The organism is Staphylococcus debuckii (assembly GCF_003718735.1).
In the GTDB taxonomy this organism is placed as follows: domain Bacteria; phylum Bacillota; class Bacilli; order Staphylococcales; family Staphylococcaceae; genus Staphylococcus; species Staphylococcus debuckii.
Window position 1 is genome coordinate 2,248,496 of record NZ_CP033460.1, and the last position, 57,671, is coordinate 2,306,166.

59 protein-coding genes and 1 riboswitch are annotated in these 57,671 nt (G+C 37.0%); of the genes, 21 read left to right on the forward strand and 38 right to left on the reverse strand.

The genetic code is table 11. The annotated features are described in order from the left end of the window. Positions 1-220: 220 nt before the first annotated feature. The gene (gene yut / locus CNQ82_RS10915) at positions 221-1,162 is read right to left on the reverse strand and encodes an urea transporter (protein WP_123145263.1); all 942 of its coding nucleotides are present in this window, start codon (positions 1,160-1,162) and stop codon (positions 221-223) included. A 308-nt stretch (positions 1,163-1,470) separates the two neighbouring features. Here yut and CNQ82_RS10920 point away from each other — a divergent pair, with 308 nt between their 5' ends. Genes CNQ82_RS10920 through CNQ82_RS10950 form a run of 7 tightly spaced genes read left to right on the forward strand, consistent with a single transcriptional unit; the run spans position 1,471 to position 6,531 of the window. Continuing rightward, entirely contained in the window at positions 1,471-1,773 is a 303-nt protein-coding gene (locus tag CNQ82_RS10920; protein WP_123145264.1) for an urease subunit gamma, read from the forward strand. Between the two features lie 17 nt (positions 1,774-1,790). After that, positions 1,791-2,204, forward strand: a complete 414-nt coding sequence (locus CNQ82_RS10925; protein WP_123145265.1) for an urease subunit beta — start codon at positions 1,791-1,793, stop codon at positions 2,202-2,204. Continuing rightward, positions 2,201-3,916, forward strand: coding sequence for an urease subunit alpha (ureC, locus tag CNQ82_RS10930; protein WP_123145266.1), 1,716 nt, complete (start codon positions 2,201-2,203; stop codon positions 3,914-3,916). The genes CNQ82_RS10925 and ureC overlap by 4 nt, the downstream gene beginning before the upstream one ends. A gap of 14 nt (positions 3,917-3,930) precedes the next feature. Then, entirely contained in the window at positions 3,931-4,383 is a 453-nt protein-coding gene (gene ureE / locus CNQ82_RS10935; RefSeq protein ID WP_123145267.1) for an urease accessory protein UreE, read from the forward strand. Beyond that, positions 4,376-5,065 (forward strand): urease accessory protein UreF, encoded by a 690-nt coding sequence (locus CNQ82_RS10940; RefSeq protein ID WP_123145268.1) that lies wholly within the window; start codon positions 4,376-4,378, stop codon positions 5,063-5,065. Before ureE ends, CNQ82_RS10940 begins: the two co-directional genes overlap by 8 nt. A gap of 12 nt (positions 5,066-5,077) precedes the next feature. Next, positions 5,078-5,692 (forward strand): urease accessory protein UreG, encoded by a 615-nt coding sequence (ureG, locus tag CNQ82_RS10945; RefSeq protein WP_123145269.1) that lies wholly within the window; start codon positions 5,078-5,080, stop codon positions 5,690-5,692. Next, complete coding sequence (locus CNQ82_RS10950) at positions 5,689-6,531, forward strand: urease accessory protein UreD (RefSeq protein WP_420876471.1); 843 nt, start codon at positions 5,689-5,691, stop codon at positions 6,529-6,531. The genes ureG and CNQ82_RS10950 overlap by 4 nt, the downstream gene beginning before the upstream one ends. Before the next feature lie 205 nt (positions 6,532-6,736). Here CNQ82_RS10950 and CNQ82_RS10955 read toward each other — a convergent pair whose 3' ends face one another. The 3 genes from CNQ82_RS10955 to CNQ82_RS10965 form a co-directional block, all read right to left on the reverse strand. Then, a complete protein-coding gene (locus tag CNQ82_RS10955; protein WP_123145271.1) occupies positions 6,737-7,093 on the reverse strand; it encodes a transcriptional regulator, SarA/Rot family in 357 nt (118 codons plus the stop codon). Between the two features lie 574 nt (positions 7,094-7,667). Continuing rightward, positions 7,668-8,033, reverse strand: a complete 366-nt coding sequence (locus tag CNQ82_RS10960; RefSeq protein WP_123145272.1) for a DoxX family protein — start codon at positions 8,031-8,033, stop codon at positions 7,668-7,670. A gap of 18 nt (positions 8,034-8,051) precedes the next feature. Continuing rightward, a complete protein-coding gene (locus tag CNQ82_RS10965) occupies positions 8,052-9,101 on the reverse strand; it encodes an LLM class flavin-dependent oxidoreductase (RefSeq protein ID WP_123145273.1) in 1,050 nt (349 codons plus the stop codon). A gap of 617 nt (positions 9,102-9,718) precedes the next feature. On the opposite strand from CNQ82_RS10965, the gene CNQ82_RS10970 reads away from it, so the two are divergent. Continuing rightward, a complete protein-coding gene (locus CNQ82_RS10970; protein ID WP_123145274.1) occupies positions 9,719-10,543 on the forward strand; it encodes a CHAP domain-containing protein in 825 nt (274 codons plus the stop codon). Between the two features lie 143 nt (positions 10,544-10,686). Here CNQ82_RS10970 and CNQ82_RS10975 read toward each other — a convergent pair whose 3' ends face one another. The 3 genes from CNQ82_RS10975 to CNQ82_RS10985 all read right to left on the reverse strand — a co-directional run bounded on the left by CNQ82_RS10975 (position 10,687) and on the right by CNQ82_RS10985 (position 13,983). Continuing rightward, the gene (locus CNQ82_RS10975) at positions 10,687-11,190 is read right to left on the reverse strand and encodes a hypothetical protein (protein ID WP_095103920.1); all 504 of its coding nucleotides are present in this window, start codon (positions 11,188-11,190) and stop codon (positions 10,687-10,689) included. Between the two features lie 281 nt (positions 11,191-11,471). Next, positions 11,472-12,890, reverse strand: a complete 1,419-nt coding sequence (gene nhaC / locus CNQ82_RS10980) for a Na+/H+ antiporter NhaC (protein WP_123145275.1) — start codon at positions 12,888-12,890, stop codon at positions 11,472-11,474. A 22-nt stretch (positions 12,891-12,912) separates the two neighbouring features. Further along, positions 12,913-13,983 (reverse strand): NAD/NADP-dependent octopine/nopaline dehydrogenase family protein, encoded by a 1,071-nt coding sequence (locus tag CNQ82_RS10985; protein ID WP_123145276.1) that lies wholly within the window; start codon positions 13,981-13,983, stop codon positions 12,913-12,915. A 445-nt stretch (positions 13,984-14,428) separates the two neighbouring features. Here CNQ82_RS10985 and CNQ82_RS10990 point away from each other — a divergent pair, with 445 nt between their 5' ends. The 4 genes from CNQ82_RS10990 to CNQ82_RS11005 all read left to right on the forward strand — a co-directional run bounded on the left by CNQ82_RS10990 (position 14,429) and on the right by CNQ82_RS11005 (position 16,668). Next, a complete protein-coding gene (locus CNQ82_RS10990; protein WP_123145277.1) occupies positions 14,429-14,809 on the forward strand; it encodes a DUF4870 domain-containing protein in 381 nt (126 codons plus the stop codon). Between the two features lie 151 nt (positions 14,810-14,960). Further along, entirely contained in the window at positions 14,961-15,293 is a 333-nt protein-coding gene (locus CNQ82_RS10995; RefSeq protein ID WP_095103912.1) for a DMT family transporter, read from the forward strand. Continuing rightward, positions 15,293-15,607, forward strand: a complete 315-nt coding sequence (locus tag CNQ82_RS11000) for a DMT family transporter (protein WP_123145278.1) — start codon at positions 15,293-15,295, stop codon at positions 15,605-15,607. Before CNQ82_RS10995 ends, CNQ82_RS11000 begins: the two co-directional genes overlap by 1 nt. Positions 15,608-15,696: 89 nt before the next feature. Then, entirely contained in the window at positions 15,697-16,668 is a 972-nt protein-coding gene (locus CNQ82_RS11005; protein ID WP_123145279.1) for a 2-hydroxyacid dehydrogenase family protein, read from the forward strand. Positions 16,669-16,749: 81 nt separating this feature from the next. On the opposite strand, the gene CNQ82_RS11010 is transcribed toward CNQ82_RS11005, so the two are convergent. The 8 genes from CNQ82_RS11010 to CNQ82_RS11045 all read right to left on the reverse strand — a co-directional run bounded on the left by CNQ82_RS11010 (position 16,750) and on the right by CNQ82_RS11045 (position 25,488). Then, positions 16,750-17,874, reverse strand: a complete 1,125-nt coding sequence (locus tag CNQ82_RS11010) for an FAD-dependent monooxygenase (RefSeq protein WP_123145280.1) — start codon at positions 17,872-17,874, stop codon at positions 16,750-16,752. 103 nt (positions 17,875-17,977) lie between these two features. Then, a complete protein-coding gene (locus tag CNQ82_RS11015) occupies positions 17,978-18,757 on the reverse strand; it encodes an N-acetylglucosaminidase (RefSeq protein WP_123145281.1) in 780 nt (259 codons plus the stop codon). A 22-nt stretch (positions 18,758-18,779) separates the two neighbouring features. Then, positions 18,780-19,025, reverse strand: a complete 246-nt coding sequence (locus CNQ82_RS11020; protein ID WP_123145282.1) for a hypothetical protein — start codon at positions 19,023-19,025, stop codon at positions 18,780-18,782. A gap of 201 nt (positions 19,026-19,226) precedes the next feature. Continuing rightward, positions 19,227-19,700, reverse strand: a complete 474-nt coding sequence (locus tag CNQ82_RS11025) for a helical membrane plugin domain-containing protein (RefSeq protein ID WP_123145283.1) — start codon at positions 19,698-19,700, stop codon at positions 19,227-19,229. Then, on the reverse strand, positions 19,693-22,653 hold the full coding sequence (gene fdhF, locus CNQ82_RS11030; protein WP_123145284.1) for a formate dehydrogenase subunit alpha: 2,961 nt from the start codon (positions 22,651-22,653) through the stop codon (positions 19,693-19,695). Before fdhF ends, CNQ82_RS11025 begins: the two co-directional genes overlap by 8 nt. 565 nt (positions 22,654-23,218) lie before the next feature. Continuing rightward, entirely contained in the window at positions 23,219-23,515 is a 297-nt protein-coding gene (locus CNQ82_RS11035; protein WP_240624886.1) for a hypothetical protein, read from the reverse strand. A gap of 118 nt (positions 23,516-23,633) precedes the next feature. After that, positions 23,634-24,590, reverse strand: a complete 957-nt coding sequence (locus CNQ82_RS11040) for an LCP family glycopolymer transferase (protein ID WP_420876457.1) — start codon at positions 24,588-24,590, stop codon at positions 23,634-23,636. A gap of 88 nt (positions 24,591-24,678) precedes the next feature. Further along, positions 24,679-25,488, reverse strand: coding sequence for an inositol monophosphatase family protein (locus tag CNQ82_RS11045; protein ID WP_123145286.1), 810 nt, complete (start codon positions 25,486-25,488; stop codon positions 24,679-24,681). A gap of 399 nt (positions 25,489-25,887) precedes the next feature. On the opposite strand from CNQ82_RS11045, the gene CNQ82_RS11050 reads away from it, so the two are divergent. Then, complete coding sequence (locus tag CNQ82_RS11050; RefSeq protein WP_123145287.1) at positions 25,888-26,586, forward strand: helix-turn-helix transcriptional regulator; 699 nt, start codon at positions 25,888-25,890, stop codon at positions 26,584-26,586. A gap of 36 nt (positions 26,587-26,622) precedes the next feature. Here CNQ82_RS11050 and CNQ82_RS11055 read toward each other — a convergent pair whose 3' ends face one another. Beyond that, positions 26,623-27,339, reverse strand: coding sequence for a CPBP family intramembrane glutamic endopeptidase (locus CNQ82_RS11055; protein WP_123145288.1), 717 nt, complete (start codon positions 27,337-27,339; stop codon positions 26,623-26,625). A 464-nt stretch (positions 27,340-27,803) separates the two neighbouring features. Here CNQ82_RS11055 and CNQ82_RS11060 point away from each other — a divergent pair, with 464 nt between their 5' ends. Further along, a complete protein-coding gene (locus CNQ82_RS11060; RefSeq protein WP_123145289.1) occupies positions 27,804-28,676 on the forward strand; it encodes a MurR/RpiR family transcriptional regulator in 873 nt (290 codons plus the stop codon). Between the two features lie 258 nt (positions 28,677-28,934). Here the strand turns inward: CNQ82_RS11060 and CNQ82_RS11065 are convergent, their stop codons facing one another. Continuing rightward, entirely contained in the window at positions 28,935-30,326 is a 1,392-nt protein-coding gene (locus CNQ82_RS11065; RefSeq protein WP_123145290.1) for an amino acid permease, read from the reverse strand. A 753-nt stretch (positions 30,327-31,079) separates the two neighbouring features. Between CNQ82_RS11065 and CNQ82_RS11070 the strand changes: the two genes are divergently transcribed. The 3 genes from CNQ82_RS11070 (at position 31,080) to CNQ82_RS11080 (ending at position 32,503) form a co-directional block, all read left to right on the forward strand. After that, positions 31,080-31,904 carry a formate/nitrite transporter family protein gene (locus CNQ82_RS11070; RefSeq protein WP_123145291.1) on the forward strand — a complete coding sequence of 275 codons (825 nt, stop codon included), beginning with the start codon at positions 31,080-31,082 and terminating at the stop codon, positions 31,902-31,904. A 66-nt stretch (positions 31,905-31,970) separates the two neighbouring features. Then, entirely contained in the window at positions 31,971-32,324 is a 354-nt protein-coding gene (locus tag CNQ82_RS11075; protein ID WP_123145292.1) for a hypothetical protein, read from the forward strand. Continuing rightward, a complete protein-coding gene (locus tag CNQ82_RS11080; RefSeq protein WP_095103880.1) occupies positions 32,321-32,503 on the forward strand; it encodes a hypothetical protein in 183 nt (60 codons plus the stop codon). The genes CNQ82_RS11075 and CNQ82_RS11080 overlap by 4 nt, the downstream gene beginning before the upstream one ends. Positions 32,504-32,619: 116 nt before the next feature. Here the strand turns inward: CNQ82_RS11080 and CNQ82_RS11085 are convergent, their stop codons facing one another. Both CNQ82_RS11085 and CNQ82_RS11090 read right to left on the reverse strand, forming a co-directional pair. Beyond that, on the reverse strand, positions 32,620-32,802 hold the full coding sequence (locus tag CNQ82_RS11085; RefSeq protein WP_095103878.1) for a hypothetical protein: 183 nt from the start codon (positions 32,800-32,802) through the stop codon (positions 32,620-32,622). A gap of 11 nt (positions 32,803-32,813) precedes the next feature. Next, entirely contained in the window at positions 32,814-33,449 is a 636-nt protein-coding gene (locus CNQ82_RS11090; protein ID WP_123145293.1) for an HAD family hydrolase, read from the reverse strand. Positions 33,450-33,667: 218 nt separating this feature from the next. Between CNQ82_RS11090 and CNQ82_RS11095 the strand changes: the two genes are divergently transcribed. Both CNQ82_RS11095 and glpT read left to right on the forward strand, forming a co-directional pair. Then, on the forward strand, positions 33,668-34,204 hold the full coding sequence (locus tag CNQ82_RS11095) for a hypothetical protein (protein ID WP_123145294.1): 537 nt from the start codon (positions 33,668-33,670) through the stop codon (positions 34,202-34,204). Positions 34,205-34,387: 183 nt separating this feature from the next. Further along, the gene (glpT, locus tag CNQ82_RS11100) at positions 34,388-35,743 is read left to right on the forward strand and encodes a glycerol-3-phosphate transporter (protein ID WP_123145295.1); all 1,356 of its coding nucleotides are present in this window, start codon (positions 34,388-34,390) and stop codon (positions 35,741-35,743) included. Between the two features lie 65 nt (positions 35,744-35,808). Here glpT and CNQ82_RS11105 read toward each other — a convergent pair whose 3' ends face one another. The 9 genes from CNQ82_RS11105 to CNQ82_RS11145 all read right to left on the reverse strand — a co-directional run bounded on the left by CNQ82_RS11105 (position 35,809) and on the right by CNQ82_RS11145 (position 46,540). Continuing rightward, positions 35,809-36,330, reverse strand: a complete 522-nt coding sequence (locus tag CNQ82_RS11105; protein ID WP_095103870.1) for an SRPBCC family protein — start codon at positions 36,328-36,330, stop codon at positions 35,809-35,811. Positions 36,331-36,487: 157 nt separating this feature from the next. Further along, positions 36,488-37,801 (reverse strand): Na+/H+ antiporter NhaC family protein, encoded by a 1,314-nt coding sequence (locus tag CNQ82_RS11110; protein WP_123145296.1) that lies wholly within the window; start codon positions 37,799-37,801, stop codon positions 36,488-36,490. Positions 37,802-37,876: 75 nt separating this feature from the next. Then, positions 37,877-37,976, reverse strand: a riboswitch (SAM riboswitch). Between the two features lie 88 nt (positions 37,977-38,064). Then, positions 38,065-38,676: a flavin reductase family protein gene (locus CNQ82_RS11115; protein WP_123145297.1), complete on the reverse strand. Its 612-nt coding sequence runs from the start codon at positions 38,674-38,676 to the stop codon at positions 38,065-38,067. Positions 38,677-38,855: 179 nt separating this feature from the next. Continuing rightward, the gene (locus CNQ82_RS11120) at positions 38,856-39,737 is read right to left on the reverse strand and encodes an SDR family oxidoreductase (RefSeq protein WP_123145298.1); all 882 of its coding nucleotides are present in this window, start codon (positions 39,735-39,737) and stop codon (positions 38,856-38,858) included. A gap of 69 nt (positions 39,738-39,806) precedes the next feature. Next, complete coding sequence (locus CNQ82_RS11125) at positions 39,807-40,922, reverse strand: amidohydrolase (protein ID WP_123145299.1); 1,116 nt, start codon at positions 40,920-40,922, stop codon at positions 39,807-39,809. Further along, a complete protein-coding gene (locus CNQ82_RS11130) occupies positions 40,900-42,093 on the reverse strand; it encodes a SulP family inorganic anion transporter (RefSeq protein WP_123145300.1) in 1,194 nt (397 codons plus the stop codon). The genes CNQ82_RS11125 and CNQ82_RS11130 overlap by 23 nt, the downstream gene beginning before the upstream one ends. 146 nt (positions 42,094-42,239) lie before the next feature. Next, positions 42,240-43,502: an imidazolonepropionase gene (gene hutI / locus CNQ82_RS11135; protein ID WP_123145301.1), complete on the reverse strand. Its 1,263-nt coding sequence runs from the start codon at positions 43,500-43,502 to the stop codon at positions 42,240-42,242. Next, a complete protein-coding gene (gene hutU / locus CNQ82_RS11140) occupies positions 43,495-45,183 on the reverse strand; it encodes a urocanate hydratase (RefSeq protein WP_123145302.1) in 1,689 nt (562 codons plus the stop codon). Before hutU ends, hutI begins: the two co-directional genes overlap by 8 nt. Positions 45,184-45,214: 31 nt before the next feature. Further along, positions 45,215-46,540, reverse strand: coding sequence for a YjiH family protein (locus CNQ82_RS11145; protein ID WP_240624950.1), 1,326 nt, complete (start codon positions 46,538-46,540; stop codon positions 45,215-45,217). Positions 46,541-47,200: 660 nt separating this feature from the next. Between CNQ82_RS11145 and CNQ82_RS11150 the strand changes: the two genes are divergently transcribed. Then, the gene (locus tag CNQ82_RS11150; RefSeq protein ID WP_123145304.1) at positions 47,201-48,079 is read left to right on the forward strand and encodes a LysR family transcriptional regulator; all 879 of its coding nucleotides are present in this window, start codon (positions 47,201-47,203) and stop codon (positions 48,077-48,079) included. A 369-nt stretch (positions 48,080-48,448) separates the two neighbouring features. On the opposite strand, the gene hutG is transcribed toward CNQ82_RS11150, so the two are convergent. Further along, complete coding sequence (gene hutG / locus CNQ82_RS11155) at positions 48,449-49,378, reverse strand: formimidoylglutamase (RefSeq protein ID WP_123145305.1); 930 nt, start codon at positions 49,376-49,378, stop codon at positions 48,449-48,451. 393 nt (positions 49,379-49,771) lie between these two features. On the opposite strand from hutG, the gene sdpC reads away from it, so the two are divergent. Continuing rightward, positions 49,772-50,839: a peptidoglycan release complex CPBP-like subunit SdpC gene (gene sdpC, locus CNQ82_RS11160; protein ID WP_123145306.1), complete on the forward strand. Its 1,068-nt coding sequence runs from the start codon at positions 49,772-49,774 to the stop codon at positions 50,837-50,839. Positions 50,840-50,882: 43 nt separating this feature from the next. On the opposite strand, the gene CNQ82_RS11165 is transcribed toward sdpC, so the two are convergent. The 9 genes from CNQ82_RS11165 to CNQ82_RS11205 all read right to left on the reverse strand — a co-directional run bounded on the left by CNQ82_RS11165 (position 50,883) and on the right by CNQ82_RS11205 (position 57,571). Next, positions 50,883-51,566 carry a ribose 5-phosphate isomerase A gene (locus tag CNQ82_RS11165; protein WP_123145307.1) on the reverse strand — a complete coding sequence of 228 codons (684 nt, stop codon included), beginning with the start codon at positions 51,564-51,566 and terminating at the stop codon, positions 50,883-50,885. A gap of 26 nt (positions 51,567-51,592) precedes the next feature. Next, entirely contained in the window at positions 51,593-52,606 is a 1,014-nt protein-coding gene (locus CNQ82_RS11170; protein WP_164711998.1) for an aldose epimerase family protein, read from the reverse strand. A 37-nt stretch (positions 52,607-52,643) separates the two neighbouring features. Next, a complete protein-coding gene (locus CNQ82_RS11175) occupies positions 52,644-52,970 on the reverse strand; it encodes a YnfA family protein (RefSeq protein WP_123145309.1) in 327 nt (108 codons plus the stop codon). A 121-nt stretch (positions 52,971-53,091) separates the two neighbouring features. Continuing rightward, positions 53,092-54,324: an ABC transporter permease gene (locus CNQ82_RS11180; protein WP_123145310.1), complete on the reverse strand. Its 1,233-nt coding sequence runs from the start codon at positions 54,322-54,324 to the stop codon at positions 53,092-53,094. Then, entirely contained in the window at positions 54,317-55,216 is a 900-nt protein-coding gene (locus CNQ82_RS11185; RefSeq protein ID WP_123145311.1) for an ABC transporter ATP-binding protein, read from the reverse strand. The genes CNQ82_RS11180 and CNQ82_RS11185 overlap by 8 nt, the downstream gene beginning before the upstream one ends. 122 nt (positions 55,217-55,338) lie before the next feature. Further along, complete coding sequence (locus CNQ82_RS11190; RefSeq protein WP_164711966.1) at positions 55,339-56,061, reverse strand: DUF3169 family protein; 723 nt, start codon at positions 56,059-56,061, stop codon at positions 55,339-55,341. Continuing rightward, positions 56,054-56,260 (reverse strand): helix-turn-helix transcriptional regulator, encoded by a 207-nt coding sequence (locus tag CNQ82_RS11195; protein ID WP_123145313.1) that lies wholly within the window; start codon positions 56,258-56,260, stop codon positions 56,054-56,056. The genes CNQ82_RS11190 and CNQ82_RS11195 overlap by 8 nt, the downstream gene beginning before the upstream one ends. A 142-nt stretch (positions 56,261-56,402) precedes the next feature. Beyond that, positions 56,403-57,017, reverse strand: a complete 615-nt coding sequence (locus CNQ82_RS11200; RefSeq protein WP_123145314.1) for a DUF805 domain-containing protein — start codon at positions 57,015-57,017, stop codon at positions 56,403-56,405. After that, positions 57,002-57,571, reverse strand: coding sequence for a DUF805 domain-containing protein (locus CNQ82_RS11205; protein ID WP_123145315.1), 570 nt, complete (start codon positions 57,569-57,571; stop codon positions 57,002-57,004). The genes CNQ82_RS11200 and CNQ82_RS11205 overlap by 16 nt, the downstream gene beginning before the upstream one ends. Positions 57,572-57,671: the final 100 nt, after the last annotated feature.

Consider the following 57,671-nt stretch of genomic DNA (forward strand, 5'->3'; position numbering starts at 1 on the left):
AGATGACCACAAACGTGGCCAATAAACTCATATATTGGACAAGATGACGGCAAACGTGGCCAATAAACGCTTCGCTAGCTTTTGCTTTCCAAAGTTTTCCCTACCAATCAAGCCGACTCTTCCCGCTCCCCCGCTCTCCAGGTCTTTCTTTCCCCAAATCTGCACAATAAAAAATAGGAGTCAGAACATCAAAATGTCCTGCTCCTGTTCTCTGAATTTCTTATTTATTTTCTGGATAGATTTCTTCTTCTGCTTCTTCGGTTGTTTCAGCTTTCTTTCCTGCTAGGAGCATCATCCAAGTTGCTGCAATGAACGGCAAGGTGAAGACTGGCAAGCCGAATGGTTTCAGCCAAGTGACCAGTCCTGCATGCATCACGACGGTCATTATGATTCCGAAGAGCATGCTGGCGTATTTGTTGAAGACTGATGCTTCTTTGAAAGTTACTCCTAGTGCAAGAATGACTAAGATCACATTGTAACCATATAATCCAGCATTGATTTCGTCATGGTTAGCACCGAACATCATGACGACAATGACACCAATGATATTCGCGATAATTGCGAAGATGCCAGCTTTACGAGATGCGATGAAGATACCTATTAATATGATAAAGCCGCCTATTGCGCTTTTAACTAAGAAAATTTCACTGAATCCGTCTAGGAAGGTCAAGATAGTGTTAATAGACTGATGTGAAAATTGAATTTCTTTCACGACTGATGGCAAGATACTGACATCTGCGTTAACGTATTCGAATTGGAATGACATGAAGAGGAACATCCAACTGATGAATACGTAGGGCATCGTCAACATTGGCAAGTCGAAGCGGTTTAATAATGCTCTGAAGGCTGCTCCGACAGGCATGGTCAATATGACTGCAAGCAAGGTAATGATGATACTTCTCCAACCTGGAACTAAGAAAACGGTTAATGCTACTCCTGTCAACACAGGGTTGAAGCCTGCGAGTCCATCGTTGATTTCTTGTTTGGAATAGTTAGTGACAGGTGCTAAGAAATAGGCAAGGATACTGGAAAGTAATGCGGCTAATCCTACTTTCCAATTTCCGATAAATAATCCAATTAAGATAAATAGTCCTGTCCATATATTATCTAATAATATAACTTGTGAAATATTCTTTAATATGATGCGTGTAAACTGGCGCATTCAACTTCACCTGATTTCATTGATTTGTAAACATATCGATTTTACCAAAAATAATTCAAGTTGAAAATCATTATATAATTTATGCTGGTTTGTTTGGATAGAAAATCGGGTATATTTTATTATCTTTCAAAGAAATGAAAAAATTAATTATAATTATTTAAAACTTTAGTTGTGTTTTATACTATTTTGTTGTCAAAGCACAGTTTTATTTTAAAATGCAGAGCGGTAATTCTTGTATATTAAATCGAATGGTTTTAGAATAAATAAGCAACATATTTTCAAATTACGGTTGAAAGAAGGGATTTATTGTGCATTTCACGCAACGTGAACAAGATAAATTGATGCTTGTTGTAGCAAACGACTTAGCACGCAGACGCCAATCACGCGGATTAAAATTAAATTATCCAGAAGCAGTCGCAATTATCAGTTATGAAATGTTAGAAGGTGCCAGAGACGGCAAAACTGTCGCAGAACTGATGAGTTATGGCCGACAAATTCTAAATAAGGATGATGTCATGGAAGGTGTTTCTGACATGATTCCTGATTTAGAGATTGAAGCAACATTTCCTGATGGAACGAAATTAATCACAATACACCACCCTATCGTTTAAAAAAGGAGGCAAACATGATGAAGCCTGGTGAAATTATAGTTAAGAAAACTGAAATCGAAATCAACAAAGGTACAGACGATTCTGAAACAGTCATCACGGTTAAAAACATTGGTGACCGCCCTATCCAAGTCGGCTCTCATTATCACTTTTTCGAAGCCAATACAGGTTTGAAATTCGATAGAGAAAAAGCCTATGGAAAACACTTAGATATTCCTGCTGGTGCAGCTGTAAGATTCGAACCTGGGGATGAAAAGAAAGTACAGCTTGTGGAATACAATGGCAAACGCCGCATCTATGGATTCCGAGGTTTAGTGAATGGCGCAATCGATGAAGAACGTGTCTTCCGAGTGGAAAATGGTCATCCGAATGCTGGCGCTAAAAATGATGCCGGTAAACAAAATGCGAATAAAGAAAGTGGGTATAATCGATGAGTTTTAAAATGACACAATCTCAATATACAAGTTTGTACGGTCCCACTATCGGCGATGCTATCCGCTTAGGGGATACAAATTTATTTGCGACAATTGAAAAAGACTTTGCAAACTATGGGGACGAAGCAACATTCGGCGGGGGAAAATCAGTGCGTGACGGTATGGCGCAAAACCCAAACGTGACACGTGATGATCGCTATGTTGCAGATACAGTCATCACAAATGCTGTCATTATTGATTATGACAAAGTTTATAAAGCAGATTTAGGTATTAAAAACGGCTATATTATGAAATACGGTAAAGCTGGCAACCCAGATATTATGGATGATGTCGATATAATTATCGGTGCTTCTACGGATATTATTTCTGGCGAAGGTAAAATTATTACAGCTGGCGGTATTGATACGCATGTTCACTTTATCAACCCTGAACAAGCTTATGTAGCGCTCGAAAGTGGTGTTACTACGCATATCGGAGGCGGTACGGGTGCTTCTGAAGGTGCCAAAGCTACAACTGTTGCGCCAGGTCCTTGGCATATCCATCGTATGTTAGAAGCGGCTGAAGGCCTTCCAATTAATGTTGGATTTACAGGAAAAGGCCAAGCGCATAACCATACTGCTTTAATTGAACAAATCCACGCAGGCGCTATCGGTCTGAAAGTCCACGAAGACTGGGGTGCTACTCCATCCGCTTTAAGTCATGCCTTAGATGTAGCAGATGATTATGATGTACAAATTGCTTTGCACGCAGATACTTTGAATGAAGCAGGTTTCATGGAAGATACAATGAAAGCGATCAATGACCGTGTGATTCATATGTATCACACAGAAGGTGCAGGCGGCGGCCATGCTCCAGATTTAATTAAATCTGCAAGCTATCCGAATGTCCTTCCTTCATCTACTAATCCAACACTCCCTTACACAGTCAATACAATAGACGAACATTTAGATATGGTTATGATTACTCACCACTTGAATGCTTCTATCCCTGAAGATGTGGCATTCGCAGATTCTCGTATTAGAAAAGAAACCATTGCAGCCGAAGACGTACTGCAAGATATGGGTGTCTTCAGTATGGTCAGCTCCGACTCTCAAGCAATGGGACGTGTCGGCGAAGTGATTACACGTACTTGGCAAGTTGCACACCGTATGAAAGAACAACGCGGCTATTTAGACGGCGACCAAGAGTATAATGATAACAATCGTATCAAACGTTATATTGCTAAATATACAATCAACCCTGCTATTACACACGGTATTTCTGAATATGTCGGTTCAATTGAAGAAGGCAAACTTGCAGACCTTGTGATTTGGGACCCAGCGTTCTTCGGGGTCAAACCTGAAATGGTCCTTAAAGGCGGTATGATCAATACTGCAGTCAATGGTGATGCAAATGGTTCTATCCCTACTTCCGAACCTTTAAAATATCGTAAAATGTACGGTCAATACGGCGGTAATTTAACAGGCACGAGTATCACATTCGTTTCTAATATTGCATATATGAACGATATCGAACGTCAATTGTCCTTGCACCGTATGGTAAGACCGGTCAAAGGTATTCGTAAACTGACTAAGAAAGATATGAAAAATAATGGTGAAACACCTAAACTCGATGTCGACCCGCAAACTTATGAAGTATTCGTAGACGGCAAATTAATTACTAGCGAACCTGCAAAAGAATTGCCGCTTGCACAACGTTACTTCTTATTCTAGGAGGTAGAGTATTAATGATTATAGAAGAAATTGTTGGCAATATTGCTAACCTTTCACCAGAAGAGAAACAAAAGCATATGGAAAAAGTCTACCTTGAAAATTCTGATTTAGTAAAAAGAATACAACGTGTCACTACAGACCATGGCAATGAAATCGGTATTCGCTTAAAAAATCCTGTAGATTTAGAATATGGAGATATCCTCTATCAAGATGACCATAATATGATTGTAGTAGATGTCAATTCTGAAGACCTCTTAGTGATACAACCGCGTTCTTTGAAGGAAATGGGAGATATTGCGCATCAACTCGGCAATCGCCACTTACCTGCACAATTTACTGAAAATGAAATGCTTGTGCAATACGATTATCTAGTTGAAGATTTATTGAAATCACTAGGTATTCCTTACAAACGAGAAGATCGCAAAGTCAACAAAGCATTCAGACATATCGGACATTCACATGATTGATCATCAAGCTTTAAGATTGTTTCAATTTTGCGACTCTCAATTTCCTACAGGTGCGTTTAGCCATTCTTTCGGGCTTGAAACTTATATTCAACGCGGTACAGTGCATGATGAAGAAACCTTTAAAGAATGGTTGAGACTCTTTTTAAGTGAACAATTAACATATGCTGACGGGTTAGCAATCCGTCTCGTGTACGAAGCCTTAAATCAAAATGATACTGAGAAAATCTTACGTTTAGATCGCATGCTCTTCGTACAAAATGTACCTAGAGAGACACGTACAGGTACTAAACAAATGGGTACACGCATGGTAAAACTTGCGAATGAATTATATGACAGCCAGTGGATACAGTGGTACGAAGCAGAGTATCAAGCAAAACAAGTGAAATTGCATCCTGCGATTTGCTTTACAATGCTCGGCCATTTCCTTGGCATTGATATTGAAATGATTATAGATTACTATCTGTATCAAAATGTTTCAGCGTTGACGCAAAATGCCGTGAGAGCTATTCCGCTTGGGCAAACTGCTGGGCAACGTGTAGTTACAGATATGATTACTTTCATGAAAAATACCAGAGACCATATCTTTGAACTTGCAGAATCAGAATTCGGTATCACAGCTCCTGGTTTAGAAATGAATCAGATGGAGCATGAAAACGTTAATGTCAGAATTTTTATTTCATAGGAGGAATAATTGATGACTCAACCTATTAAAATTGGAATCGGTGGACCTGTTGGCGCAGGAAAAACTGAACTCGTCGAAAAACTTGTCAGACATTTGTCTAAAGATATGAGCATCGGCGTTATTACAAATGATATTTATACTAAAGAAGACGAAAAAATCTTAGTCAATACAGGTGTATTGCCTGCTGATCGTATTATCGGAGTCGAAACAGGAGGATGTCCGCATACGGCTATTCGTGAAGATGCCTCTATGAACTTTGCTGCTATCGATGAATTAATGGAACGCCATGGTGACTTAGATTTAATCTTTATTGAATCAGGCGGCGACAACTTAGCAGCTACTTTCAGTCCGGAATTAGTTGACTTCTCTATTTATATTATTGACGTTGCACAAGGTGAAAAAATCCCGCGTAAAGGCGGACAAGGTATGATTAAATCTGACTTCTTCGTTATTAACAAGACAGATTTAGCTCCTTATGTCGGCGCTTCTTTAGACCAAATGGCTGAAGATACCAATACTTTCCGCGGCAATCGTCCTTTCACTTTCACTAATTTAAAAACTGAAGACGGTTTAGACCAAGTGATTGAATGGATTGAACGTGATGTATTACTTAAAGGATTAGCCTGATGTCTAAAGAACCAGAATGGACAGGACAACTCAACCTGTCTATCTTTCATGATGGTGAACGGTCTGTTGCTCGAGATATCTTTTTCGAAAAAGCCTTGAAAGTCATCCGCCCTATTTATTTAAATGGGTCGGATATTCCGACTTTCTATATTGTAAATGTCGGCGGCGGTTATTTAGATGGTGACCGTTATAAATTGAATGTACGTGTCCAAGAAAATGCAGCTGTGACACTCACATCTCAAGGCGCCACTAAAATTTATAAAACTTTAAAAGATCATGTTGAGCAGTATCAAAACTTTCACATTGAAGACAATGCCTACTTAGAATATGTCGGTGACCCGATTATTGCCTATAAAGACGCTAACTTTTATCAGCATAATCAGTTTCATTTAGCGCAAACAGCCGCTATGTTTTACACTGATATTTTAACACCGGGTTATTCTCCAGATGAACGTCACTTTACTTATGATTCACTTCACTTATTGAATGAAATTTTTGTAGATGACGAACTCGTGGTATTTGATAATATGCTGTTAGATCCTAGTAAAAATAAGGTTGATGCGTTAGGCTATATGGAAGGTTATACGCATTTAGTTTCTTGTTATTTTATTCATCCGGATATTACAAAACAAACCATTGATGAATTGTATGAGATAATGAAATCATTTTTAACAGACAATCAATGTAGAATCGGTATTACTGAGCTTGCGACCCACGGCTTAGCAATCCGTATTTTAGCACAGCAAACAGACCTCATCGAAGCTATTCTGAAAGAAGTACAAATTAAAGTAGTACAACAATTTTATAATCGTGAAGTCAATTTTTTAAGAAAATATTAAATGCAAAAAAGCTGTCCAACTTTTCACTTGATTGTTGGACAGCTTTTACTTATATACCCTTTCGATAATAAGTGCGTCAACAAGGACGTTCCCCCGTCACTTATAATGAAAGTTTCCTAACCCATTCAAAATTTACTTACTTTCTCTCTCTATCCTAATTCTCTAACTACTTGTTTTTGTATTTTTTAGTAATTAATTTTTAAACTTAAAAAATTTTACCGATATCTGCACATAGTGCATCAATTTCTTTGCGTTGATTTTCATCAATAACTAAAATGACGGTTCTCTCGTCATTTTTGTTTCTTTTTTTACTTAGCAAATTACGTTCTTTTAATTTTTGAATCGCTTTGGAAATAAAATATGGTTTAAGATTCGATAATTGAATAATTTCCTTAACGTTAAATTCAGAACGATCTTTTTCGCTACTTTCGATATAGTTTAAGATAAATAACTCTTCAAACGAAATTTGATGTTCACTTTTAATGTGTCCATTAATTTCTCTTACCTTTTGAGCAACTTTGACAAATTTCGGAAGGTCATTAATAACTATTTTTTCTGTCATTGGAATTCACTCCTTCATGGTGTTGTTTCAAGATGTTAGGTGAATTAACAAATAAATTTTGATTGAAGTTCGGTTATATGAATCATTCTATAACATTTTTCTATAATAATCCATTTATTTTTGAAATTTAATAAACCGTTGCTCCAAAATCCCCTCTCTCACATCAGTTATTATTATTGTAATTTGAAATCCTCTGACTATCTCGAATTAAATGCTTCAAGATATTCAAACAAAAATAAAGTAAAACAGACGTAGGTACAAAATAATATTTCAACTTCTGCTTCTTGAACTGGCAGTAGTGATTTGAATATAAAATGTACTGATGTGGGTAAATGAGATGAGTTAAGCTAACAGTGAAGTGATATTCGTTTTTTGCAGGCGAAAGTGTCGGGGCTCGAGGCCACCACCTAGACACTACAACCAACATCTCCACTCCTCTGCTCCTACCCCACAGATAATTGTTCTCCCTAACTAAGCAACATCCCAAACCCAGCCTCAAATTGCTCTGCAAAATAGAAAAAGAGGAACTAAGACAAAACAATGCCCCAGTTCCTCTTACCTTTATATCCAACAATTATTTTTTGCAGCTTGGTAATGAGATTGTATCTAATGTAGATAAACCTGCAAGTTTCATTAAATCTAATGCATGTTGTGCGCCTGCTTTACCATGTCCTGCTTCATAGTGTTTATATGCTGCAACGCTTAACACTCCGAATGTTAATACTGTCGCAATACGTGTCATTTTTTTATTACCAAAGCTTAGTAAGAATAAAAGGCCACTTGTAGCTTCGATTGTCCCTGCTACAGTTACCATATTACCAGGCAATCCAAAAACATTTTCGAAAGTTTCTTTCATTTGTGGGTTACCTTTTATTTTAGGTTCTGATGCTTGTAATAATTCTTTACCAACTTTAATATTGTTTAAATAGCGTAATAACATAATGTGATACTCCTTTAATTAATTATTGAAATAATCCTCTACTATGGGTTTTACCCTTTTTCCATAAAGTTTAATTGCTTTCATTACACGTTCGTGAGGCATGGAACCGACAGGAATGTGCAACATAAAACGGTTAATTCCTAATGTTTCTATGATATCAATCATTTTACGCGCCACCGTTTCTGGACTGCCGACGAACATTGCGCCTTGATCGCTGATTTCTCGTTGAAAATGTTCTTCAGTATATGGAGGCCAGTTGCGTTCTTTTGCAATAATTTCATGGTGTATTTTCGTCGGTGTATAAAATTCTTGTTGCGCTTGTTCATCTGTGTCTGCAATATAACCCCAAGAATGAACCGCTACAGGCATATCTGCTAAATTAAATCCTCTTGATTCAGCCACTGCTCTGTACATGGCAATGTTTCGTTTAAAGCGTCTTGGATTGCCGCCTATAATCGCATAAGTAATCGGCAAACCGAATTCAGCTGCTCTTATAGAAGATTCTGGTGTACCGCCTGTGGCTAACCAAATCGGTATTTCTTTTTGTACAGCTCGTGGATATACACCACGTTCATCGATTGCAGGTCGCAAGCTACCTTGCCAAGAAACAATTTCATGCTGATTGATTTGTTTCAACAACTCTAATTTCTCCACAAAAAGTGTATCATAATCATCCAAATCGTAACCGAATAATGGAAAAGACTCGATAAAAGAGCCACGTCCTACCATAATTTCAGCTCGTCCGTTAGAAACTGCATCTAAAGTTGCAAAGCGTTCGTATACACGTACAGGGTCATCGGAAGATAATACCGTTACAGCGGAACTTAAACGAATACGTTGTGTTAAAGAAGCTGCAGCAGCTAAGACGGTTACCGGATCTGAAACCGCATAATCAGAACGATGATGTTCACCTAAACCATAAATATCAAGGCCTACCTCATCTGCAAGTTGTATTTCTTCTACTATGTTACGAATTCTCTGATCAGCTGATAACTTTTCTTGCACGCCATTTTCAGTGTGGATTTCATTGGTATCTGCAAAAGAAGTCATTCCAATTTCGAGTTTCATACATTTCACCTCACTAGGTATATTTTTTATACCTGAATCATACCCTTTTCATATTATTAAGTCAATATTTTAAGTTCTTCCAGCTATTTTGACGTGTTTCTTCAATATAAATGTAAAAAATCAATTCAAAGCTATTTTTATTTCTAAACATAAAAAAGAGACCTTATTACAGATCTACATAACAAAATTGATAGTATTTTATAACATTCAGACTTCCGAAATTTCGATTTTATATATATATAAATACGCTAAAAATTAGACTAATCACTATTTAAAAAGGCAAAATCAATATTTTTAATTTTTCTGTTAAATTACAACGTTGTAACATAGTCGATATTTACATGTGATTAATATTGTTAAAAACGCTATAACATCGGTATTTAAGCCAACGACCACAAAGTAGATGGTTATTACATGCAAGTATTTAATTATTAGAACTAAATTACAAAATGATAACAACGCACACAAACCCAAAATTTTTTGGTAAAGTAAGTCTTGTCGTTAAGAGAAGTAAAAAAAACGCAATTAAGTAATTTAAAGTAATGTAAATATAGACACGAGATTTAATACTAAAATTAAAACAATTAGCTTATTTATCTTTAGGAGGATATTTAATTATGAATAAAATCGCTACAACTACAATCGCTACTTTAGGAACTGGAATCGCAGCTTTAACTTTATCTCATCACGATGCAGATGCAGCTGAAAACAATAATGGATACAACCCTAACGATCCTTACTCATACAGCTACTCATATACAATCGACCAACAAGGTAACTACCACTATTCTTGGAAAGGTAACTGGAACCAAGACAACCGTTACAACAATGACTACTCAACATACGCTAAATACAACAATGGTTACAGCAATAACAATGCTAGCAACAACTACACTAGCTACAATAATTACAACAATAACAATAGCTACAGCAACTACAACACAGCTAACAATAACTACAGCAATTACACTAGCTATAACAATAATAACGCAGGTTCTACACCACGTACTGGTGGAATGGGTGCTACTTACTCAACATCTGATAACAACGTTCATGTAACTACAACTTCAGCACCTAAACAATCTTCAAACTACAGCACAATGGCTAACCGTGCTTCAAGTGGTGCTAACTACTACACTTCTGGTCAATGTACTTACTACGCATTTGATCGTTCAGGCGGTAAAGTAGGTTCAACTTGGGGCAATGCTAATAACTGGGCTAACGCAGCAGCAGCAGCTGGTTACACAGTAAATAACAGCCCTGCAACAGGTGCTATCATGCAAACTAGCCAAGGTGCTTATGGTCACGTAGCTTACGTTGAAGGTGTTAACAGCAACGGTTCAGTTCGCGTTTCTGAAATGAACTATGGCCACGGCCCTGGTGTTGTAACTTCACGTACTATCTCAGCTAGCCAAGCAGCTGGATACAACTACATTCACTAATTTTAAATATTAATATTCGACCGGTTGATAATAGATGTATCAGCCGGTCTTTTTATAGGCACAATAATAGCCGGCAGTTTAGTTCAAGATACTAAGCTGTCGGCTTTATTTATTTTATTCATATACTTGTCTGATAAGTTGTGTCACATCCAAAAGGCTACCATTATCCAATAAGCAAATGCTAGGATATAGAGTAATGGAAAGCTTTCAGAAACAGGTTTCTTCAACTGTCTGTATAATACATATCCACCTAGACCTATGGCTAATGCTGTTGTCAGTACTAAACGTACGATTAGCATTTCCATAGTGGCATTCAAGCCGAATTGCGGGCTATTTGTCAGTACTGCTCCAATTGAAGCAAGAACGATGATAATAGTATAAACGACAGTATCCTTAGTTTTATTCATTTGGGATAAAGTCCAAAATATCAATAGTCCGAATATCGTTGTCACAAGTGTTTCGTGTGCTAAAAATTCCGACATATTAGAATCAACTCTATATTGCAAAATCGCTACAAAGTACAATATAAAGCTGATAACTAAATAGATAATAGAAGGATATTTTAAAGTTAAATTATCTAAATTGAAGTATCGATGAATTCCTAGACACAATAGTAATATCGCTACAAGTATTACTACATATAACATGGAACCACCTCATTCATACTATAATTATATCCGTGTCTACCGACGACTAAACATAATCAGTAATTTTATTTAATAAATAATGATTTGGAAATGCAATTAATCCTTCTCTGATAACTACAATTGTATTACCACCATTGTTTAGTTATACCCGCTTCCTAAAATTTTATTTGTACGTACTCATTTAATTCTCTTTCCTGAATTTCTTTTTAAAAATAAAAAACACTTACATCATCAAATTTCTTGATCATGCAAGTGCTGATATGGGTAGATATTAATTTATCTTAACCATGCTGCGTATAATGTGTTTCTTCTGGTGATTTCACTTTTTTGATTGTCCAGCCGGTAAAGGCATAAAATAAAGCAAATACGATACATAAGTAACATGGCACTGTCCAAATGAAGTAAGAATAAACATCTACCCCGAGTTGTTGCGTATAATAAATACCTGAAGTGCCCCATGGAATTAATGGAATAATCATTGTACCTGAATCTTCCAGTGTTCGTGAAAGATTAGTTCTTGATAAATGCATTTCATCATACATATCATAAAGTAGCATCCCTACTACGATAATTACTACTGAAGCAACCCCAGCAGCTAATACCATAATTAAACCAGAAACAATCGTAACTAAAATTAAAGTACCTGGTGATCTCACTTTATCTTTGATAGTATCTAACATTACGGTTAAACAACCTGACTTTTCAACTATACCAGCAAAGGCATAACCACAGAAAATCGTCACAATAACTTGTGTCATGCTCATCATACCGCCTTGTGCGAGTAAGGTTGATGCTTTTTCATTCAGATGGATATTATGGGTAATCATATCTGGTTTAAATCCATCAAATGCTGCTTTAAAGCCGTCAGCAAGTTTGAAATGATGGTTAAATGTGCCAACAAGTATCGCTGCAACACTTGATACTAACATCGCCGGCACAGTAGAGAATCGGAATAATAAACAAGCGATGATTACTATAGCCGGAATCCATACACTCAAATTCAAGTGATATACACCTTCAATTTGATGTAACAAAGCATTGATTTGGCTCTTATCTGCGCCTGATTTATGACTCATTCCTGCAAAGAACCACACTACAATCCCTACTAATGAAGCAGGTATCGTGGTCCAGAGCATCGCTTTGATATGCGAGAAAATATTGACGTTAGTTACCATAGCCGCTAAGTTTGTTGTATCTGATAACGGTGATAATTTATCTCCGAATACTGCTCCAGCGATAATTGCACCAGCTGCCATCCCTGCATCAATATTTAATTGATGGGCAATCGCAATTAATGCAATTCCTGCTGTAGATGCAGACCCCCATGCTGTTCCTGTTGCCATTGATGTAATAGCGGAAATAATAAATGCTGAAACTAAAAAGTAATTTGGATTCAATAATTTTAATCCATAATAGATTAAAGCTGGTACAGTACCAGAATACATCCATGTTCCAACGATAATTCCTACGCATAAAATAATATAAATGGTAGGCATTGCTGTCCCTAATCTTTCAGTAATCCCTTCTTCTAAGTCTTTCCAACGTAGACCTACTCGCCATGCGATAACGGCTGCATAGGCAGCTGATAAGATGAGAAGCGGTTGCACTGGAATACCAAAGACTACAAACCCTACTATTACCAGAATCATCATTACAATGATGGTAGAAGCCGCTTCTAATAAAGTTGGTTTTCGCTTCATATCCATTCCCCCCTGTTTACTTTTAATCTAATCCGATTTTTTCACGTCCTAATTCATCAATTGTTAAACCTTCTTCAAAGAAATCACGTTCTAAGATAGTTGAAGCAATGACGATAATTGCATCAATATTAGGCGTTTCAACCCCTATTTCACGCCCTAAACTTGACCAAAGTACTAATCCATACGCAATATCTTCTGTCAAATAACGGTTCTTAACTTTATTAGGACCCGGAATTTGTGAGAATACTGGACTTTCATTAAATAAACGATTTAACGGTTCATCTTCATCATTTCGTTCTAAGTATCCGCGTTGAATACGTGCTTCCTTTGCAGTTTGCAATTCGAAGCCTAAACGGCGTCCTAAAGACAGTCTCTCTAATTCAACTGCGTGCAATAGACGTACAGTATGTTTAGTGATCCCTTCTTTATACAATGAGAAATCACCTGAATAATCAATACGGCCAACATTTAATAAAGTTGGACCAGGATGCACTTCAGGGTTTCCGTTTTCAAGATTGGTTTTCCATAAATTTTCTTCTTTGACAATACTTGGATAAATTTTTTCAACCTTTTCGAAGTCATCGCTTAATTGATCTTGGTAAAATGAAGAGAAGTATAATTTTTTAACATTCAATGATAAATCTACGACTGCATTATCGAAATCTACACGTGTCCCATATGTTAAAGAATTTACTTCAGCAAAATGAGGACGTACTTCAATGTGTTCATCTTCTAATACATTGATAAAACGAGCAGAGCCCATAGCTGCAGCCATGTTAAAGAACACAATCTGATTTTCATTAATGAAAGGTGCCATGATGCGTGCATAATATTCAATGAATGTTGATGGAATAATGACTTGAATAATTTCTGCATCTGAAATTACTTCTTCGATATCATCACTGACTTGTGTAAAGTTGACAAAGCTTTCTTCGCCTTCATTATGAAAGTGAAAGCCACCTTGTTCGATTGCTTTATCGAATTTTTCGATTGAGGCATTACGACAATAAAGTTTAACCTCATGACCTTGATTGGTCATATCTACGGCTGCTGTTACTGCCCCATTCCCTGAACCTACAATTGCAATTTTCATAACTCAACCTTCTTCCTATAAATTATCATGAGTAGAAGAGACCGTTATATGCTTTATTACCGAAGATAAAGATATAAACGGTCCCTCAAATAGAAGTGAAACATATGTACATATTTATATAGCCTATACTTAAAATTTAGAAACTGCTGATTCTTCAAGGAAATATTCTGTAAGCGTTTACCCCATTGTCACAACAGTTTCTATCGCTGTATAAATAATATGTTATAGGTATCGTAACATGCCTAAGCAAATAATAAAATATAATTTTGTTGTCTAGCAGCTCTTTTTGAAAACTAATAATTTGCTCTTTCATATAACTTCAACAATCCTCTTAACTCTGTATTTTTAACTCACATATTCATCAAAAGTATCGAAAACAGATGTCATTTCTAAAGCATTATTGATATATTTAATGTAACAAGTTGAATATAGGAGGCTTATTACTATGACCACTAATCCAGAATTTGAACCTGTTTACGATGAAGTTGAAAAATATGAACAGTTTCCTACACAAGATGAACGTCTCTTTGCCAGTTTGATTTATATCTTAAGTTTTTTTACTTCCATTATCGGTCCTTTAATCATTTGGTTGCTTAAAGGTTCTGAATCTGAGTTTGTAAATAGAGCGGGTAAAAATTACTTCTATTCAGCAATTTCTTATGCCATATGGACTGTTATTTCTATAGTTTTGATGATCGTATTAGTTGGATTTATTACAATGGCTGTTATAGCTATTATGTCTTTTGTTTTTACTATTATTGCAGCCGTCAAAGCTTACAATGGCGAAGATTATTTAATTCCACTATCTATTCCTTTTTTCAAATAATAATTCAAAGGGGTTGGAACGATATGAAGTTCCAACTCCTATTCTGTGTACTGACGACCGCTAACTAGAACAGAAACTCAAATATTGTAAGTTGCATATAAATTTGAGAGAATATAGAGTGCTTGTAAATTTAAATTGAGGAGGGAGAAATGTGCGCTGGGTAAAAGTAATTTTAGCTGGCATCGTTGAAATTATCTGGGTCAATTGTATAAAAAATGCCGACTCCATTCTCAGTTGGGGTGTCACTTTGATAATGATTGCTTTAAGCTTCGCGCTCGTAATTTCAGCATGCAAAACCTTACCGGTCGGAACCGCTTATGCTATCTTTGTGGGCATCGGCACGGTTGGAACAGTGATTTTAGATATGGCCGTTTATGGAGACCCATTCAGCTTTACAAAGCTCTTTCTGCTCATCTTATTGCTGATCGGCATTTTAGGATTGAAACTTTCAACAGATAATGAAGAAAGTGAGGGAACTTCCTGATGGCTTGGATCTATTTATTAATTGCTGGTTGCTTCGAAATTATTGGTGTCATATTGTTGAATGAGCTCAACCGTACTGGCAAAAAAATCTTTATCTTATACTTAGGCATCGCTTTTATTTTCAGTTTCAGTATTCTTTCCTTAGCGATGAGAGATATACCTATGGGAACTGCTTATGCCATTTGGACAGGTATCGGTACTGGCGGCGGCACTTTAATCAGTATGATTTTTTATAATGAATCTAAAAATATTTGGCGCATCATCTGTATTGGTCTCATAGTGGTTTCAGCAGTCGGTCTCAAACTGATTTCGTAACGATATCACAAAACATCTTGTGTATTCTTTGTGTCTTTTCCGTCCTTTTAATATACTTGAGATAAGAAGTCGGAAAAGGAGTGGTTTGAATGACAAAGGTATTTATTGCAGGTCCTATCCCTCAAATTGGATTGGACATCTTAGAGAAACACCAAATTGAAGTTGATATGTATGACGGTCCAGGAGTAGTGGATCAAGATACGTTGAAAGAACGTGTAGAAGATGCCGATGCATTAATCAGTATTCTTTCTACTAACGTAGACAAAGCAGTTATTGAAAGCGGAAAGAACCTTAAAATTATTGCCAACTATGGCGCTGGTTTCAATAACGTCGATATTGATTTTGCGAAAGAAAAAGGAATATATGTAACAAATACTCCAGAAGTTTCAACACGCTCTACTGCAGAATTAACATTTGCACTTGTACTTGCTGTAGCACGTCGTATTCCAGAAGGAGACCAATTATCTCGTACCAAAGGCTTTGATGGTTGGGCACCTTTATTCTTCAGAGGACGTGAAGTTTCTGGCAAAACAATCGGTATCGTCGGACTAGGCGCTATCGGCTCAGCAGTAGCTAAACGTGCTAAAGCATTCGATATGGACGTTCTTTATACAGGTCCTCATCGTAAAGAAGATAAAGAACGTAATTTAGGTGTTAAATATGTTGATTTAGATACGATGTTAGAGAAAGCTGATTTCATTACGATTAATGCAGCTTATAAACCAGAACTGCATCATATGTTCGATACAGAACAATTCAAGAAAATGAAAGATACAGCTTATCTGATCAATGCAGCTAGAGGACCTATCGTCAATGAACAAGCGCTTGCAGATGCTTTAAAAAATAAAGATATTGAAGGTGCGGCATTAGACGTTTATGAATTCGAACCTGAAATCAACGACGATTTGAAGTCATTAGATAACGTCGTGATTACACCGCATATCGGTAATGCTACATTTGAAGCACGCGATGGAATGGCCAAGATTGTGGCAGATAATACGGTCGTTGTGCTTAAAGAAGATCAAGCACCAAAATATATTGTAAATGATGTTGAAAAATAAATGACAGCTGTTTAAGCATTAAGAAGGGTTAGGACAAAATGATGATGTCCTAACCCTTGTTTTCTTCCGTGCTTACTCAGCTTATTGTTCTTTTGTTTTATAAATAAATTTCACTTGATTACTGAGCAATTTAGATGGCAGACGTTTCATAATAGTATTTCTCAAACCTACCAATAAGCCATTAGACATTTGTGCTTGTTTACCGATTTTTCTGGATTTCTTAATCACCTTGGCTGTGTGTTTAACTCGCAATTGATCATATCTTGCTAAAGCTTCTCTGAAATCATAAGCTTTTAAACAATTGGCTAAGACGATAGCATCTTCCATGGCTTGGCCAGCACCTTGGCCTAAATTAGGTGTCGTAGCATGCGCTGCATCACCTAATAATAATGTACGGCCGTATACGAATGTTTTCAACGGTGTTAAATCAAAGATATCATGATGCAAAATTCCAGTTTCACTCGTTTGGTCAAAAATTCGGCGCACCTCATTTGGATAATGATTATAATAAGCTTGAATATACGGCTTAGTGAAATCATTTAATTTAGGATCTCCTTGTTTAGCATTTACCGAAATAAACCAATAGGCTTGATTATTCAACATAGGTACAATTCCGATGCGTCCTTTAGGTCCCCAATATTCTTTAGCAGTATGCGGATCTGATAATCGTACATCTTCTACCATCCCTCCGAACACTGTATATCCTTGGTAGTTGACTGTAGCTTTAGGATCCAATTGTTGACGTATAATAGAATGCAATCCATCTGCTCCAATACACAAATCAAAATCTGCTTGCGAACCATTTTCTGCTGTTAATGTCACTTTAGAGCTGTTTTGTTCGATACGCGTTATTTTACTATCTGTATGAATAGCTTCTGCAGGAACATATGATTTAATAATATCAAGCAGCGTCTGACGTGGGAGCGTTAAATTGATTGTCCCTTTTTTTAACAAAGCCTTATTTAAGACGTTGCCATGATCATCTAGAAATTCTAACTCGTTTATAACTTGTCCTGCATTTTTGATACCTTTAGCTAAATCATGATTTCCTAGCTTGTCTAGTACATTTCCCCCGATACCAATGCCAGCACCTACTTCTTCAATCTTAGCATGCTGTTCAAATACATGTATCTCATTGTCGTTTTCATTAAGGAGCGCAGCAGCTGTTAAGCCACCTATTCCGCCACCTACGATTGCTATTTTCATATCTCAACACCTCATTTTTGCGTTATCTTTATTTTATCATATTCCCTCTTTTTGCTATCAATACTATATCCGTAAAAAAAGAGGGTGCCGCCCTCTTTTAAAGTTATTGCTTATAATAATTTTTACGAATATGGTCCTTTTTAATTCCGTATTTTTGGTAATAATGGTCCATTACACTTGCTATTTTAGTATCCCAGTCAATGTCACTTGCATACTGGTGTTGACCAGGATTCTTGGGATTCCAGCGCATTTGATAAAGAGACAGTTGTTCTTTATCAAAGTATTCTTTTCGTACAAATGAAGCGCCGCCCATAATTGCTTTTTCTGGAGAAGTCCATTTTTGCTGTTTCGCATAACTATGGCCATGTTTCAATGCGTTTTCATCGAAAGCTCCAATACCATAGAAGTTATAATAATGCTTACCTTTATAAGGTATACCTTTAGCTAAATCTGATCGGCCATTTCCTGTTTCTATCAGAGCATGACTAATTAAGTAAAGTACATTCACTCCATATTGATCTTGCGCTTTCAAAAAAGTAGAGCCTTTATTTTCAAAGATACCTTTGCCTTTTAAAATTTGGTTGACTTCTTTTTTATCCATCGGTACCTTCTCTGATATATCCATATAATTAATATTATGATTGTGCTTTTTAATAGTCATTGCACGACGCACATCTTCTTTAGATGCATTGACAAAACGTCCATTATCTTCTTTGGTATTCAACATGCCTTCACCAGTTTGTGCTTGAACAGCCTCATCGAAGGTATGTGTCTGATCATGTTTGAATAAATTCGTTTCATTAATAATCATCAGTATGGCAAATACAGCTATAATCACACTTATCAAAATGATTAAAAACCTTTTCTTAAATGTACGACTCATGCCTTGTACCTCTCAAGTTTATTTATTTTAGCAAGAAGTATGCTAGTATAATGACTCCGATTACAATCACAAATGATATATTTACAACTATTTTCATTCCTGTTCTGTCACGAAATAAAACATTGAATATCATCAAGCTGATAGTAATAGCAACGGCGAACATGGTAATCGCTAAGACGAGCTTCATCATAATTAATAAGATAAAACCAACTACAACAAATATATTGGATACAATAGCTAAGCCCTTTAACAGATTCGGGTTAATCATCTCCACCTTCTTTCTGTGAATAATATCTTCATTAAAATTACTTCATTCCTAAATTTTAGCATACTATGTATAAGGAGCGGAGACAGAAATAACATGGATTAAAATTATTTCATCTCCACGCCCCGGCAAAGCTGATTAGAATAAGCAAGGGCTGGAACAAATGAATGGTTCCAGCCCCTGGCTTTCTGAAAAGGTTATGGATTATCCCTCTTCGCGTGACATACCTTTTAAGATATTTAAGAAGTAAGTAATACTTCTGTTGGCATCTTCGTCTTTCAATAATCCGACTAAGCTGCCGACTGTTGTACGTTGATTTGGACTTGCTTGATTGGCATTTTCCAATCCTTTGTTAACTTTCATTAACATATCTTCCAAGTTAGGTACATTCAATTTACCAATCATAAATACTAATGGAGCTAAGTTATTTAATACACCAGTGTATTGTTCTTTTCTCAGCTCTTTCGTAAATTTACCAGTAATAAATCCGCGGCTTTCTACAGCACCGATAGATGCATCTAAAATTTTAGCATCGTCCAGCACTTTCATTAAACGGATTGCTTTGATAATCACGTCTTTATTTTCAGCAATAGCGTCTGTTACCTCTGCAAGATCATCTGCTTTTTGCTTTTCGGGTGGGATTTCCATTCGTTTAATTTTTCTAATGTTTTCAGCCATCGTGTCTCACCTGATTTCCTGGGACCACGTAGTCTGGACGTGCCCATTTTTTCTGAACTTGAACACTGTATTGCGGATTACGTTCTGTATCTACACGGAAGTTGGCAGGATTCAATGGTGATCTGCCTCGGCGTGTGATAACTTCCATACGGCAAGCTGTACGTTTGTAAGATGGTGTATCTGTATCTTTATCGACATCACTATTAGTCAACATGTTGACTGCACCTAATGTACCATCTTGTTCCGCATCATTGTTCAACGGAATATAGATTTCATTCCCTTTAACACGGTCAGTAACGTGAACCATTAATTTAACTTCACCTGTTGATGAAACTAATTTAACTTCGCCACCTTCATGAACACCGCGGTGTTCTGCAAGTTCTGGAGAAATTTCCACATAAACGTTAGGTACTTTGTATTTAATACCAGGAACGTGGTAAGTCATATTACCTTCATGGAAGTGTTCTAATAAACGACCGTTGTTAACATGCAAGTCATATTCTTCGTCTTGTTTGAAGAAGTTATCGAATGTTAATGGATACAATTTCGCACGTTTATTAGGGAAGTTGAATCCTCCAAGATATAATGTCGGTTCATCTGTACCATCTGGAGCAACTGGCCATTGCAATGATTTGAAACCTTCTAAGCGTTCATAAGTTACACCTGCAAATGTTGGTGTTAAGCTGGCCATTTCATCCATGATTTCACTTGGATGTGAATAGTTCCAGTCAAAGCCCATTTTGTTAGCAATCATTTGCATGATTTGCCAGTCAGGTTTAGATTCGCCAAGTGGTTCCATAACTTGATAGAGACGTTGGATACGACGTTCTGTATTCGCAAATGTACCTTCTTTTTCAAGTGAAGGACTTGCAGGTAATACGACGTTCGCAAAACGTGCTGTTTGTGTTAAGAACGCATCTTGTACGACTAAGAAATCAACTTTTTCTAAAGCAGATTGTACGAAGTTGATATTAGCATCTACGATACCAGTATCTTCACCGTAAATGTACATTGCAGAAATTTCATCGTTATGAATACCTTCCATCATTTGATGGTTGTCACGACCTGCTTTAGGCGGTAATGCTACGCCGTAAGCTTTTTCAAATTTCGCACGTACTTCGTCATCTTCAACACCTTGGTAACCAGGGAATTTATCCGGCATACTACCAGCATCACTACAACCTTGTACGTTGTTATGTCCACGTAATGGATAAGCACCGCAACCAGGTTTTCTGTAGTTACCTGTAACAAGCAATAAGTTAGAGATTGCTGTACTTGTGTCACTACCGATATCTTGTTGTGTAACACCCATTGCCCAACAGATACTTACGCCTTCTGCTGCCACAACGTTATGTGCAAATTCAATAAGATCTTCTTTTGCAATACCTGTAGTTTCCTCAGCAAATTCCATAGTGAATGGTGCTAATGATTTGTAATAGTCATCGAAATGGTCAACCCATTCATCGATAAAGGCTTTATCGTGCATGTCATTATCAATGATATATTTAGTTACTGCTGACATCCAAGCTAAGTCAGTACCTGGTTTAGGTTGATAGAAGTAGTCAGCACGTTCTGCCATTTCGTGACGGCGGATATCAAATACTACAAGTTTATTACCGTATAATTTGTGTCCGCGTTTGATTTTAGAAGCGATAACTGGATGCGCTTCTGCTGTGTTAGTACCTACCAAGACTACCATGTCTGAATGCATAAGGTCGTCACTTGAACCTGAGTCACCACCGTGACCTACTGTTCTGAATAGACCTTTTGTTGCTGGTGCTTGGCAATAACGTGAACAGTTATCCACGTTGTTAGTACCGATAACTTGTCGAGCAAGTTTTTGCATTAAATATGATTCTTCAATAGTACCTTTTGAAGATGCGATGAATGATAATGCATCTGCGCCTTTTTCCTCTTTAATACGACGGAAGTTGTCGCTGATAACATTTAATGCTTCATCCCATTCTACTTCTACGAATTCGTCACCCTTACGAACAAGCGGTCTTGTTAAACGCTCTTCAGAGTTGACGAAGTCCCAACCGAATTTACCTTTGATACAAGTTGAAACTCGGTTAGCAGGTGAATCGTGTTGAGGTTGAACTTTAAGGATTTCGCGACCTTTAGTCCAAACATCAAAAGTACATCCCACACCACAGTACGTACATACTGTTTTCGTTTTAGACATATATTCGTTACGCATTGCAGATTCGCCGTTTGATACACCCATTAATAGGCCGTAACCTGGTTCTGCTTCTTTAGTCAATTCAATCATATCTGCTAAAGATCCAGGTTCGATGTCAGTCATATAACCTGCATTACCAACCATTTTATTTTCCATCATGGCATTACATGGACAAACTGTTGCACATTGACCACAGTTAACACATGATGATTCATTAATTGGTACATCGTTATCCCAGATAACTCTTGGTTGTTCACGTTCCCAGTCAATAGATAATGTTTCATTAACTTGAACGTCTTGACAAACTTCTACACAACGTCCGCAAAGGATACATTGGTTTGGATCATAACGATAAAACGGACCAAAGTCTTTTTCATATGGCTTCGGTTTATATTCGTATGATTGTTCCTCAACACCCCATTCATCCATTGTATTATGGATATCACAGTCACCGTTGTTATAGTCACAAACTGTACAATACAGAATGTGTTTTTCTAAGATGCGGTCTAACGCTTCTTTTTGGCTGGCTTTAACATCGCTGTTTGTTGTGTTGACAACCATCGGACGATCAATTGTTGTACCACATGCGCGCTCGATTTTTCCGTCAATTTCCACTGCACACGTATCACATGTTTGAATCGGTCCTAGCGATTCGTTATAACAGATTGACGGTACAAATGTTTCTTGCGACTTAATGAAGGCAAGAAGATTTGTTCCTGGTTCCACAAGATAGTCTTTTCCATCTAAAGTGATGACAAGATGTTCTTGCATATAATCACCCCTATATTCTGAGGTCCGATAAATACATTTAAGTTCTATACAATTGGACATGTTTCAGTTTGATTCTATTGATGAGGGTTAGTATCATTCTGAAAAAAGTTACAGTTAATTCATTTATAAAGCTTGTAGCAGCTCAAATTATGTAATACATAAGCAGTCATACTGCAACATACTGAATTAATGAACTGATAACCTGACATGTTATTATATAGCACTTTCTTCAGAGCTAAATCACTCTGAAAATCCAACGCTATTTATTAACCTCTTCTTTTATATATTATCCGTAAATATTTGAAGACTAAATCTTTTTTGCCCCACGCAATAAAAAAAATAGTCTTACCTCTAATACTAGTACTTTTACTCTTGAATGTTAAGTCCTATACTTATATATTTGCTCAAAAGTTGATATATTAAACCAATTAACAATTACTTTTTACTCTTTTTATAATAATGTGCTGAAAAACTAACTTTTCAGAATAATTAAGCGGTATATTGAGTGGCTGAAAGAAGGTTTCATTAAGAAAGCTGAGGCAAAAGTAATGCCTCAGCTATCATTTTATTTATCATGTAATCTGCCTAAAATTTCTTGTTTTAAAACATTAATAGCATCATCAAATTCTGTTTCATTATGATTAGCGTCTGCATGAGCGATTAATGAATTGACTAAATCCAAGTCATTATATTCGCTGACTCTAAGCTTAAATTGATCAAGTCCTACCTCAACAGAGCCGCCATTTTTTTGAAATTCATGAATTTTATAATAGGTATCTGCACCTAATCCGCCTTCATCTACCATTTCTGAAACATCTTGTACTTCTTCTTCATTTACTTTGTTTTCATCATGATTTGTCATCGTTATTCCCCCTCTTCCTTCGTAATACCCTAAATTTCCATTATTATTTATATATCATTTTAACTTTTAGAGTAAAAAATAACCAAATTCCAGGAAATTCCTGAAATTTGGCTTTTTCTTATAAATCTAAATTAGATTTTAACAACTCAGTCATATTTTCTAAAGAAGATTGATCAGGTACAAAGTAATACAAACCATCGTCTTGGATGCCGCCGCTACCTTGTAATTGATGACGTCTCACATGTTCATTCGCATCTTTGTATTTAGAGCGAACTGTGTTCAATTCTCCTAACGTCAAATCAGTTTTAACGTTTTTCTGAATTTCATCTGTTACTCCGTTGAAGTTTGTAATTGATTTTACACCAGTCAATTCATTAGCAATGCCTTTCAAAACTAATTGCTGACGTTCTTGGCGTCCAAAGTCTCCACCAGCGCCTTCCTCTTTACGAGAACGGATAAAAGCAAGTGCTTTATCGCCATCTAAATGCGTTTTTTCGCCTTTTACAAAGTTATAACCATCTGTACTGAAAGTCGCATTACTTACTACATCGACCCCACCTAATGCGTCTACCATGCCATGCATGCCATCCATATCGACTGTAGCATAATGATCAATCGGCACATTCAATAATTTTTCTAAAGATTTTACTGCCATATTCGGGCCGCCATAAGCGTAGGCATGGTTAATCTTCTCAGTTGTACCTCTGCCGACTATTTTAGCTTGCGTATCACGTGGAATACTTACAATTTCTGTAGTCTTCTTATCTGGATTGACAGATAAGACCATAATTGAATCTGAACGTTCTCCGTCACCTTCACTTTTTCTTTGAGCATCAGAGTCCACACCAAATAAAGCGATTGAGAAAGGTTGGCCTTTATTTAAATCTACTTTCTCTTTTCTCAACTCTGACTTATTTCTGTCTAATGGGTTATGTATACTGCCGCCCACCGCAAAAATTTTAAATGCTAAATAGATTGCTGCAATCACAGCCAATAATACTAAAATACCAAATGCCCATAACAATACCTTGGGAACAGTTCCCATTTTTCTCTTAGGATCTTCTGACCTTCTCACCCAACCACTCCTCACAATTCAGCTTTCTGCAAATCTAGCTTTCTTAATAAACTCATTATATTATAACTAATTTTATAAAACATGATACTTAAGTCTTATTCACAAAATTAGTTTGATACCCGCCTTTTTGATTCAAAATCTGTAATATAGTTTCATGACAACCTGGATTACTGATGATAAAGGGTCCCGCTTCCGCAAAATCGATAGGTCCACCTTCTAGGTTAGTCATTTTCAAACCTAATTCTTCAGCAAAAAGAAACTGCGCTGAAATATCCCAAGGTTTAGAGTTCGTATTAATGTGTGCTCCGAATTGTCCTTTAATTACTCTGACTGAATCTAAACCGCAAGAACCGATTAAACGATAACTAAATGCTGCAGCTTTCAAATCTTCTATAGTTTGCTCATTTAGAACATACATATTATAAGATAAAATCATGTCCTTAATATCTTGTGCTTTAACTGTAGACATCATCACCTCATTTTCAAATGCACCCATACCTCTAATTGCTTTATACAGTACTTTATGAGGATAATCATAGATATACGACAATTGAGGTTCTCCTTCTGAAAAATAGGAAAGAATAATGCAATAATCTGTTTGCTGTTTTACTAAATTAGCTGTTCCATCGATAGGATCCATAATCCATACATCACCATGTTTAGCATCTATCAAATCATTATTCTTTTCTTCAGCAAATAATTGGTGTTCAGGATAATGTGTCTCTAAAAATATTTCAAATTTATCTTGAATGATACGGTCAACGTTTGTGACCAAATCAAATTGATTCGCTTTGGTCTCCGTACGCATATTATGAATGAGTTCCGGGATAATCTCATCTAACCCTGTTAGCCATTGTCTGATTGCTTTATCAAGATGGATACGTTCTGTTTTATTCAAACTATACACCTCAAATCAATTTATTAATTTATGTATTATTGTTATTTTAGCATGTAATTCTAGAAAAACGTTAATAAAATTTAAATTTTTTGTGCATTTAAAAAACCGACTAGCAATACTAGTCGGCATAGAAAGGAAAGTAAGTAATAATATTGAAGATGTTAATTAACTAGTGATTTGCACATTTTTAATAAATCACACGACTATGATTTATTATTACCCCTTTGTTACTAAGTGCTATCTCCTAGTTACTATTAAAAGTGTATCACATCTTTTCAATTAATGTAAGCGTTTACTTTAATTTTTTTGTACTTTTCAGCATTTTTTTGCGAATAAATATCAAATAATACTAAATATGATATAATCATTGTAATATGTAATATATGGGAGGTGGCATCAATGAATAAAGTTGAACGTCAAAATAAATTAATTCACTTTATAGAATCCAACGATCAACTCACTGCTATGCAACTTGCGAAAAAACTAGAAGTTTCTAAGCGTACTATATTACGTGATATTCAAGACCTTGAAAAACAAGGTGTACAAATTATCGCAAAGCAAGGCGCTTTAGGCGGTTATCGTATCCAACCAGATCATTCACCTATTAAACTGGAGCTCACCGAAGAACAGATGCTTGCTTTATTTATGACTTTAAATGAAAGTCAATCCTATACAAAGTTGCCCTACCATGCAGAAATACAGCAACTTATTAAGAAATGTTTGAATCAACCAGCCACCCATATCAGACGGATTTTAAAGCGCATGAATCGCTACATCAAATTTGAATCTAATCCTCATACTGCACTGCCCCATACTTTTTCAGACTTACTAATTTATTGTGCGGAACGCAATGTCATGTTAGTGGAGTATGAGTTGCAAGGAAACTTAGAAAAAGAAAATGTCATCTTTATCGGATTAATTTGCCGAAAAGCCGATTGGCATGTTGTGATATTTGATATCGGCCGTGGCATAACGAAAGAAATTGCTATTACTGATATCAAAGACATTTCGTATTCTTTCCAAAAAACCGTAAAAACTCACGATATTTCTATTTATAACTACCAGAAATTTTTAAATCCAACTGATTCTGCCAATTGATCAGTTGGATTTTTTTATAGATATGAATTTTTCCTTTCAACTGAAAAATACAGTCATTAAGAAAGAAACTAAATTATTTCCGAGATGGATAAAAATAGTAGCGGCTGTACTTTTACCAGATTTAAAATAAACAAGTACAAGTGCAACTGCGATAATAAAGTAGGAACCAAATTCAAATGGAGAAGCAGCTCCTATAACATGCATCGCTGCAAAAGCTAGTGCAGAAATGATGCCCATCACTATATAATTGAATTTCTTTCCTAGCTCTCCGATAATTACATTTCTAAAAAACAGTTCTTCAACTACTGGTGCTAGAATCACCACAAATAAGAAACTGAATGGAAGAAATGCTGGATTTTTAAACAGAGAAGCCAAGCTTTCTTCATTTTGCGTTTCCTTAAATCCGATACCTTCTGGCAACATGGACATTAATTGGTTATATAATGTTTCAACCCCCATGACTACAAGGAGCGTAATTAATAAAAATAACCAACGTTTCCTTACGTAATGCCATCCTGCGCGCAACCTTTCCGGCATTTCTTGGTAATGAAAATAATAGAAAACAATTAATACAATTATGTAACTCAACATTTGTCCAAGCGCACCTACGCCGTTGAGTGTATCTTCATTAAATGGAGCATGGAAGTTTAAAGCTATAAGCATTTCTATTGCTGAACACACAAATATGCCAACAAGAGCGATAGGCACCAACCATAAGTCTCTCCATGCGGGTTTATCTTTTCTTAAAACCATAATGGCCCCCTAATTCAAATTTCAATTCTATATAACGTTATTAATATATTATATTCTACCTGTATTTTAAGCACAAATATTTTCAGACAAGGAGAATCATAACCGACGATGGTTCTCTCGCCTTGAACATCTATAAACAAGTAATCAAGTAATAATGATAAAAATACGAGGACTGGGATACATAAGTAAAAGTTTCAGCTTTATATGAGACAGGTATAATAATTATAGAAACACTTCAAAATTCACAATTGTCTAACTTCATAACGTGTAGTACACTAGGAACAATTAAGTTTATCAAGTTGTAAGTTGAGATACCGGGAGAATATCCGACTTACTCGATATGAAAGTGCAGAATAAACCACATTTTCTATCAACTTGGTTATGGGATTTTGTTTACTGCTATCTATGCATTCATCACAATTTTGTTTACATGCATTAGAGAATCCGTAGAGCAGGTGATTTTTATGACAAATATTTTATTTAAATTAGAATCTAAATATCCTTCGTTTACGAAAAGTGAAAAGAAAATTGCAGATTACATTCTACGCCGTCCTCAACAGATTTTGGATATGACCACGCATACACTTGCAAATCGAACCAATACAAGTCCTTCATCTGTAGTGCGCTTTGGTTATAAGGTTACTGACGGCGGATTTCAGGAATTAAAAACCGAAGTTTCAAAGTATATGTCAGCACGGACGCAACCTCGTCAATTAGAACTACAGGCAAATGAATCTTTAGAGACTATTAAACGTAAAATGCTGTCTCGAACTACTCAAACTTTATGCAAAGTTTCAGATGAAGTAAATGAAGCTGACATTGATAAAGTCTGCATGCAATTAAAACAAGCACGCACTGTTTTTATTTTTGGTTTCGGTGCCTCATATGTAGCAGCGAGAGATTTATTTCAAAAACTATCTCGTGTAGGAATTGACGCACATTGTATTGAAAGTGTGCATACGTTAATTAATATCATCGCTACACACGATGCTAGAGACTGCCTTTTCATTATTTCAAACAGCGGAGAACACAATGAATTAGAAGCGATAACTCGTGTGGCCTCTGATTATCATCTATTTTTGATTTCTCTTATGGGAAAGAAAGATAATCCGATTACACAATATACTGATGTCGATTTAATTTATGGAGAAACAGATGAAAGCGAAGTGCGCATGGCTGCTACCACTTCACTTACTGCACAACTCTTCATGATTAATGTGCTCTATTACCGCTATCTTTCATTAGACTTTTCAAATTCACTAGACTTAGTTACACAATCTAAGATGGCTTTGAATAACTATAAAAAACATTTATCAAATATAGAATTTGAACATTAAAGCGAGCTGAGATTATTAATTAGATCTCAGCTCGTTCTTTATTTTGCAGATTTTTAAATTATTCATGTATGGACTTTAGATGAAAAAAATCTTGTGAAAAAGAGCGGAAGGCGGACAGGATTTTGTTGCATTTTGGACAGCGGGAGAGAAAATTTGGGAAGTGTCTAGGCGACGTGGCCGAGCCTCGACACTTTCGCCAAAAGCTACATAAACAACAAAAGCTGAGACAAAACATTGTCCCAGCTTTCATTTCAAATCTTATTCTAAATATTGATCTTCCTTAGGCAATCTATCATAACCTCTAACAAAGTAATAAGCTGTCATAAAGGCTAAGAAAATTAAACCGATAACTACAGATACTACTGTTTCCTTATTAAATAACATACCTACTAATACTAATAATAAGAAAGCAATTGTTAAATAACTTGCCGCAACGCCTCCTGGCATTGTAAACGGATGTCCTTCTACTTCTTCAGGATGCAATCTGCGGAAACGAATATGACTGATTAAAATCATAAACCAAGGAATCATACCTGGTAAAATAGATGCACTATACACGTATACGAAAATACTATCTGCACCTTTGATAAACATTGGTAAAATAATATTCAAGATAACACCGACAAAAATACCGATAGCCATTGCTAATACTGTGTAGACAGGCACACCATTTTTCATAACCTTCAAGAAAACTTTCGGTAATTGCTTATGTTGCGCTAGTGTATAAATCATACGGCTGGCACTGAAGATACCTGAGTTACAGCCAGACATTGCTGCTGTTAATACTACGAAGTTGATTAAACCAGCCGCAAATGTAATACCTACTTTTGCAAATGTTTGTGTAAACGGGCTACCGATACTGCCAAGTTGATCCCAAGGATAAACTGTCACGATTACAAAAATTGCACCGATATAGAAAATCAAAATACGCCAGATAACACCGTTAACTGCTTTTTTAATATTCTTTTGAGGATCTTTTGTTTCTCCAGCTGTAATCCCTATCAATTCTACCCCTTGATAAGATCCTACAACAATAGATAAAGCAAAGAAGAAGCCGACCCAGCCATTTGGCATAAATCCACCGTGTGACCATAAGTTAGAAAAACCAATTGCATGGCCACCATTACCTAGGCCGAAGAAAATTAAACCAAATCCGGCAATAATCATTAAAATGATAGTTACAATTTTAATCATTGCAAACCAGAATTCAAATTCTCCGAAAGCTTTAACAGAAGCTAAGTTCGCGCCTGCTAATAAAACGATAACAATCACACCTGGAATCCATTCCGGTAATTCTGGGAACCAATATCGCATGTATTCCCCAACCGCAATGACTTCACTCATACCCACAACTACCCATTGGAAAATGTTGCTCCAAGCCGTTAAATATCCAGCCACCGGATGAATATAATCACTTGCAAAGTTTGCAAATGAACCCGTTGTTGGATGTAAATAAACCATTTCTCCCATTGCTCGCATAACTAAAAATAAAAATATACCTACAATCAGATAAGCAAAGATAACTGACGGCCCTGTCCATTTAATTGTGCTCGTTGCACCCATGAACAAACCTACGCCGATTGTGCCGCCTAAAGCGATCATTTGTATCTGTCTAGAGCTTAATCCCCGTTTTAATTGAGTTTCTTCCATTAGAAAATACCCCTTCTCTTTAACAAAATTTCCAGGCTCAGTCTTATTTCGATATTTCAACCCCGAATTAATTCCAATCGCTATCTTATTATCCGGTTCCCCTTTTTATGTCTGAAGATTGCGAAAAATAAATCAACTAAATATCTTATTTATATCGAAAGTAGCTCCTATGCCTAATGAGACTAATTATACTATAAAATTCTATGATTAAAACATAAAATTTACACTTTTATGTATGCGCTTTCATTATTTTATTTACAATGAAACAGAAATGCAGTCATCATAGTATTTCATGCAAATCGCACTCATCACAATAATGAATCCTTTAAGTTATGAAAATAACCATCCTTGTCGTTACGGAACTTTTATTATTTTCAATCCTTTTTATAAGAGTTTCATATTATTTTGATATTATAGCACGGAATTTGTTTAACATGCAATCTGACTTTTTGAATTTTCAGTATAATAGTTTGTTATCACTTGAAATTGATTCCCTTCTTTTTTATTATACTTCTCAATTTCTTGAGAAAATCTGCTTGATTAATTGGCATCAGCTTTATTTGCTTACTTTAATATTAGTTAATTTAAAATTTTTCACGATTCGGACATAATTAGCAAAATTACTCAAAAGTTATTTGTGAAAGTATTCACAAAAACGAACTTTCCAATTATAATAAATGCATTGCAAAAGTTGAAATTGCTCTTATTACATAAATCGAGAAGTTGTCTTCTCATATACAAGGAGTTTTTAGGATGAATCGTGAAAAGAATATCCGTTGGGATAAGGTATTTTATGGACGTCAGTGGGTTAAGGATGTTGTAGAAACCATCCGAACAAAAGACGTGCTGCAAGCGACATTTATGCGCCGTTATTTATTGCGTGCGATGATGGCTGGTTTTATTATTAGTATCATTTCAGTATTTGTACTTGCAATTAAAGCCAGTTTAATAGGTCAAGCAAGTCCTGGTGTTGTAAATATTATAGGCTCTATTGCCTTCAGCTTTGCATTGGTACTCATTTTGTTTACTAACTCAGAATTATTAACTAGTAACTTTATGTATTTTACAGTAGGAATGTACTATCGTGTTATTAAACCTTGGCGGGTATTCAAAATATTCATGCTCTGCTTCCTAGGTAATATCTTAGGCGCATTAGTCTTCTTCTTAATCTTACGTATGAGTGACAGCATGACACCTGATATGTTGAAACAACTTTCGGAAGTCATTCACCATAAAACTATGACAGCTAATTTCTTAGAATTACTGGCTAAGGGTATTTTCGCCAACTTCTTTATTAATATTTCATTAGTTATTGCCATGCAAATTGACGATATTTTAGCTAAAATGTTTGTCATGATGTTCGGCGTAGCCGTATTCGCATTTATGGGCTATGAACACGTCGTTTATAACGCTTGTCTATTTATTGGCGGTCTTATCTATCAGGTTGATGTTTTACATTTTTGGCCAGCAGTGCTTAATGTTATTGCAGCATTTATCGGCAACTATATCGGTGGCGACCTTATCATTGGTCTGTTCTATGCTTTCTTGAATGATCATCATCAATTTGAAAAAGAATGATTTATACAGGTCCTTTCCATTGATGTGTTATAATTTGACTAATCATGTTGAAAGGAGACGTCAGAATTGACTAAACAAATTGTCTCACGCGCTATTTTATATACGTTTATCTTCGGAGCATTATTCTTCTTCCTGAACCGTATGGGCAGTCATGAAACTGTGATGCATACTTTATTGCTATCTATCGTAGCTGCAGCAGCGTTCGGAATTTGTTATATTGCAATGTTCAGCGCGTTGACTTCTCCAGCTAGAAAAATAAAATTCGGTATTGTCCTCCCTATTACCGTCATCCTCGGTATTGTAATTGGTCAGCTCACAGGACATATGAAAATCGGAGTAGGTGCAGGTGTTATTTGCGGTATAGTCATAGTATTTCTCTGGGACCTATCATCAAAAGACAGAAATGGAGAATCTGAATGAAAATTATACTCATTGTTATTGTTATCATACTTTTAATCGCAAACTTGATACCAAATTATATGATGTATAAACGTTTAAAAGAAAACGGTGAAGCAACTTCACGTCGTGCTTTAATGATTGGTATAGATGCAATATTACTTTTATTAATCGTTGTAGGATTATATTTTGCAACTAAATAATTGAATTTATCTGGGTTGAGACAATTTTGAATGTCTTAACCCTTTTTTCTGCTATAGTTGAATTTTATAAAAAAGCGGACCTAGAACAAAATTTTGTCCCAGTCCCGCTCCCTCCCTTACATCTTTCCTTTTAAAATTAAGATATAACAAAGATAGGCAGTAATAAGATAAATCGTGGATCCTACCATAAATGCTCTGAATCGCACATTCATTGGTACCTTTTTATTAAAGATAGGTCCTAACACTAAATTGCCGATTGCAATAATAATAGGGCCTGCTAAAAAGAATAGAATTAACATTTGTTCACCTGCTATTTAAAAAATTCAGCGTCAATTTGATCCGCAGTCATATTCATTCCTACTAATTGCAAAGCATCAAAATTCATAATGGAAGTCATTGGATTCGTATTGACTATGACGCCTAACCCGGCACGTTCAGCAGCAGTAGCACCATTGACCGAATCCTCAATTGCTAAACAACTGCCTGGATTGAAATTCAGTTCTTGTACTGCTTTCAAATATAAGTCAGGTGCTGGTTTGACTTCTTCTACATCTTCCCTACCTACAATTACAGGAATACGTTCTGTTAATCCTAACGCATCTAAAGTGGGTTGAATATTAGAACGACTGCTGCTCGTGGCTATTGCCATCGGAATCTTTTTCTTATCTAATATATCCATTAAATGATTGATATTATCAATCATCGGCAAGTGGACACTTTGTGTATGATGAGACTCATATAATGCTTCCGTAGCTTCTACACCTATTTCATTTTCCAAATAGACATGTAATTCAGAAGCCGCGCCGCCAATAGAAGCACGATAATAATCGATTGAAATAGGAGTTTTTCCATACATTTTTAAATAATGATTAATTGTTTCGAATAAATGTTGCTCAGTATCTATAATTGTTCCATCGAAATCAAATACAACAGCTCTGTAATTCATATGTATTTATTCCTTCCTTGTAATTTAATTTCATCTTATCATATTTTATTTCTATGAAGTCTGAAAAAGTTTTTGTTTTCTCTACGTAGGTTCGTCCTAAAGTCCTAGTGAAATTTTGATTAAAGCGTGGTAAAATTTAAATGAATTTGAAACAGCACATATTAATTATAACCTCTTCTGAAATCAAATCCATCTTACATCTTCTGGAGGAATCGTCTATGTTTTTAGATAAATATGAAACATTTATTATTAACATCGGAAACTTATCGACATGGCTAAAACGCAGACACCTACTCACCATATGCAAGCAACTTCAAAGCAGCCAAGCTGTTCAAGCAGAGTTTATGAAAATACGCCAACAGCTTGTATTGAAAGTACACATTCCGAAATGCAATCTGCCCTATTTTATCAGTTTCCTAAGTTTTCATAACTATCCTATTTATCAAGTCTTACCATTATCTCAAAAAGAATTTATATTCCAAACTGATTCAAATATTGAAGCGATGATGCATTTCAAATTAAAAATTGATGGTTTGCAAGATGTTTTTATCAAAGATAAAATTATCGACATTATGCAATATATGTCACATCAAGAGGATATAAATTATATCTTAACTTCTCAATATATTGATATTTCGTGTACGCCTCAAGTCCTTTCAAAATTAATTCATGCTTTAGCTACGAAAAATATTGATGTGTTAGGTGCAAACTATCGTCCGAAAGTCTCTCAATATAAGCACAGTACGATTTCTTAGTAATGGAAGATTATATTGGGTATAACAAAATTAAATGTATCGTTCTTAATTGGCCTCAAAAGTGCTTTTAACCGCTTTTGAGGTCATTTTTAACCCTCCCTCACTATTTTTAATGGAAGCGTTGTCTTTTTGTAAAGTTAATATTAAAATAATATTAATGTTTTGTAAAAAGGAGGCGTTTCTATGTTTAATTTTTTAAAACCCCCTTCTCCTCGACAACCATTGCCGAGCGATGAAGTGGACCATACATATAAAAAATTAAGGTTACAAGTATTTTTAGGGATTTTTATCGGTTATGCAGGCTATTATTTATTGCGTAAGAACTTTTCATTAGCGATGCCTGATTTAATTGATCAAGGCTTCAGCAAAGGAGAATTAGGTATTGCGTTATCTGCTGTGTCTATTGCTTATGGGTTCAGTAAATTTGTAATGGGGATGGTTAGTGACCGTAGTAATGCTAGGATTTTCCTAAGTTTGGGTTTAATACTGACAGCGATTGTAAACTTGCTCTTAGGGTTTGTGCCTTTCTTCACTTCGAGCATACTGATTATGTTTATTATGCTCTTCTTGAACGGTTGGTTCCAAGGTATGGGTTGGCCGCCGTCCGGACGTGTCTTAGTCCATTGGTATAGTGTCAGCGAGCGTGGCAGTAAGACTGCTTTATGGAACGTCGCACACAACGTTGGTGGCGGTTTAATGGCACCGATTGCCACATGGGGAATTTCAATGACTGCTATGTATAATTTCGGTTATTTAAAAGGCTTTGAAGGTGCTTTTATTTATCCAGCCCTATTTGCGATTGTGATTGCGATTATCACTTTCTTCTTAGTTAGGGATACACCGCAATCTCAAGGACTTCCGCCTATTGAAGTCTATCGCGATGATTATCCTAATGCTTCAAAAGAAACCATGGAGACTGAATTGACTACAAAAGAAATTCTCTTCAAATATGTATTGAACAATAAGTGGGTATGGGCGATTGCCTTTGCCAACATCTTTGTCTATTTCGTACGTTATGGGGTGCTAGATTGGGCACCAGTGTATCTTAGTGAGGAAAAACATTTTGATATGAAAGCATCTGGTTGGGCGTACTTCTTATATGAATGGGCCGGAATACCTGGTACATTGCTGTGCGGTTGGCTGTCAGATAAATTATTTAAAGGCCGTCGTGGTCCTGCTGGATTCTTCTTCATGTTAGGCGTGACGATTTTCGTGCTTATCTATTGGTTGAACCCTGCCGGCCATCCTTGGATAGACAATCTTTCCTTAGTAGCAATCGGCTTCTTAATCTATGGCCCTGTAATGTTGATTGGGTTGCAAGCACTTGATTATGTTCCGAAAAAAGCTGCCGGAACAGCCGCTGGACTCACTGGATTATTCGGTTACTTGTTCGGTGCAGTGATGGCGAATATTATCTTAGGATTTGTCGTTGATCATTTTGGATGGAACGTTGGTTTCATGTTGCTTACCGTTATCAGTATACTAGCAATGTTGAGCTTCATCTTAACTTGGAATAAACGTGGTCAAGAAACAGTTTAATCTATAAAAAAGAAGCGGTACATGTTCACTACAAAGTGACGTACCGCTTCTTTTTCTTCTAAATTTTAAAATTCTTCTTGTTCTTTCTGCATTTCTGTTAAAATATCTTGCAGCTTAATAAACATGTTCTCAAAGCCGTGCGCTGTTGAGTCATGATATTCTTTTTTCTGTTGCTTATATTCCAAGGTAGTCCAGCGTCGTTCTTTCGGAACAACAGCAGTATATCGGAAATTCATTTGTGTAATGTCAGCACCTGGTTCACGTTCAAAGATTTCAACTTCGATAGTATCTTCTTTGTCGCTTAATTCAGGCATGCCGATAGTCATCACAATACGGTTCGGTGCTTCTAGTTCTTGGAAGACACCCGTAATCTTATTCATCTTGCCATTGCGTTCATCAACGATTTCGTAACGTCGTCCTTCTTCAGGAATCAAGTCGATGGATTTATTAGTTCTATTTGAAGTCATAAACCAACGTCTCATAATATCAGCATCTGTCCACGCTTGATAAATCAATTCAGGATTAATACGCATTAATCGTTCCAACGAAATGACTACTACGTCATTTTCTATGTTATATCTTGCCACTCTGTCGTCACCTACTTTCACACTTAACCATATTTTAACGTATTTCTAGTACATAAGCCAAAGTAATCGTCCTCTAGCTGCTTCACTTTATGCACCGTTTTGTTAGTTTTGCAACAAGATTACTTTAACATTTTTCTTGTGCGAAAGTAAAAATTAATTATGCCCCTTTTCCAGCTTTCTTTTTATTTAATCTAGGAAGATTAAAAATAATTGCTACTAATCCGCATAAACCGAGCATCACTGGATAAATGGAATAAGGCATTAACATAAAGGGTGAAACACCGGCTACTCCTGCTGCTGCGATGACTTGCGGGCTATAAGGTAATAAACCTTGGAAACAGCTGCCGAAAATGTCTAGGATACTGGCCGACTTTCTAGGGTCGATGTTATATTCATCTGCAATATTTTTAGCTAATGGACCGGCCATTAAAATAGAAATCGTGTTGTTGGCTGTAGAAATATCTGCAGCACTCACTAAGCTTGCAATCCCAATTTCTGCGCCACGTCTGGATTTCACACGGCTACGCACAAAGTTCAGCAGCCAAGTAATACCGCCATAGTGTTGAATCAATCCAATTAAACCGCCGATCATCAAAGCAATAATCGCAATGTCTTCCATGCCAATCATACCTTCGGAGGCCGCTTTCAAGAATTTAATCCAATTAAACGATCCATCTAATAAACCAATAATTCCAGATAGCACCGTTCCTCCGATTAGTACAATAATTACATTGACTCCGATCAGCGCTAGAATTAATACTAATAAGTAAGGAATGACTTTAATCAGGTCATAGTCATAATTCTTCGCGTTGTTGATACTGGCGCTATGCGTTAAAATACCCAGAATAATCATTGAGATTATTGCACCAGGCAAGACAATCCGAAAGTTCACTTTAAATTTGTCACTCATACGTGTATTTTGCGTACGTACAGCAGCGATAGTAGTATCTGAAATCATCGATAAATTGTCACCGAACATTGCGCCGCCAACTACGGTCGCCATAGCAAGTGCAGATGGAATATCCGTTGCTTGGCTGATTCCGAATCCTACGGGTGCAATAGCGGCTACTGTCCCTACCGAAGTCCCCATAGAAATCGATACAAACATACAGATGACGAATAATCCGATAATCAGCAAGTTGCCGGGGATTAAGGATAACCCTAAGTTAACGGTAGATTTTACGCCTCCCATATCTTCAGTTACTTGTGAAAAAGCTCCTGCAAGTACAAATATCAAGACCATCAGAATAATGTTGGAATGGCCTGCTCCTTTAGTAAAAACTTCTACTTTCTCAGCAAATTTCTGTTTGCGATTCATCAGCAATGCCACTATGACTGCAATCGTAATCGCAATATTCAAGGGCATTTTCGTAAAGTCGCCTGTAATAATACCGACGCCTAAAAATAAACCCACGAAGACAATCAAAGGTATCAGTGCAAAAGCATTACCTTTCTTTTTCTCTTCAGTCATCTTCTACTCCACACCTCTCGTTTCATAAATAAAAAACCTTTTTTCTGCGCTAAGAAAAAAGGATAAATATATCAATTCTTATCTCTTAGCAATCGATTGCTACGGGACTTGGCACACGCGTTTCCATGTTGCCGAGGCTTCAAAGTGCCCTTCACTCCACCTCTCTTGATAAGCACTATTTATTTTTAAATTGTGAATCTTTTTAAACTTATCACGCTCAACGGCTTGCGTCAATTATCTGAAGTTTAACTTTGGTTAAGCATTTATTCAGTCGGGCGTTGAATCGTAAATTCTTCACCTAGTTTCACATAATCGTTTCCTGCTAAACGTCCTACAGGCTGCAAGGCTTGCATATTAATCTTGAACGGATCCATATAGACCGCATCGTCAATATGATATTGTACCACGCGTCCGATGATTAAATCATTACCTGTTTCATCGTCGCCTAATTCAATGAGACGATCTAATTTACATTCGAAGCGGATACTTGCCCCTTCAATTGCAGGGACGTCGACTACAGTAGAAGGAATTGTTTTAAAGTCCGTACGTTCTAATTCATTTTCTGTCGGCGCAATAGGTGCGGCTGTTTGGTTGATGCCTTCAATCATGGAAAGTTGAGAAATATGCACTACAAACTCACCCATTGTCTCGATGTTCACAGACGTATCTTTACGTTTGCCGTTAATACGTGCCGTTGAGATCATAATCATCGGCGGTTCACTACTCACTACATTAAAAAAGCTGAAAGGCGCCGCATTAAGATTACCTTCTTTATCTTGAGAGGTCACAAACGCAATAGGACGTGGCAATACACTACCACTCAATAATTTATAATTATCTTTCTGTGTTAACTCATTCGGATCGAATTGTTTCATACTCACACCTCATTTTATTTATAATTGGTAGTTTTATAGTAGGAAAAATCAACGCTAATTGCTAATGACTTGTTCATGACGACTCGCCTTTCTCCATTCAAAAACCCCCGGCTGCTCTTGCCGAGGGGAGTGTAGGAGATGGAGCTACTCTTCTAAGGTTTCTTTTCCAGAGCAGCAGTTTAATTAATTTGTTTACCGCCTGTGACACCATAGACTTGTCCTGTTGTATAGCTGGATTCGTCTGAAGCTAAAAGAACGTAAGTGCTGGCTAATTCAACAGGTTGGCCTGAACGTCCCATCATAGATTGTTGGCCGAATTCTGGAATTTTATCTTGCGGTTGTCCGCCTGAGATTTGTAATGGTGACCAGAATGGACCAGGTGCGACTGAATTGACACGGATGCCTCTTTCGATCAATTCTTTAGCAAGGCTCTTAGTCAAGGAAATAATCGCTGCTTTAGTTGCGGCATAGTCATGCAACAATGGATTCGGGTCATAACCTTGGATAGAAGTTGTCGTTGTGATTGTGCCGCCTGGTTTCAAGTATTCTAAAGCCTTTTGCGTCGTCCAAAAGATTGGATAGACGTTTGTTTCAAAGGTATTCGTAAAGTCTTCTGTTTTGAAGTCTTCGAATTTCTCATGATATTGTTGATAGCCTGCCACCATTGTGACGTTGTCTAATCCGCCTAGACGGTCGTTTGCGAATTCTACAAGTTCATAGTTGAAATCTTCGTTCGTAATATCGCCTGGTAATAAATATACTGTTCCGCCTTTGCCTTCAATGACTTGTTTCACTTCTTGTGCATCGTCTTCTTCTCTAGGATGATAATTGATAACCACTGATGCGCCTTCTCTGGCATAAGCGATTGCTACAGCGCGTCCGATAGCTGAGTCGCCGCCAGTTACTAACATTTTCAATCCTTCTAAACGACCATGTCCTTCATATGACTCCTCACCGCAATCGGGTTTCGGTTCCATGTCTTTTTGCAGACCTGGCCAAGGTTGTTCTTGTTTAGGAAAATCTTTATCTGTAAATTTTTTGCGTGGATCTGGAAGTGCCATTTCTATCACTCCTAATAAGATTTGATAGTTTTGTTATACCCTGCCTTTAAAATTCCATTCATGATTACATTAAAATAACTTTTGAATTAATTTAACAAGATAATCAGGCGCTGTTTCCAAAATTCGTTCATCAGGTTGATACTTCGGATGATGCAAATCATAGTCACTTTCAGAACCAATAAAGGCAAATACTCCAGGCACAGTATCGCTCAGCGCTGAAAAATCTTCTCCGATTGTTTTCGGTTCTGCAAGGATTTGGACACTGTAGCCCGTCTCTTCAGCCGCTTCAACCGCCTTCTCTGTCAACGCTTCATCGTTTATTACAGCATTCGGCAAATGGATATATTCAAGTTCAATCTCTGCATCAAACGCTTTTCCAATTCCTGCACATAAATCCTGCAAGCGTCCCTCTGCCTTTGCTCTCGTTGCAGCATTAAAGGTACGCACCGTGCCCTGCATATAAGCTTGGTCCGGAATCACATTCCACGTATTGCCTGCTGAGACTTCGCCAATCGTTACCACCGCTGAATCAAACGCAGAGACATTACGGCTGACAATCGATTGAATGCTAGTCATCAATTGCCCTAAGATAATCATCGGGTCGTTGCTTTCCTCAGGTTTCGCAGCATGTCCTCCTTTGCCTTGAATATGTATCGCAAAGCGGTCTACCGCTGAAGTCATCGCACCCGACTTAATCGCAAACTCGCCCACTTTCAAAGTCGGATCATTGTGAAAGCCCGTAACTACTTTCACCCCGTCTAGTACACCTGCATCCACCATCTGCTGTGCTCCGCTTCCTACCTCTTCAGCTGCTTGAAACAAAATTCGTACACGCCCTGGCAACTCCGCTTCTCGCGCTTTCAACTGCATTGTCGCTGCTAAAATAGTCGTCATGTGAATGTCATGTCCGCAAGCATGCATCACACCGTCAGCAGTCGAGCGAATTTCACTGTCGACCTGCTCTAATATCGGCAACGCATCAATATCCGTACGCAATGCTACAACCTCCTCGCCTTGCCCTACCTCTGCGACCAGACCCGTTTGTAAAGGATAATCTACAATTTTAATCTCATGTTCCTCTAATATTTTTCTTAGACGCTTCGTTGTTTCAAACTCTGCATACGACACTTCCGGGTGCCGGTGAAACACACGTCTCCATTTCTTAACTTGATTGATGTCTGTCATCTTTCCCACTTCCTTTTCCGAAAAAATAAAACACTAGATAGATGGCTGTACCAGAGAGTACGCCGAACGCTAAGTTATTCGTGGCCAAAGTGACCACCATAGTTATTAAAATCGTTGCGGTATTACGTACAGGTGCTTCCTTAATCGCAGTCCAAGTTCTTCTGTCAAATGTATTGAAAGCAATAGATACTAATACAGTGGCCAATACGACCATCGGAATTAAAGATATAACTGGACCTAGTACATAGATGGTAAGCAGCAAGAAGAAAGCCGTGACTAAAGTTGAAAAACGTGCGGTCGCTCCAATCTTCACATTAAATTTAGATTGACCTACTAAAGCACTGCCCCCAAATCCTCCGAATAATCCAGAAGCAAAATTCGCTAACCCTTGAGCCGCGGACTCTTGATTCTCATTACTTCTTACATTCGTCAATACATCTAAAGCCTTGGCAGTCAACAGCGATTGAAGTGTGCCTACTATTGCCATCGTCAATCCATAACCCAGGATGGTACCTAACGCGTGAGAATGTGTGAAGAGTGGCAGCACTTCCCATTGCAATTTCGGGATGACCACATGAATATCAGCTAAATCATGTACATATTTCAAGTTCGGATGCAGTGTGTGCGCCACAAGTGTCAGCACGACAATAGAAACCAGCGGCGCGGGAATAAATCTGATCCAGCGCGGTACTAGCCAAATAATTAAAAATGATAATACTGCAAAGATATAAGTAGCAGTTGAAATCCCAAAGATGCTTGGAAATTGCGAGGACATTAAGAGTAGTGCGAGTGCATTCATAAATCCGATGACTACGGCTACTGGAATGCGATCAATCAATCGGCCTACTTTAAAAATGCCGAATAGCATTTGCAAAATACCCATTACCATACTGGCAGCAATTAAATACATAGGGCCATGACTGGCGACAAGAGGTGCGGCCACCAATGCAATGCCGCTGCTCGGTCCGGTAATCATCAACGTACGCCCTGCAGTAAAACTTAAAACCACCATCATTATTCCCATACTTAATAATCCGATGGAAGGATTCATTCCAACGATAAATGAGTAAGCAATCGCACCAGGCAAGGCTGAAAGGGCAATTAAGATACCTGCAAATATATTATCTTTCGCGCTTCCTTGCCATTCTTCAGCATAACTTTCAATTCTCACGACTGCTCTCTCCTTCTCTTTCTGTATTCCTATATCTTAACATAATTGTCAGAATATTTTAGACGTTTGTGCTTATAGGCCATAAAAAAAGAGCTGCAATACTTGTTCGTTCAAGTACTGCAGCTCTCATTATATTTACTTAATGATTAAGCTTTGCTTTTTTCAGATTCAGTATTAACTTTGATAGTATTATCGATAAATAATTTACCATCTTTGTAAACATTTTCAGCATGGTTGATACCATAATGATATAGAATATATTCATAATTTGGCGCATCCCAAATGACAAAGTTTGCATCGTCGCCAGTTTCTAACGTACCTGCATCAGCATCAATGGCTTTCGCAGCGTTCACTGTGACTGCATTCCATACTTCATTTGGCGATAATTTCAATTTCAAGCTGGCAATTGTCATGACTAATTGAAGATTGTTCGTCACGTTACTGCCTGGGTTGAAGTCTGATGCAATAGCAATGGCACCATTATTTTCAAGCATGCCACGTGCATCTGCGTAACTTTCTTTATCAAGGTAGAACGTTGTTCCTGGTAATAATACTGCTACTGTGTTGCTGTCATGCAAGGCTTTTTTATCTTCTTCACTGGAAGCCACTAAGTGGTCGCCAGAAATCGCATTTTCTTCAATTGCTAGACCTAAACCGCCTAATGGATCGATTTCATCTGCATGAATTTTCACATCAAAGCCTGCATCTTTTGCTGCTTGCATATATTTTCTAGATTCTTCTACTGAGAACACACCTGTTTCACAGAAGATATCCGCGAAGTCAGCATATTGTTTCATTTCAGGCAGCAAGTCAATCATTTCTTGCAAGAAGGCTTCGCTAGATTCCGCTTCTTCAGGCACCGCATGCGGTCCTAAGAATGTGTGTTTCATTGTAATGCCGTATTTATCTTCTAGTTCATGAGACACTTTTAATTGTTTCAATTCGTTATCTTTATTTAAGCCGTAACCGCTTTTACTTTCTACAGTCAAGACACCATAAGACATGATTTCACGCAAGGCTTTATCTGTTTTCTTGAATAACTCTTCTTCAGTTGCTTCACGAGTTGCTTTTACTGTAGAAAGAATGCCGCCGCCTTGTTCTAAGATTTCCAAGTAAGAAGCGCCTTGGCGTTTCAGTGCCATTTCATGTTCTCTAGAACCGCCGAAGACTAAATGCGTGTGTGCATCTACTAATGCAGGTGAAATAACCTTGCCTGTTGCATCAATTGTTTCTTTACCTTCATATTCATCTGAATGCGGTCCAGCGTAAACAACCTTACCGTTATCTACTACGACTGTGCCGTCTTCTACTACATTCAATTGATCAAGCTCTTTACCTTTTAAAGGTTTGTCTGTCTTTTTCGGTAAAATTAACTGTGCAATATTTTGGATTACTAAATCATTACTCATGAGAATCTTGCTCCTTTAACATTGGAATATCGACACCTTTTTCTTTCGCTGTTTCAATCGCAATTTCATATCCTGCGTCAGCGTGTCTTACTACACCCATACCCGGATCTGTTGTTAATACACGTTTTAAGCGTTCGTCAGCACGTTCAGAACCATCTGCAACAATTACCATACCTGCGTGTAATGAATAACCCATACCTACACCGCCACCGTGGTGGAAGGAAATCCAAGAACCGCCTGCTGCTGTATTAATTAAAGCATTTAAGACTGCCCAGTCGCCTACTGCATCTGAACCATCTCTCATAGATTCAGTTTCACGGTTTGGAGAAGCTACTGAACCTGAATCTAAGTGGTCACGTCCAATAACGATAGGCGCTGAAATTTCACCATTACGTACAAGTTCATTTAATTTCAAGCCCATTTTTGCACGGTCGCCATAACCTAACCAAGCGATACGAGATGGTAAGCCTTGGAACGCAATTTTTTCGTCTGCCATATCTAACCAACGCAATAATTTTTCATCTTCAGGGAAGAGTTCACGCATAGCTTCGTCAGCACGTTCAATATCTTTAGGATCTCCACTTAACGCTGCAAAACGGAAAGGTCCTTTACCTTCACAGAATAATGGACGGATATACGCAGGAACGAATCCAGGGAAGTCAAAGGCATGTTCTTCGCCTTCATCAAAGGCCACTTGACGAATGTTGTTACCATAGTCAAATGCGACTGCTCCGCGTTTTTGGAATTCTAACATTTCAGAAACGTGTTTTTTCATAGATTGAGAAGATAATCTCACATATTCTTCTGGATTTTCTTCACGTAATTTATCTGCTTCTTCTAGAGATAACCCTTCTGGAACGTAACCGTTTAATGGGTCATGTGCTGAAGTTTGGTCTGTAATCACGTCAATTTTGAAATCACGTTTTAAGATTTCTTCATACACTTCTGGTGCATTGCCCACTAAGCCGATAGATAACGGTTTACCCGCTTCTTTAGCTTCTTGCGCTTTTTCTAAAGCTTCATCAAGTGAGTATGTGATAACGTCGCAATAGCGTGTTTCGATACGTTTTTCAATACGAGTCGGGTCTACATCTACACCGATGACAACACCTTCGTTCATTGTTACAGCTAACGGTTGCGCTCCGCCCATACCACCTAATCCGGCAGTTAAAGTAATGGTACCTTTTAAAGAACCGTCAAAGTGTTGATTTGCTAATTCTGCAAATGTTTCATAAGTTCCTTGTACGATACCTTGAGAACCGATGTAAATCCAGCTGCCGGCAGTCATTTGGCCGTACATTATCAAACCTTTTTTATCTAACTCATGGAAGTGATCCCAGTTTGCCCATTTTGGGACTAATACCGAGTTAGACAGCAATACACGCGGTGCTTCTTTATGCGTCTTGAACACAGCTACTGGTTTACCTGATTGGACTAACATTGTTTCGTCATCTTCTAAACGACGTAATGTATCGACAATCGCATCAAATGCTTCCCAGTTTCTGGCAGCTTTACCGATACCACCATAAACGACTAATTTATCAGGATGTTCTGCTACTTCTGGATCCAAGTTATTGTACAACATTCGTAGAACCGCTTCTTGTTCCCATCCTTTACATTCGATTTCTAAACCTTTTTTCGCTTTGATTTGTCTGCCGTTTGCAGTTGCATCTTTAGTCATAATCAATCTCTCCTTTGTTTAAGTTCTTTTTTTAAAAAATAAGTAGAGCGAATGGAATCGCAATCAATAGTGTCAAAGCCACACGGATAAACCAGATAAGCACTAATTTCCAGACTGGAATTTTAATATCTGTGGCCATAATACAAGGTACTAATGCAGAGAAGAAAATAATTGCAGAAATACTTGTGATTGCAGTTACAAATTTCACGGCCATTGTCGCTTTCACTGCGATTAATGAGGGTAAGAACATTTCAATAATTGAGATTGCCGACGCTTTAGCCAGCAATGCTTTATCACCTATCGGGAAGAGATAGATAAATGGGTAGAAAATGTAACTTAACCAATCAATAATCGGTGTGAAGTTTGCCAGTAACAAGCCGACAAAACCGATGGATAGAATAGATGGTAAAATCGCCATCGTCATCTCAAGTCCATCTTTGACATTCAGCCAAATATTTTTCAGCAATGGAAGTGAATCATGTGATTGGCGTTTCGCTTCGTCGTAAGCTGCTTTAAAACGACTGCCGTTCACTTCCACTTCTTTATCGCCTTCTTGACCTTCATAGTATTCTTCTGACTCATTACGAATCGGCGGTAAGTGTGCCGAAATAGCAGTAACCGCGAAGGTAATCACTAAAGTACTCCAGAAGAATAAATTCCAGTGCGCCATTAAATCTAAAGTATTCGCCACGATCACCATGAAAGTAGCGGAGACTGTTGAGAAGCCGGTTGCGATAATCACTGCTTCTTTCTTGTTATACATCCCATCTTTGTATACACGGTTCGTAATCAACAATCCTAATGAATAACTCCCTACGAAAGAAGCCACTGCATCGACCGCTGATTTACCCGGCGTTTTGAATAATGGACGCATGACCGGCTGCATCAGAACACCGATGTATTCTAGTAAACCGTAGCCTACTAATAATGAAAGTGCGATTGCACCGATTGGAATCAAAATACTTAACGGCAACATCAGTTTGTCGAATAAAAATGGACCATAATCTTGTTTGAACAATAATGCCGGACCAAATTTAAATACATACATGATACCAATGACTGCTCCAAGCACTTTAAAAAGTACAATAATAAAGTCAGTGACTGACTTCTTGAAATCTTGTCTGACGATCGGCAAGCCTGCCCCGGCTAAAATTAATAGCAATGCCACATAGGGCATGGCCGGACCGAGCAGTTGTCGCACCCATAAGTGCACATGGTCTACGAGAATCGTGTTCGTGCCGCCGATAGTTACCGGAACGAAGAAACAGAGAATTCCAATAAAGCTGAATACGTAAAACCGCCACATTTTTACCCCTTTTTCACTTTGAGCGGGTTGCGTATCAGATTGGAGTTCCATCTCCTCAGATAGTAAGTTTGCTTCAGTTTTCATACTTGACACCCCTTTGTTTTACAAGCATGTGAAAGCTGTCTGATTATGATTGAACCTAGATGACTTAAGCTCCATATCATACTATTCACTGAATCTTATATATAGTTGTCGATGTGCTGCAAGCAGTGAAAGCATCCTTTCCCCTTCGATGCTTCACTTGCTTGAAAAATCCTATTAATCATTTCTCCCTGCAAAAGATGGCAAGCGGATATCACTTGAGGAAAATTGATAGAAATGAAGTTTGCTTCAATATCATCTCAAATTGCCATTTCAATTTGATAGAGGAAAATTGATAGAAATGAAGTTTGCTTCAATATCATCTCAAATTGCCATTTCAATTTGATAATAGAAATAAAATTCATTTCTTGAATTTTCCAAATATTCAATCTGTAATAAGATGTAATATCCCTTGCATCACAATTTAAGTATAATATGCTACGATATAAGCATCAAATATAAATAAACTAATTATTTATAGTTTCAAGCTATAAATCTAGTTTATTCCTGAAATTAAAGCACTTCTATGTTAGTTACAGTGTAAAAATTTATTACATATTTTTTCAGTTTTCTTTATAATTTTAATTACCAATACACATTTATTTTTAAACGAAAGGGTGGGATGTTCAGATGAAAATTATGCAATTAGAGTATTTTTTAGCGGTCGTCCGCTACAACAGTTTCACGCGTGCTGCTCAATTCTTGCATATCAGTCAGCCCTCTTTGACTACTGCAATTAAAAAGATGGAAGCTGATTTGGGTTATCCGCTATTTATAAGAACGACCAAAGAGCTGAAAATTACTGAAAAAGGCATTCAGTTTTATAAATATGCTCAATCTTTGGTGAATCATTATCACAAAACATTAGAGCGTATGTATGATTTAAATATTTCTGATGAGCCACGACTCAAGCTTTCTATTTTAGAATCTACAAGTCCATGGATGGCATTGGTGATTCAACAACATCACAATGCTTACCAAAAACAACGTTACCAAATCATAGAGCAGCATAACATGGAAAGCATTATTTCCAGTTTATTGAATTTCGATGTTCATTTCGCGCTCTCAAATGAAAAAATAGATCGTGACACAATTGTCTCCGTACCGCTTTATAATGAACCTTATGTATTAATCGCACCCAAAGACACTATTCAAAGTACCACTCAAAAAGCAACCGACTTACAGCATCTTCCATTGATTTTAACTAACCGACAATATCAAGTTAGAAAGCATTTGGATGAGTATTTCAAACAAATGAATATCCATCCCAATATTGTATTAGAAGTAGACCGATTTGAAGCGGCTACTACTATGGTACACAGAGGCTTAGGCTATGCTATTATTCCACGTTTTTACTATCAATCTTTTTCAGCTAATCAACTGAGTGCTATTAAAATTACACCGATTATCGAACGCACGATTTATATTAATTACCTGGAACAACGCAAACTGTCGGAAATTGCGAAGACTTTGATTGATGAATGTATTAATTATTGGAAAATACAGTAGGATGTGATGTGGGAGGGGTTTACCGATGCGTGGTGCGGAGGGGGGACGCGAGAATCTGGACACTTCTCTGAAACTTGTGTCCAGATTATGCCCTTTTCTAGACACTTCTCGAAATTTAGTGTCCAGATTACATGCTTTTCTAGACACTTCTCTAAATCTTGTGTCTAGATCCACCCACTTTCTAGATTGGCAGTAGCTATCTGAACAGAAAATGCGCTTGTTCAAAAATCTAGCGTCTAGATTCGCAACTTACATCGCCCCCCCTCTCCACGGATCTACCTTTTCCCACACCAACTCCCGCCAAATCTCCTCCCGCATAAAATAACGGACCACCACGAGGCAGTCCGCTGTTATGTTCTATATCAAAAATTAATGAATAAAGTTATGCAAGAAGAGTGCAACTAATTTCGCAGTCCGATTGTCCATATCATATAACGGATTTGTTTCAGCCACACTGATTGAAACAAGTTTTGGATGTCCGACAATACGTCGAGATAATTCTAAAATAATATGCGGTGTCAATCCATTAACTGCCGGTGCACTCACACCCGGAGCAAACGCACTATCCACAACATCCATACAAATTGTAAACATGATAACATCATGGCGATTAATAAAATGGTCGATTTTATCTTTGATGGTAGGTGAAATTTCATGCAAAATTTCGTCCGCAGTCACATATTCAATACCACGTTCTTCAGCATAATCAAATAAATGTTTCGTATTGCTTGCAGATTGAATACCCATAACGAAATAGTCAGCATTATCGTCGCCTTCAAGAATTTGTCTGAAACTTGTGCCTGAAGTTGAAGATTCAGCTTCACGTGTGTCAAAGTGAGCATCAATGTTTATCACACCAATTGAAGCATCAGGATAAGCTTTACGCATCGCTAAATATTGCGCATAAGCAATGTCGTGTCCCCCACCGACTAAGAAAGAATAATTGTGATTTTTAAACATTTTTGCAGCTAATTCTGCATATTCCTCTTGCGTATCAATTAAATGGTCATGATCATGGTACACATTACCATAGTCGTATACCGGACATGGTGTTAAAACAGATAAGTTGCCGAATGCTTTTCTGATAGCGTCGGGGCCTTCTTGCGCTCCGACACGTCCGTTATTCAGCTCTACTCCTTTATCTACTGCATATCCTAAGATGCCCGTTCCTGCTTTTTCGTCTACTTTCGTCTCATTGATATCTTTCAATTCAATTGTTTGGAAGTGGCGAAATTGCGATTTATCTGTCTCACTATCCACTCTGCCTTGCCATAAATCTGGATTGGCCTGTTTATACATTTTCCATATCCTCCTTAAAATCATCATCAATTTAAGTATAAGTGCTTATTTGCCTCGTTTCAATCACAGAAACACAATTCAACTGTACTAAGTAACTTCTACCCTTCTGTATCAACTATCAAAACGCTTTCATAGCAATAAGCTTGATACAACCTTTACAATGGTATTTCATTTCAAAGTCATTTGTTAACAAGTAATTTATTTCTGATTTATTCAGATGTATAATGCTAGTAGGTGTTTATTCGTTTCCATACAGTAAATTGTAATAATAAAGCCGTGGCGAAGCGGTTGATTATTATTTCAACACCCGATTGAACACATTACTCAACAGTACAAAGCAACCATGAACTATTGTGTGGAATCACCGCGTACTTAATTGGAGGTTTCAAAAAAATGAATATGAAACGTATATCAGGTTTCCAATGGGCGATGACAATTTTTGTCTTCTTTGTACTTGCCTTTGCATTCCCATTGATTCTGAAAGATTTTCAAGCAGAAGTACCATTCAAACGTTTTGTCTTTGATATGAGTACTCTGGCACCTTTCATTGCAGCTATTATCTGCATATTAGTATTTAAAAACAAACGTGCTCAAATCGCGAGTTTAAAACTCTCACTCAGTTTCAAAGTTATTGAAAGATTATTAATGGCAATGATTTTGCCGCTTATTATTTTTATAATCTGCATGTTCATCTTTAACACATATGCAGACAGCTTTATCATTTTACAATCAAAAAATTTATCCGTTTCCATATGGACTATTTTAATCGGCCATTTATGCATGGCGTTTTTTGTAGAATTCGGTTTCCGTTCTTATTTACAAAACATCGTTGAAACGAAAATGAATACCTTCTTTGCTTCTATTATAGTAGGTGTTTTATACGCGATCTGGAATGTTAATACTACATATTCAACAGAATATACACTCTATAATCTGCTCTATAGTTTTGCATTCTCTATGATTATTGGTGAACTTATCCGTGCAACTAAAGGACGTACCATTTACATCGCAGTAGTTTTCCATACACTCATGTCCTTTGCACTCGTCTTTTTCTTCAGTGAAGAAGTCGGCGATTTATTCTCAATGAAAGTAATCGCCCTAAGTACAGCAGCCGTAGCAGCCACCTTTATTATCCTAAGTTTAATTATCCGTGCTGCGCTTTACTACTTTACTAAAGACTCATTAGAAGAAGTCGATCCGGATAACTATCTCGACTATCCGAAAGATCCTGAAGACGACGATATCAAGACTTCACCCGCAGCCGAACAACAAGCGAAAGAAGATACAGACCCAGAAACCACTTCTGCGGAAAAAGAAAACCCTGAAGAGGCTCCAAAAGAAGAGAGTCACCCTACTTCTACTGCTGTCGAAGATGCAGAAGAAGAAATCAAACAAACAGAAGAAAATACGGATCTTGACAACAAACGCTCTACATTTTCAAAGAACAATCAACGACGTTAAATTAAAAAGCTGATGCAGATTCTGCATCAGCTTTTCTTATATCTTAAGCTCTATCTAAAATTTTAACTCCATCTTGTGTGCCGATAATAACGCGATCAGCCACGTCAAGGAAATATCCCGTCTCTAAGACACCTGTTAAATGAATCAAGTATTCATGCATTGCATATGCATCTGTATTCGGAAGCAGTTCAACGTCTAAGATATAATTGCCATTATCAGTAACAAACGGAATATCTTCCACATTCCGGCGTGAGACTTTCGCTTCTGTATCACGTGTGATTTTTTTCGCCACCAGCATCCAATTGAACTTATCAACTTCAACTGGCAGTTTGAAAGTTTGACCGAGATAATCGACAAATTTCGTCTCATCAGCAATGACCACAAAGCGTTCTGCCATATCATCAATGACTTTTTCACGAAAGAGTGCTCCACCGCCGCCCTTAATTAAGTTCAAGTCAGCATCAAACTCATCCGCACCATCGATGGCTACATCAATATAGTCGACGTCATTCACATCCACTATCTTAATTCCAAGCTCTTTTGCGAGCAGCGCAGTTTTATTCGAAGTGCATACACCTGTAATTTGTGTTCCCGTATTTAATAATTCTGCAATACGAGGCAATAATAATTCAATGGTGCTCCCAGTACCGATGCCCACTATCATGCCATCTTTAATCTCTGTGACTGCATCCTCAACAGTTTTTAATTTCAATGCTCTTATATCCATGCTGAATGCTCCTTGTCTTCAATTTACTACAGTTTTTCAATAATTTGGTAGGTTGTTCGAGAATAAAATGCACGATCTTTCGGTAAAATGGAGGGTGCATCTTTGCCTAGAATATTAATATCGTTCGGTAAACTTTGAGCCTCTAATGTAAACCCAGAATGTGGTTTGTAAATATTCATATCACTGTCCCACTCACTCGTGTCATTAAAAGTAAACACCACTACATTCGGCATATCCGTCTGCATTTTTAAAAGAAACTGGCTGTTTTCGACCACTAATTCTTCGCCGATAGAGAACGGATGACCCAATCCATTATATTTATCTATCTGTGCTTTAAATTGAGGTACTTCACTCTCAAATATTTCAGTCAGACGTATTTTATGTTTATCAAATAAATCCACTAAATCTAAAGGTGTACGTGCATCAGGCAGATTTTGCTCATTCAGTAAATGCATGCCTAGTTTCTCGCTCGTAAAATAATGATTATCTACTTCTTTATTATCCCTATTCAAGTTGAAATAGACATGATTTGTCGGATTGAATAAAGTTGTTTGATCAGACTCTGCGTAATATTCAATCGTCCATCGGTTATCAATGTCATACGTATGTACAATTTTCAATTTAATATCGCCCGGGTAATGATCATCTGCTTCTTTAATCACTGTCGTGAAAATGATTTGAATGTAGCCGCCGTTTTCATCTTTAATCTCATAATCAAAGTAACGGTGGTCGATACCGTTTGAACCACCGTGCAGATGATTCGGCGGATCGTTTTGTTCTAATTGATATGTTTGACCATCAAGTGTAAATTTACCATCTGCAATACGTCCGCCATAACGACCGACACTTGCGCCGAAGTAATAGGGGTTGTCTTGATAGAATTCATCCGCTTCCACTACATTGCCTAAGACAATAATATTATCTTCATATTTCCACGTCACAATTCTTGCGCCGTAATTCGTAAATACAATTTTTGTTTCGTCGTTATCAATCTTGATTAAATCGAGGCCGTTTCTTTGGTGCTCCACTTTCGTAAACATCATTTCAATACACCCTTTCCTAACTCACCGCTTCAAATCAGCTTCTGTCAGGCAGCAACATGATTAAGACACCGATAATACAAACAATAGCGCCCAAAACATCATACTTATCCGGTGTCTGTTTATCAAATACGTATCCCCACAAGATACTCATCACAATAAATACTCCCCCGTAAGCGGCATAAACTCGGCTGAACGTCGGAAATACTTGAAAAGTTGCGACAATGCCATATGAAATTAAAAGGATACCTCCAAGTAATCCTAAGAGCGGTGATTGTGCTGTTTTCAACCATAACCAAATGAGATAACCGCCGCCGATTTCACACAGCCCTGCTAAAATAAATATTAAAATTGGATAAACCATTCTATTTGCCACCTGTTTATTACTTTCCTCACTCTATATTTTAACAATAAGGCACACCGATGACTAGATACAATCTAGCAAAGGTGTGCCATTAGGTAACATTTGAACATATTTTATACAATTATGACTTCTTAAATGCGCGTTTTAATCCTTTAAAGAAACCTTTTTCAAAAGTAAGAACTGAATCTCGATAACTGCGAACCGCAATCCAGAGTAAGAGTACCATTACAATCAGAGAAAGAATAACACTGACAATAATTTCCCATAATTGTAATTCGGGCGTAGAAGCTCTTAAGAACAATACAAACGGTGAAATCAACGGAATAAAGCTTGTGATCTTAGTTAGTGTCGTTTCTGGTGTATTCAAACTGAAAATGGCGATATAGAAAGCAATAAAACTTACTATCGTCATTGGCATTAACGCTTGGTTCATATCTTCAATCCGAGTAGCTAGTGAGCCTAAAATTGTTCCTAAAATCGTATAAGAAATAATTCCGATTACTAGACAAATCACGCCGACAATTAATAATTGCATTGTAACATCGGTAATTTTCATATTGAATTTTTTAACGACATCTTTTAAATCGGATAGATAAATACTGATAACGCCGACAATGGCAAAGATAAATATCTGTGAAAAGGCCACAGCAATGATGGCTAAGATTTTAGCTATTATATGTTTGACAGGTGAAATACTGGTAATCACCATTTCGATTACACGAGATGTCTTTTCAGTCGCCACTTCCATAGCCACTTGGTTAGCATAGTTAATGATAATAAAGAACATCAACATAATACCAGCATATAAAATAATGATATTGGCTACTTTATCTTGTTCAGAAAGTTGTTGGGCATTCTTACCGATTGCTTGAGACGTTACTTTGGATTTTTGTTGTAAAGCTTGTAAATCTTTCGGACTCAAATCGACACTTTTAGCAATTGCTTGCGTTTGAATCGGCGTTAAGATGCTCTCTAATTTTTGCTTAGCTTCGTTTGAAACTGAATCTTTGCTGACAATTTTACCTTCTATCTGCTGGCCTTTAAATGAAATGATATAAGCTTTATCTAGTTTTTCTTTTTTCACATTTTTAAGTGCTTGTTGCTCAGAGAGATGCTCAAACTTTGTACCTTTATCTTCTAACTTCTCACTTTGCGATTTAACCATTTGATAGACTTGCTGGTTATCTGTAACAATCCCAATCTTATCTGGTCCGCCACTGAACATATCAATAATTTTATTCGCATTCGCACCGCCGATAATAAGCAAGGCGATGATGACTGTCATAATAATAAAGGCACGAGACTTGATCTTATTCATATAAGTTAAGGAGAAGGTTGCCCAGAATTTACTCATGAATATCACCTACCTTGTCGATAAAGATATCTTGAATAGAAGGTTCTAATACTTGGAAACGTTTAACAAATCCGCTTCTTGTCACTGCTTCATATACGCGTTCAGCTGCTGCTTGATTTTCTACTGTTATAGTGATTTCTCGTTTAGAACGATTTACTTGAGAGACCCCTTCTATTTCATCCAATTCTGCAAGAGGTTTATCTGTTTCAATCACTACTTTTTTCAATTCAAATTGATCTTTAATAGATTGGATATCACCTTGCAGCACCAGGTTGCCGTTATTTAAAATACACACATCATCACAGAGCTCTTCAACATGCTCCATTCGATGGGAACTGAAGATAATAGTAGTCCCTTCTTCATTTAAATCTTTTACAGCTGATTTCAACAGTTCCACATTTACTGGATCCAAACCGCTGAAAGGTTCGTCTAAAATCAACAGCTCAGGACGATGCATGAGACTTGCGAGCAATTGAATTTTTTGTTGATTCCCTTTAGATAAAGCCTCTATTTTTTTCTCTTTATTTTCCATAATTTTAAAGCGATTCAACCAATAATCTAAAGCTTGATCAAAATCTTTTCGCGGCATCCCTTTCAAAGTAGCCAGATAACGTAATTCATCTTTAACCTTCATCTTAGGATGCAAACCGCGTTCTTCAGGCAGATAGCCCACTTTATTAAACATGTGCTCACCCATCTTGTTGCCGTTATATGTAATAGAACCTTCAGTCAACGGTGTCAAACCAAGTATCATACGGAAGGTTGTGGTCTTGCCGGCACCATTCCGCCCTAAAAATCCTAACATCTTACCGTTCTCTAACGATAAAGAAATATCATTCACTACTGTCTTATTACCGTATTTTTTAGTGACATCTTTTAATTCTAATGACATGCGCTTCATCTCCTTTACGTAAATTATTAAGTTTTAAATAATATAGAATACTTATCTTAATATTATCATATTTTTAAAGCTTTAATGTATACAAACTAGATATTTACCTAGACTTTACATTCTTATTGTTCATAATATTTACCGATTTTAGAATAGTAGAAAACAATATTGAAAACGTAGAGTGCTAATAATACTAACATTGCAATGATTTGATCAGTATGTGTTGCTACTGAATAGAAAGCTAATAAAATAATCATCATCATAATCGCTGCGGTATTATAATGATAGAGTTTAAACAACGCAGAGTAAGAAATATATTTTTCTCCCTCATCCATTGCTGAAATCGTTTTGCCAATGTAATCAGAATCGTTGTATTTGGGTAATCTTGAATCTATCTTCGGTAGAATAACATTGTAACTTATTGCAAAAGCGGCACTTATGAGTAATGGGATTGTTGTTAATCCCCATTGATTATTATTACTCTCTTTAAAAATGGCAACGAATATCATATTGAATAATGTAATAATGATAGTTCCTTGAAAGAACCAACTTGCTTGCAGAAATTTCCGATTATATATTTGATTATATTCATCTGCATCATCCTCTAAAGTTTCAGATCTTTGTTTATAAAGATATGCCTTCTTCAAACTCTTCAACATGAAAATACCGCAAATTATGACTAATAAAATAGTAATGCCCGTGCTAACTTGTATCTCAAATGTACCTAGAAAAGCGGATAATTTAATTTCCGAGCGAAATGAAAATAGAAAACCAATTAATCCGCCCACTAATACGCCTAATAAAATTTTGCTAAGGTATAACGTGTTTTTCTTTATGTTACTCATAATCATCCTCCTCAAAAATAAAAATATCTTCAATCCGTTCTCCAAAAATACGTGCTATTTTAGCTGCAGTAAGTACGGAAGGCATGAATTCGTTTCTTTCGATCAAAGAGACTGTTTGACGTGAAATCCCTGCTTTTTTAGCGAGTTGTGTTTGGTTGTAACCGTCACGTGCTCGCAATTCTTTAATGCGTGTTCTCATATTTCTAACCTCCGTTAACCACTATACTATATTATCTTTGTCATTTTGACAATTATATTAGTCAAAATGACAAGGGTAATATTCAAAACACTTATTAAAAAGACGATTCCTTTATTGAAAAAGAAATCGTCTTTCAAATCTATTATTCATAATGTGTGTGGTGACTGCCAGCTGCTGACTCAGAATAGGACTTATGAGATGTAGGTGCATGCCCTTGCTCGAATTTTTTCCCAGCAGGGCCACGTCCATATTTGTTATCTTCTGGTTGACTAGGTAATAGTGTAATTACAAAAATATAAACCGCCAAGGCAACGTAGATTAATAAAAATAAAACAACAAATATCCATAAAACACCATGGTGCTGTGCATCTGTTCTTACCATAGGGTTTATGAAGTTATATGAGATCGTAGCAACGATAAAACAAATGGGTACTGTCATTTTTCTTCCTGTATCATGAAATCGCCGAATTAATAACGCGATATTCGGTATCAGTGTTGCTAGAATTAAGAAAAGGTATAGTCCTGCACTAATCAGAAAGATGATAGCTGAGTTGAGTGCTGCTGTCTTATGGCCATCAAACGAATTAGCGAACCAGTAAAAAAAAGATATAGTACTGCTTAATCCGAGCAACGAAAAAATAAGAAAATTCCATAGTGTCCACCACCAGAATTCAGCACGTCTGGCCCGCCCTTTAAAATTGAAATAATTCTTCCAAAAAAGCAAGAAGGCGCGACCGAAACCTACTCTTTTCTCCAATTTGCATCACCTGCCTGCATACGAGCACTCCCTCTTACAGGACCATATTTATTATCTCTTGGATCACTCGGTAAAACAGTAATGACAAACATATAAATCGCAAAAGCCATGTAGCCCAACCAAACTAGGACACCTAAAATGATGGACCATGCCGCTGCATCAGAAGCATTGATTGCGACAATCACCAAAATGTAACCAATGATGGCATAGCCTAAGAAGAAGAAATAAATTTTGCCTGATCTTCCGGTATCATGAAAACGACGGAACAATAAAGCAATAGAAGGCAACAGCATTGCCAAGCCGATTAAAGTCACTATAATTATCAGACCGAAGTATATAAATGCACCGATACCTATCAGACCATCTGAACCATTTGCACTACCCGCTATCATCATACTCATGCCAATAACTGCGATAAATGTAATAGGCAGAAAGATAATAAAACTCCATAAAGTCATAAACCAATATTCTGGACGTGTTGCACGCCCTTGAAAATTGACATAGTTCTTCCAAAAGAGTACAAAAGACTCCCCGAAGCCTACTCGTTTTTCCATAAGAACGCCTCCTCGTATTTTAATTATCTCTTGTTACTTCAATTCAATATAATGTTAATATCGAAAAAAGTAAATTTGTTTAAGGATTAAGCAAAATTAT

Excerpts from the sequence above, each read along its gene's own strand:
- CNQ82_RS11180 (WP_123145310.1), bottom strand. The coding sequence starts at position 54,324 with ATGAGTAAATTCTGGGCAACCTTCTCCTTAACTTATATGAATAAGATC.
- CNQ82_RS11010 (WP_123145280.1), bottom strand. The coding sequence starts at position 17,874 with ATGAAAATAGCAATCGTAGGTGGCGGAATAGGTGGCTTAACAGCTGCT.
- CNQ82_RS11190 (WP_164711966.1), bottom strand. The coding sequence starts at position 56,061 with ATGAGTAACATAAAGAAAAACACGTTATACCTTAGCAAAATTTTATTA.
- CNQ82_RS10985 (WP_123145276.1), bottom strand. The coding sequence starts at position 13,983 with ATGAAAATTGCAATTGTAGGTTCAGGGAATGGGGCAGTAACAGCAGCC.
- yut (WP_123145263.1), bottom strand. The coding sequence starts at position 1,162 with ATGCGCCAGTTTACACGCATCATATTAAAGAATATTTCACAAGTTATA.
- CNQ82_RS11025 (WP_123145283.1), bottom strand. The coding sequence starts at position 19,700 with ATGGCTGAAAACATTAGAAAAATTAAACGAATGGAAATCCCACCCGAA.
- CNQ82_RS11095 (WP_123145294.1), top strand. The coding sequence starts at position 33,668 with ATGTTTTTAGATAAATATGAAACATTTATTATTAACATCGGAAACTTA.
- CNQ82_RS11085 (WP_095103878.1), bottom strand. The coding sequence starts at position 32,802 with ATGTTAATTCTATTCTTTTTAGCAGGCCCTATTATTATTGCAATCGGC.
- CNQ82_RS11120 (WP_123145298.1), bottom strand. The coding sequence starts at position 39,737 with ATGGCACTTCCAGATCCACGCAAAAAATTTACAGATAAAGATTTTCCT.
- sdpC (WP_123145306.1), top strand. The coding sequence starts at position 49,772 with ATGAATATGAAACGTATATCAGGTTTCCAATGGGCGATGACAATTTTT.
- hutI (WP_123145301.1), bottom strand. The coding sequence starts at position 43,502 with ATGAGTAATGATTTAGTAATCCAAAATATTGCACAGTTAATTTTACCG.
- CNQ82_RS10975 (WP_095103920.1), bottom strand. The coding sequence starts at position 11,190 with ATGTTATATGTAGTAATACTTGTAGCGATATTACTATTGTGTCTAGGA.
- CNQ82_RS11090 (WP_123145293.1), bottom strand. The coding sequence starts at position 33,449 with ATGAATTACAGAGCTGTTGTATTTGATTTCGATGGAACAATTATAGAT.
- nhaC (WP_123145275.1), bottom strand. The coding sequence starts at position 12,890 with ATGAAGCGAAAACCAACTTTATTAGAAGCGGCTTCTACCATCATTGTA.
- CNQ82_RS11035 (WP_240624886.1), bottom strand. The coding sequence starts at position 23,515 with ATGACAAATCATGATGAAAACAAAGTAAATGAAGAAGAAGTACAAGAT.
- CNQ82_RS11070 (WP_123145291.1), top strand. The coding sequence starts at position 31,080 with ATGAATCGTGAAAAGAATATCCGTTGGGATAAGGTATTTTATGGACGT.
- CNQ82_RS11185 (WP_123145311.1), bottom strand. The coding sequence starts at position 55,216 with ATGTCATTAGAATTAAAAGATGTCACTAAAAAATACGGTAATAAGACA.
- CNQ82_RS11020 (WP_123145282.1), bottom strand. The coding sequence starts at position 19,025 with ATGATTAACCCGAATCTGTTAAAGGGCTTAGCTATTGTATCCAATATA.
- CNQ82_RS11015 (WP_123145281.1), bottom strand. The coding sequence starts at position 18,757 with ATGAGTCGTACATTTAAGAAAAGGTTTTTAATCATTTTGATAAGTGTG.
- CNQ82_RS11000 (WP_123145278.1), top strand. The coding sequence starts at position 15,293 with ATGGCTTGGATCTATTTATTAATTGCTGGTTGCTTCGAAATTATTGGT.
- CNQ82_RS11175 (WP_123145309.1), bottom strand. The coding sequence starts at position 52,970 with ATGGTTTATCCAATTTTAATATTTATTTTAGCAGGGCTGTGTGAAATC.
- ureE (WP_123145267.1), top strand. The coding sequence starts at position 3,931 with ATGATTATAGAAGAAATTGTTGGCAATATTGCTAACCTTTCACCAGAA.
- CNQ82_RS11005 (WP_123145279.1), top strand. The coding sequence starts at position 15,697 with ATGACAAAGGTATTTATTGCAGGTCCTATCCCTCAAATTGGATTGGAC.
- CNQ82_RS11165 (WP_123145307.1), bottom strand. The coding sequence starts at position 51,566 with ATGGATATAAGAGCATTGAAATTAAAAACTGTTGAGGATGCAGTCACA.
- hutU (WP_123145302.1), bottom strand. The coding sequence starts at position 45,183 with ATGACTAAAGATGCAACTGCAAACGGCAGACAAATCAAAGCGAAAAAA.
- CNQ82_RS11065 (WP_123145290.1), bottom strand. The coding sequence starts at position 30,326 with ATGGAAGAAACTCAATTAAAACGGGGATTAAGCTCTAGACAGATACAA.
- CNQ82_RS11195 (WP_123145313.1), bottom strand. The coding sequence starts at position 56,260 with ATGAGAACACGCATTAAAGAATTGCGAGCACGTGACGGTTACAACCAA.
- CNQ82_RS11125 (WP_123145299.1), bottom strand. The coding sequence starts at position 40,922 with ATGACAGACATCAATCAAGTTAAGAAATGGAGACGTGTGTTTCACCGG.
- ureC (WP_123145266.1), top strand. The coding sequence starts at position 2,201 with ATGAGTTTTAAAATGACACAATCTCAATATACAAGTTTGTACGGTCCC.
- CNQ82_RS11115 (WP_123145297.1), bottom strand. The coding sequence starts at position 38,676 with ATGAAACAATTCGATCCGAATGAGTTAACACAGAAAGATAATTATAAA.
- glpT (WP_123145295.1), top strand. The coding sequence starts at position 34,388 with ATGTTTAATTTTTTAAAACCCCCTTCTCCTCGACAACCATTGCCGAGC.
- CNQ82_RS11205 (WP_123145315.1), bottom strand. The coding sequence starts at position 57,571 with ATGGAAAAACGAGTAGGCTTCGGGGAGTCTTTTGTACTCTTTTGGAAG.
- CNQ82_RS11150 (WP_123145304.1), top strand. The coding sequence starts at position 47,201 with ATGAAAATTATGCAATTAGAGTATTTTTTAGCGGTCGTCCGCTACAAC.
- CNQ82_RS10940 (WP_123145268.1), top strand. The coding sequence starts at position 4,376 with ATGATTGATCATCAAGCTTTAAGATTGTTTCAATTTTGCGACTCTCAA.
- CNQ82_RS11080 (WP_095103880.1), top strand. The coding sequence starts at position 32,321 with ATGAAAATTATACTCATTGTTATTGTTATCATACTTTTAATCGCAAAC.
- ureG (WP_123145269.1), top strand. The coding sequence starts at position 5,078 with ATGACTCAACCTATTAAAATTGGAATCGGTGGACCTGTTGGCGCAGGA.
- CNQ82_RS11055 (WP_123145288.1), bottom strand. The coding sequence starts at position 27,339 with ATGGTTTTAAGAAAAGATAAACCCGCATGGAGAGACTTATGGTTGGTG.
- fdhF (WP_123145284.1), bottom strand. The coding sequence starts at position 22,653 with ATGCAAGAACATCTTGTCATCACTTTAGATGGAAAAGACTATCTTGTG.
- CNQ82_RS11050 (WP_123145287.1), top strand. The coding sequence starts at position 25,888 with ATGAATAAAGTTGAACGTCAAAATAAATTAATTCACTTTATAGAATCC.
- CNQ82_RS10925 (WP_123145265.1), top strand. The coding sequence starts at position 1,791 with ATGAAGCCTGGTGAAATTATAGTTAAGAAAACTGAAATCGAAATCAAC.
- CNQ82_RS11110 (WP_123145296.1), bottom strand. The coding sequence starts at position 37,801 with ATGACTGAAGAGAAAAAGAAAGGTAATGCTTTTGCACTGATACCTTTG.
- CNQ82_RS10960 (WP_123145272.1), bottom strand. The coding sequence starts at position 8,033 with ATGTTATTACGCTATTTAAACAATATTAAAGTTGGTAAAGAATTATTA.
- CNQ82_RS11060 (WP_123145289.1), top strand. The coding sequence starts at position 27,804 with ATGACAAATATTTTATTTAAATTAGAATCTAAATATCCTTCGTTTACG.
- CNQ82_RS10965 (WP_123145273.1), bottom strand. The coding sequence starts at position 9,101 with ATGAAACTCGAAATTGGAATGACTTCTTTTGCAGATACCAATGAAATC.
- CNQ82_RS11145 (WP_240624950.1), bottom strand. The coding sequence starts at position 46,540 with ATGGAACTCCAATCTGATACGCAACCCGCTCAAAGTGAAAAAGGGGTA.
- CNQ82_RS10990 (WP_123145277.1), top strand. The coding sequence starts at position 14,429 with ATGACCACTAATCCAGAATTTGAACCTGTTTACGATGAAGTTGAAAAA.
- CNQ82_RS10955 (WP_123145271.1), bottom strand. The coding sequence starts at position 7,093 with ATGACAGAAAAAATAGTTATTAATGACCTTCCGAAATTTGTCAAAGTT.
- CNQ82_RS11170 (WP_164711998.1), bottom strand. The coding sequence starts at position 52,606 with ATGTTTACGAAAGTGGAGCACCAAAGAAACGGCCTCGATTTAATCAAG.
- CNQ82_RS10970 (WP_123145274.1), top strand. The coding sequence starts at position 9,719 with ATGAATAAAATCGCTACAACTACAATCGCTACTTTAGGAACTGGAATC.
- hutG (WP_123145305.1), bottom strand. The coding sequence starts at position 49,378 with ATGTATAAACAGGCCAATCCAGATTTATGGCAAGGCAGAGTGGATAGT.